This is a genomic window from Bradyrhizobium elkanii WSM2783, from assembly GCF_000472865.1.
GTDB classification, from domain to species: Bacteria; Pseudomonadota; Alphaproteobacteria; order Rhizobiales; family Xanthobacteraceae; genus Bradyrhizobium; species Bradyrhizobium elkanii_A.
Genome location: NZ_AXAP01000046.1, coordinates 1 through 56,529 on the forward strand (window position 1 = coordinate 1; position 56,529 = coordinate 56,529).

Here is a 56,529-nt window from a genome sequence, read left to right on the forward strand (position 1 = left end):
GCGTAATAGCTGTTGGTGTTGACGGAGACCACATAGCTCGTGCCGGCGGTGATGGTCAGCGGAGTGGCGAGCGCCTGCTGCTGCCAGCCCGATGCGCTTTCGTTCGTGAACGTCACCGTCGCCAGCTGCACGCCCGTGGACGACCAGATGTAGCCGACATGCGTGCCTGTCTCGCTGGGGGATTTGTANTACCGGATCGCCTGGATCTGTCCGGGATTGTTGCTGGTGAAGCGCATCCCGAGCTCCCAATCCACCCCTGGCCCGTCGGTGAAGTTCGGTTGCGCGGGCGTCTGGGTGGTGAAGAGACTCGTGGGACTGGAACTCAGAGCCGCAACCGGCGCCGTTGCCGCGCTCGTCACGTTCTCGCTCGTGCCGAGCAGGTCGGTGTAGGCGGCATTGACCCGGATCCGCTTGCCGACGAGGCTGCTGTCGAGGGTGAGGCTCGATCCAGTGGCGGCGAGATTCGTCCAGGTGCTGCCGTCAGGACTGCTCTGCCAGATATAGCCGATCGTCGCCGGCGTGCCGTCGAGATCGGTGACGGTGGCCGTCAAAACCTGGTTCTGGGTCGCCGTGCCGTTGATCGCGACGGCACCGATGTCGTTGACGTTGGACACCGCCGTGGCGGTCGCGGGGCTCACTGGAGTCTCGCTGCTGCCCTGCAGGTCCGTATACGTCGCGGTGGCCCGCACGAAGCTGCCGACCTGGGCCTGTCCAAGGATCAGCGCGCTCGCCGTCGCGCCGCTGATGTTGGTCCAGGTGCTGCCGTTCGCACTCTGCTGCCACTGATAGGCGACGGTGGCCGGTACTCCGTCCGTATCGCTCACCGTCGCCGTCAACGTCTGGTTCTGCGTCGGAGTCCCGCTGACGCTCACCACGCCCGGGTGATTGTTGGCGGCTACCACCAGCGGGGTGGCTGCGCTCGTCCGGTTGGTTTCCACGCCCCCGAGTTGGTCGGTATAGCTGACGAGCACGCGGACCTGCCGGCCGACCTGTGCGGGTTGCAGCGCCAGCGTAGCTCCCGTGGCGTTCGCGATGTTGCTCCAGGTGGCATTGATCAGTTGCTGCCAGCGGTACGTTATGGAAACGTTCGCCAGACCGTCAGGATCGGTGACGTCGGCCTTCAGGATTTGGCCTTGAACAGGCGTGCCTGTTATGGCCACGACGCCTGCATCGTTGACGTTTGCGATGGCCGTTGTCGCTGCGCTGGCGACCGATTCAGCGCTGCCTGCGCCGTCAATGTAGCTAACGACGGCACGGATGCTTTTCGCAACCTGCGCTTGTATGAGTGTCAGCGCCTTTGCCGTTGCACCGGCGATGTCGCTCCACGTGACACCGCCATCCGAACTCTGCTGCCATTGGTAGCCGATGGGAGTCGTCGACGGGAGGCCGTCGACATCTGTCACGTTTGCAACGAGGACCTGGTTCTGCGTCGGAGTGCCGCTCAAGGAAACGACGCCGCTGTCGTTACCGCCAGGGTTGGTCGCGACGATCACGGGAGTGGCGGAACTCGTCCGGTTGGACTCTGACCCACCCAGTTGATCGGTATAGGTCACGCGAACCCGCACCTGCCGGCCGACCTGTGCGGCTTGAAGCGTGTAGGTCGCTGCCGTCGCGTTTGCGATGTTGCTCCAGCTTCCGTTGGTCATCTGCTGCCAGCGATAACTGATCGCCACATTCGTCAATCCGTCCAGATCGGTGACGCTCGCTGTCAGCGTCTGCCCTTGAACCGCTGTACCGACGATGCTGGCTACGCCCAAATCATTGATGTTGCCAACGGAGGCGGTCGCAGGGCTGAAGTCTTGCTCTGCGTTTCCCGCGGCATCGGTGTAGCTCACGCCGGCGCGGACGAGCCTGCCGACATATGCCTGCTGCAAAGTCAGAGAACTCGTGGTTGCCCCCGCGATGTCGGTCCAGGTCACGCCATTGTCGGCGCTCTGCTGCCACTGGTAAGCGATTGGTGCACCCACCGGGATGCCATCGACATCCGTGACGTTCGCTGCCAGAGTTTGATTTTGAGTTGAGGTACCACTGAGAGAAACGACGCCTGCCGCCATGACGCTCTCCCGCAATTAATTAATTAAAAAATAAACAATTAGGTTAGCGCCGTTCCGTGCGATGTGTAAAGCGAGCGGGGCGTGTCCCAAATTGCCGTGGGACAGCAGCGCTGACAGAGATGCCGCTTGCTGAAAACATAACAACAGAGTGACTCAAGCGGCGATCATGGTTTGCGTGATTCATGATTGTTGTGAATGCTTTCGTTCCTTTTTCCAACGTTGGGACTCCGACCCGTCCTTGGCCATGTGCTGGCTACGTTCATCGGGCGCATTACGATGAGACCCACAGGTGAAGGATTGCGCGACATGAAGTCGCACGTTAAATTTCATCCGTAGGTTCACTATCGACGATGCCGACAGGCGATGCCCGGATTGCAAAATTCATGGCGCGCCGACCACCCGGGCCGTTCGGCACTGTGTGGCACTTTCTCCAATTTCCCGCGCCTATTCTGACGCCGGTTTTGTCATCCCGGATTGATTCTGCTTGCGACTTTTCGGCCTGTCACGCCGGCGCTGTCGGAAAGCGGGTGGGTTTGGCCGTCCTCGGGTCGGACAATGTCGACAAACGACATTCCGAGGAATTTCTGCCATGTCCGCCCTCAAGGCCCCTCACCTGCCTCCGACCTTCGGCCGTCTGGCCTGGTCGAACCTCGCCGCACAATCGGCCGAGCAGATCGCGCTGGCAGCCGCTCCCATCGTGGCGGTGCTCCTGCTCGACGTCGGCGAGGGCCAGACTGGCCTGCTGCAGACCGCGCTGACACTGCCCTTCATCCTGTTTGCGATCCCCGCGGGCCTGCTCGCCGACCGCTTCTCGCGGCGGGTCCTGATGGCGGGCTCCGAAGCGTTGCGTGCGGCGGCGCTGGCCGCAACGCTGCTCCTGATCTGGCTCGGCCTGTTGACGCTGCCCTTGCTCTCCGTGCTCGGCTTCATCGCCGTGTGCGGGACGGTTGCCTACAGCGTCGCCGCGCCCGCGCTGGTGCCGTCGCTGGTGACGCCAGATCAGTTGCCGACGGCGAATGCGCGGATCGAACTGGCCCGCACCGTCGCTTTCGCCAGCGGGCCTGCGCTCGGCGGCGTGCTGGTCGGATGGGTCGGTGCCGCGCCGGCCTTCGGATTTGCCGCCGCGCTCTCGATGATCGCCGTGGTGCTGCTGGCCGGCATCCATGAGCCGGCCCGCGCGCCGGCACCGCGCCGACATCCGCTGCTGGAGATCAAGGAAGGCGCCGTGTTCGTGTTCCGTCATGAGTTGCTGCGACCGGTGTTCATCACCCAGTTCATCTTCAACACCGCTTCCTTCCTGCTGCTCGCGGTCTTCGTGCCCTATGCCGTCCGGCATCTCGGCCTCTCCGCAACCGGCGTCGGCACCACGCTCGCGATGTATGGTGTCGGCATGGTGGTCGGTGCGCTTGCGGCAACGCGGGTGATGCGACGTCTTGCGTTCGGCATTGTGATCGGGCTCGGCCCGGTGACCGGCTTCATCGCCTCCACCATCATGGCGCTGACGACAATTGTCCCTACGCCTCTGCTGGCGGGCCTGAGCTTTTTCCTGCTCGGCGTCGGTCCGATCCTGTGGGTGATCTCGACGANCACGCTCCGGCAATCGGTGACGCCGCCTTCGCTGCTCGGCCGTGTCTCCGCCATCAACATCATGAGCTACGGCGCGCGCCCGCTCGGCTCCGCACTGGGCGCGATCGTCGGCGGGCTTTTCGGCGCCGAGACCTGCCTCTGCCTTGCCGCGGCAATCTTCGCCGCGCAGGCGCTGGTGATCCTGCTGTCGCCGGCGGTCTCCCTCGTCAGACAACCCGACATGGTCAGCGAACCCGCGGGATGTTGATGAGAGAAAGATTCAACTGATCTGATCTGCGATCGGAGAATGTTTTGCGTCATAGCCGAGGGCCGGCCACGACGGCCAAATTAGTGGCTGGTCTTTCCCGCTTTGTATGATACACGTCATCCAATAGCCGAGCGGGAGCACCATGACCGATCAGACTGCAACCATTGACGCCGCCGCATCTCGCCCCGAATCCTCCTCCTCCGGCGCCCTGCAGATCGCGGTTCTGGCGGCTCTTGCGGCCACCGGCACGCTGGCCACCAACATCCTGCTGCCGTCGCTGCCGCAGATGGCGGCCTCGCTGAAGGTGACGACCGCGGCGGTCACGTCGGCCATCACGATCTTTCTCGCCGTGTTCGCGCTCGGCCAGCTCATAGTTGGTCCGATCTCGGATCGCGTCGGCCGCCGCTGGCCGGTTCTGATCGGTTTCGCGGTGTTCTTTGCCGGCAGCGTCTGGTGCAGTCTGGCAGAAGATCTCCCGAACCTCTTGATCGGCCGCGTCGTCCAGGCCGCCGGCGCCTGCGCAACCTCGGTATTGTCGCGCGCCATAGCCCGCGACCTGTTCACCGGTGCCGCATTGGCACGCGCGATGGCGCTGATCATGATCGCGATGGCGGCCGCGCCGGGTTTCTCGCCGCTGCTCGGCGGCGCGCTCGATCACTATTTCGGCTGGCGCTCGGAATTCGTGCTCGTCGCGGCCTTTGCGGCTCTCGGCGCGTTCGCCTATGGCGCCACGCTCGGAGAAACCCACCATTCGACGCGGATCCCGCTCAACCCTCTCGCCATCATCAGCACCTATCTCGGTCTGATCGCAGATCGCCGCTTCGTTGTGCCGACGGCGACCGTCAGCCTGATCATGGGAGGCCTGTTTGCGATGTTCTCGGCCGCGCCCCGGATCTTGATCGAGGCGCTGCATTTCTCACCGATCGAGCTCGGCCTGTTCTTCGCCGGCACGGTGCTGATCGTGTTCGCCTCCGGCTGGCTCGCGACAAGGCTTGCGCCGCGCTTTGGCCTCGACCGCTCGATCAAGGGTGCATTATTGGCGGCAGCCATCGGCGGCGCCGCCATGTTGTTGGTCTCGCTCTTCACCCCGAGCTTCCTGCCGTTCCTGACTGCGATGAGCGTGTTCCTGCTCGGCATGGGCATCGTCAACCCACTCGGCGTCGCGCAGGCGCTGTCACCGTTCGGCGAAAAGGCCGGTGCGGCTTCCGCACTGCTCGGCTTCTGGCAAATGATGAACGCGGCGATCGGAGTATGGCTCGCAGCAATCGTGTCGCATGAGGCAATGTTCGGGCTCGGCGTGGTGCTGACCGCGTTCTCGCTGATAGCGGTCGGCCTATACGCGCTACGGGCCAAGCAGGGCTAGCTCGCGAGGTAGCGCTCGTATTTTCCGGCCACGACTTCGTCCGCCGCAACGTCGGGATCGAGCGTATAGAGATCTTGCGCCCGGCTGATGCCGCGCAGCGCGAAGCGCCCGGTCGAAACCAGATAGTTCCGCCCTGCTCCATCCAGGCCATCCCGGAACGCCTGCGAGGTCAGCAGTTCCCGATCGACCGAGCTGCACATTGAAGCGATCCGGCTGACTTCGTTGACTGCGGGCCCTACCACGGTGAAATCGAGCCGGTCCTCGCTGCCGATATTGCCATAGAACACCTCGCCGACATGCAGCCCGACATAGGCTGAGGTGGTCGGCCGACCCTCGCCGGCACGGCGGACGTTGAGCGCATTCAGATTGCGGCGCAAGCGATGCTCGGCGCGAAGCGCAGCCCGTTTTGCGCCTCCCATGTTCTCCTGCGTGAACATCGCCAGCACGCCGTCGCCGATCAGCTTCAGCACCTCGCCGCCGGCATCGTGGATCGCGTCGATCGAGGCCTGAGCATAATCGTTGAGGAACGGGATGATCTCGTCCGGCCCGATGCGCTCGCCGATCGCGGTCGAGCCGCGCACGTCCGAATACCACAACACCGCCTTGATGCGCTCGGTGACGCCGCGCGAGATGCGGCCGCGCATCACCTGCTCGGCGGTCTCGCGCCCGAGATAGACGCGCGCCAAGGTGCGCGCGATGTCGACTTGCGCAGCCGATTTCACCGCCAGCCCCAAGACCGGCACCAGGTCGCGCAGCGCCGCCATGTGGTGTTCACCAAATCCTTCGGACTGGCGGGTGGTCCAGGAGGAGTAGAAGCAGTCCATCTCGCCGATCGTGCCGGCCTCGCCGAACCGGTGCACAAAGGAGACGAAATGCTTGTGGCCCTTTTCCGCGAGGTCGTTGATCATGGAGAAATCGAGCGTGGCGCAATCGGCCAGGTCGATAACCATCTCTTCGTGCCCATTTTGCAGCATGTGGTAGAAGGTCGAACGCCGCCAATTCTGGTTGGCATCACCGCTGGAGGTCGAGCCGTATTCGAAAGCGTCGCTTTCATTGGTCTCGCTGTCGCTCCAGCGGAACCCGTGGCCTTCGAAGATCGGGTGCAGCGTATCGATGAAGACGATTGCACGTGACAGCGGCATTCCGGCCGCGCGGCAGCGTTCGCAGAAACCGCGCAGCAGATCGTTTTCGGGCAGGCCGGTCAGACCCTGTCTGACCAGCCAGTTCATCAGGCGCAGGCGGGGCGTCAGTTCCATGCGCGGATTATGCCGGGCAATCGTGTCGCGCGAAAGATCGGTTGGCGGCCCAGGGCGCGACTTGACGACAGTTCCGTGACAGCGGCAAATGCTGGGAATAACGAGGCAAGACAGAAACGCGATGGTCCGATGAGCGCCCGGCAGCTTCCGATCATTCTGGCGCTCGGCACCACCCAGACCTTGGCCTGGGCCTCGAGCTACTACCTGCCCGCGGTGCTCGCCGATCCCATCGCCAGAGATCTCGGCATCGGCCCCAACTGGATCTTCGCCGCCTTCTCCGCCTCGCTCGTGCTCTCGGCCCTGCTCGGCCCCTGGATCGGCCGCCAGATCGACCTGGTCGGCGGCAGGTCCGTGCTGTCGATCTCCAATCTGACGCTGGCCGCAGGACTGGTGCTGCTCGGCCTCACGCAATCGATTCCTCTGCTGCTGCTCGCATGGCTTTTCCTTGGGATCGGCATGGGATACGGCCTCTATGATGCCGCTTTCGGTGCGCTCGGCCGTATCTATGGCGAGGCGGCGCGGCGCCCGATCACAGGCATCACGCTGATGGCGGGCTTTGCCTCCACCGTCGGCTGGCCGCTGAGCGCGTGGGGGCTGGAGACGATCGGCTGGCGCAACACCTGCTTTGCCTGGGCAGCGACGCAGCTCTTGATCGGCCTGCCGCTCAACTGGCTGATGCTGCCGCCGATCCCCGGCGCCAAGGCCGCGGCCGTCAATGCGGTGAAGCCGCATATCCCGATCGACCGGCCGATGATCCTGCTAGCGTTTGCGTTCGCGACCGCCTGGACCGTCACCGGCGCGATGGCGGCGCACTTCCCACGCATCCTGGAAGCGGCCGGCGCGACCCCGGTGCAGGCAATTGCCGCCGGCGCCCTGATCGGGCCGGCGCAGGTCGGCGCGCGCGTGGTCGAGGCGTGGCTGCTCAGCCGCTACCATCCGCTGCTCTCGACCGAATTGGCCTGTCTCGGCCACCCGATCGGCGCCGCGATCGTGGCGATCGCCGGCGGCGGCGCGGCAAGCGTCTTCGCGCTTTGCCACGGCGCCGGCAACGGCATCCTGACCATTTCGCGCGGCACATTGCCGCTCGCGATCTTCGGCTCGCAGAACTACGCCTACCGCCTCGGCATCATCGGCGCCCCGGCCCGGATGGCGCAGGCGGCGGCCCCGCTGCTGTTCGGGCTGTTGCTCGAACGCATGGGCAGCGGCATCCTGATCGTCTCCTCCGCACTCAGTCTCGCGGCATTGGGGGCGCTGCTCCTGGTGCGCGACAACAAGCCAGCACCGCAATAGGCAGCCATTCCATCTGCCCCATCACTCATAAAACGCCGGTGCCATCTTCAGGCTATCGCGCTGGGCCTTGTCGTGATTGATCCAGAGTTGCGCCTTCTCTTTCGTGAGCGTCTCCGCGATCTTCTGCATCGAGGCCGTCGTCTGCTCCTTGCTGGCATTCATCGACGGCACCCGGCGGTTATCCCAGTTGTCCCTGAAGTGGACGGCGTCGCCGGAAAGTACGACCGCCCCGGTCTTCGGCAGTTTCACCAACAGCGACTGGTGGCCCGGCGTGTGCCCGGGCGTCGACAGGATCACCACATTGCCATCACCAAACACATCCCGGTCGCCGTCCAGCTTGGTCACCGGATGCTCCGCCTTGAAGCGCGGCTGGTTGTTGGCGCCGGGCCAGTCATATTCGGCTTTCTGCACATAGAGCATCGCGGTCGGGAACATCTCCACATTGCCGATGTGGTCCGGATGTGTATGCGAGACCGCCATCGCCTTGATGTCGGACGGCTTCACGCCGAGCTGGTCGAACTGCGCGGCCAGCGTCTTGGGACGCCGCCAGATCACCGCTTTCGGATCCGACGGCACGAGCCCGTCCGGCATGCTCGCCACCGCGTCGGGAATGCCGGTGTCCCACAGGAACCACCCTTGCACGTGCTTGATCAGATAGCAGTTGTCGACGAAATCCATCGACTTGCCTTCGTTGACGCCGGGCGACCAGCGCGAGATGTCGCCCGCAACGCCCTCGCCGCAATTGAGGATATAGAGCTTCTCGACGCCCGGCTTTTCCGATTGGGCGCGCGCAGGACCCGCAGCCGCCGCAACCAACAGCAGCGCCACCGCAACACCGATTGTTGTCTTCACGTTCCGCTCCCTCGACTAATCGCCCCCAGCGTTCGAGGAAGGAATATTACGTCATCGCCGGCGGCATCGTCGCCATTGACGGTCTTTTGATCTCTCAAGCCGCCGCGTGCGCCGGCTCGTGATGCGGACAGGTCTCGACCTCGATCGTGACATGGCTGAGACCGTGCAGACCGTTGAGACGGCGCTTGTAGGTCGCCGGCGGCAGCGGATGGTCGGAGACAACCGAGATCACCGCCGCGCGATGGCCGGGACCGACCTGCCACAGATGCAGATCGGTGATGCGGTCGCCCTTGGTCTCGAGCCGGTCGCGAATGACCGCCTCGAGCTTCTTGTCGGCGCTGACGTCGAGCAGGATCGCGCCTGACGCCTTGATCAGGCCAAAGGCCCAGCTCGCGATCACAGCGCTACCGATGATCCCGACTACCGGATCGGCCCAGACCCATCCCGCGGACATCGCAACCAGCAGCGCCGCAATGGCGAGGATGGAGGTTGCGGCATCCGCCATCACGTGGACGTAAGCCGCGCGAAGATTGTTGTCGTGGTGGTGGTGATGATGATCGTCGTCGTCATGGTCATGAGAATGGCCATGACCGTGATGATGGTCGTGGTCGTCGCGCAGCAGCCAGGCGCTGATGAGGTTGACGGCAAGTCCGAGCACGGCAACCGAGATCGCTTCCCCGTAGGCAATGGACACCGGATGGAACAGCCGGTCCACGCTTTCCCAGGCGATCTGCAGAGCGATCATCGCCAGAATGATCGCGCTGGCAAAGGCGGCGAGATCGCCGAACTTGCCGGTGCCGAAACTGAAGTGCGCGTTGCCCACCTGCCGCCGTGCGAACAGATAGGCCAGCCCGGCAATGCCCAGCGCCGCCGCATGCGTTCCCATGTGCCAGCCGTCGGCGAGCAGCGCCATCGAGCCGGACCACCAGCCCGCCGCGATCTCCCCGACCATCATGACCGTGGTCAAGGCCACCACGAGCCAGGTACGCCGTTCGTTATGGGCGTGCGTCGCGCCCAGGAAGACGTGATCGTGGGTCCACTGTTCGATCGAATGCGAGTGCATGGTTCATCTCCGGATAGTCCGCTCGTCGAATATAGCGATTGCGACGGACGGCCGTTAGAGCGTTTTCAAGCGAAGTGGACACCGGTTCGCGTGAAGAAAACGCGTCAAAATAAGAATCTAAGCTTCGGTTCCGATTCAGTCAGAACCAAAGCTCTAGACTAATTCCTCCGGCGCCAGCTTGCAGGCGGCGCCGTCGGCCTCGACCTGCAGCGTCGCATGATGGATCTTGAAGCGGTGCGAGAGCTGCGCGCAGACGTGATGCAGGAAGGCATCGTCATGTCCGCCGGGCCGGACCAGGTGCGCGGTCAGCGCCGTCTCGTTGGTGCTCATGGCCCAGATGTGCAGATCGTGGACCTCGGAGACGCCGTCGAGCGTGCGCAGAAACTCCCTCACCTCAACGAGCTCAATACCCCTCGGCACCGCGTCGAGCGCGAGGTTGACGCTGTCGCGCATCAGACCCCAGCCGCTGACCAGCACCACGAGCGCAATGACGAGGCTGATCGCCGGGTCGATCCACAGCCATCCCGTCGACATGATCAGCAAGGCGGCGATGACGACGCCGAGCGAGACGCCCGCATCCGCCGCCATATGCAGGTAGGCGCCGCGAATGTTGAGGTCGCCGTGCCGCCCGCGCATGAACAATAATGCCGTGAAGCCGTTGACGAGAATCCCGAGCGCCGCGACCCAGACCACTGTCCAGCTCGCCACCTCGGCCGGCTCGCGCAGCCGGTTGACCGCCTCCACCGCGATACCGCCGACCGCGACCAGCAGGAGCCCGGCATTGAACAATGCGGCGAGGATCGAGGCGCGGCGATAGCCGTAAGTATGCCTGTCCGTCGGCCGCCTCCCCGCAAGCCACGCCGCCCCCCATGCCAGCAGCAGCGAGAACACGTCGGAGAGATTGTGGACGGCATCGGAGATCAGCGCCAGCGAATTGGCGGCATAGCCGAACACCAGCTCGGCGATCACGAAGGCGGTGTTGAGCGACGCGCCAATGGCAAAGGCCCGGCCGAAATCATCCGGGGCATGGCCGTGCCCGGCATGATCATGCGCATGGGAGTGATCGTGATGATGATGCGCCATGGGAGTGGTTATAGCGCGTCGATTTGCGAATACTATTACGGCGCGGAAAGCGTAGGGCGGATTAGCCGAAGGCGTAATCCGCCGCTTCGCGGCAAGAGGGCGGATTACGGCTTGCGCCTAATCCGCCCTACGTAACTACTCCACGCCGCGGTTGAACTTGTTCGACTTCGGCAGGCCGTGCGCGAGGCGGCCAGCGTCGGCGCGGTTGCCGCGCCAGTCGGCAAGCTCCTTGATGCTCATGCCGTGCTCGCGGCCGGCGGAATCCTTCCAGGTCAGGCCCGCCTTGGAATCGAACACCGCGACATCGGACAGCGAGGCGCTGGTGTATTTCTGCAACCGCACGCCGCGGCCGCGGGCCATTTCCGGCACCTGATCGAGCGGGAACAGCACCATCTTGTGATTGGTGCCGATCACCGCCACGGTGTCGCCTGCCACGGTTGCGAGCGCGCGCGCCTCGTTCGGCATGTCGACGTTCAGCACCTGCTTACCCTTGCGGGTGGTGCCGACGCAGTCGTCCTCGTTGACGACGAAGCCCTGTCCTTCACTGCTGACGACCAGGAATTTGCGGCCGCCCTTGTTGACGAACAGCGACACGATCGCCGCATCCTGCTCCATGTCGATGAACATGCGGATCGGCTCGCCATGGCCGCGACCGCCCGGCAGCTTCGCCACATCGAGCGAGTAGAATTTCCCGTTGGTGGCGAACAGCAGGAGCTTCGAGGTGGTCTCGGCGAAGAAGGCGTGATCGAGCTTGTCGTCGGTCTTGAAGGCAAGGCCCGAGAGATCGGCGACATGGCCCTTGAGCGTGCGCACCCAGCCCTTCTCGGAGATCACGACGGTGACCGGCTCGCGCTCGACGAAGGCCTCCTCGATCGCGGCGAGATCATGCTCGGGCGCATCCGCAAAGGTGGTGCGGCGCTTGCCGAGCGGCGTCTTCGGCCCGAACATGTCGCGGACCTTCCGCACCTGCTCGCCGACCTTGGCCCATTGCTCGGTCTCGGAGCGGAGCAGCTGTTCGATGCCCTTCAATTCCTTGCGGAGGTCCTTGTCCTCGGTCCGGATCTCCATCTCCTCGAGCCGGCGCAAGGAGCGCAGGCGCATGTTGAGGATGGCGTCGGCCTGGACCTCGGTGAGCTTGAACGTCTTCATCAGCACCGGCTTCGGCTCGTCCTCGGTACGGATGATCTTGATCACCTTGTCGATGTTCAGATAGGCGATCAGGTATCCGCCGAGGATCTCCAGCCGGTTCTCGATCTGGCCCTTGCGATAATTCGAGCGGCGCACCAGCACGTCGCGCAGGTGGTCGAGCCATTCGCGAAGGCACTCGGCGAGGCCGACCACCTTGGGGATTTTCCCCTTCACCAGCACGTTGAGGTTCAGCGAAATCTTGCTTTCCAGCTCGGTCAGCCGGAACAGCGATTCCATCATCAGTTCGGGATCGACATTGCGCGACTTCGGCTCGATCACCAGCCGAACGTCATCCGCCGATTCGTCCCTGACCTCGCCGACCAGTGGCAATTTCTTCTGGTCAATGAGCTCGGATATCTTCTCGACCAGACGCGATTTCTGCACCAGCCACGGGATCTCAGTGACCACGATCACCCAGGTACCGCGCGCACCCTCTTCCTGCTTCCAGCGCGCGCGCGTGCGGAACGAGCCGCGGCCGGTGGTGTAGGCCTCGGTGATCGCTTCCTTGGAATCGATGATGATGCCGCCGGTCGGGAAATCCGGGCCCTTCACCCATCGCAAGAGCGCCTTCGACTTGGCGTCGGGCTTCTCGATCAGGTGCAGTGCCGCGTCGCAGAGCTCGGCGGCGTTGTGCGGCGGGATCGAGGTCGCCATGCCGACCGCGATGCCCTGCGAACCGTTGGCGAGCAGGTTCGGGAAGCCGCCGGGCAGAACCACCGGCTCCTTCGACTGGCCGTCATAGTTGGCGCGGAACTCGACGCCGTCCTCGTCGATGCCCTCGAGCAGCAGCCGCGCGACATCGGTCATGCGCGCTTCGGTGTAGCGGTAGGCGGCGGGGTTATCGCCGTCGATATTGCCGAAATTGCCCTGGCCGTCGACCAGCGGGTAGCGCGAGGAGAAATCCTGCGCGAGGCGCACCATGGCGTCGTAGATCGCCTGGTCGCCATGCGGATGGAACGAGCCCATCACGTCGCCGACAATCTTTGCCGATTTCTTGAACGGCGAGCCCGGATCGAGGCGCAGCAGCCGCATCCCGTAAAGGATGCGCCGGTGCACCGGCTTCAGCCCGTCGCGGGCGTCCGGCAGCGCACGATGCATGATGGTCGATAGCGCGTAAGCGAGATAGCGCTCTTCCAGCGCATCGCGCAGCGGTACCTCATGGATCTCCGGCGGTTCCGGCGGAATCAGTGCTTTTCCCATGCCGACGGGTTAACCGCTCCGGGCGAATCGGGCAAGAATCGATTCGGCACCATACCCCGCAGAAAAAGCCCGATTTTTCAGCCTGCACCCGCCAGGGTCGCCGGGTTCGGCGTGGCATGGCCATTGGTGATGTTGAATTGCGGGATATGGCCGAGCCCGGTCACGAGATCGGCATCGGCGCCCAGCACCTTCTTCCACTCGTGCCCCTCGGTCAGGATCACGCCGACGCCGGCGACCTCGGCGCCGGCCTGCCGCACCAGCTTCAAGGTCGCAGCCAGGCTCGAGCCGGTCGCCACGACGTCATCGACCACGACGACCCGCCTGCCCTTCAGCAGCGGGATCGCCCGGCGGTCGAGCAGAAGCCGCTGCGAGCCGGATGAGGTCACCGATTGCACATACTCGACCAACGCGTCGCCCAAATGAATCTTCGGTGACTTCTGCACGATGACATATTGGTCGAGCCCGAGATGGCGCGAGACCTCGATGGCGACGGGAATGCCGAGCGTCGCCGCGCCGACCACGATGTCCGGCTCCTTCCCCTTCATGCGCGCGGCCAGCGCCTTTCCGATCCGCTCACCGAAGCCGACGCCCATGTCGATCACCATCAGAAGCGAAATCGCCAGGCGCTCGTTGATGGCGACGAGCGGCAGCTCCGTCGGCTCGCCGGCGATGTCGACAGTATAGGTGGCGGGGGTGAGTGCGCTCATGTGGTCCTGCCCGGATTTGTGAAAGGAAAGTCGGTCTGGATGGTGAGCCAGCCGATGTCGCGCCAGCTCGTGCGCGCCATCTTCGGATCGAAGCCGTAGATCGACAGCGCCAGCGCGATCGTCTCGGCCATGCGGAACGTCTGCACCATCAGCGGCACGCCGCGCGCCAGCGCATAGAGGACGCGCCGCGGCAAGGGCCCGCGGTCGAGTTCGAGGCCGCGCGCCCGCTGGGTCTCGCCGATGCTCTGGAATTCCTCGCGCATCAGCGGGATCATGCCGATCACGAGCACCAGCACCAGCGTCAACGAGCCCGGCAAGCGCAGCCGGCTGCAGGCGGCAAGCAGCGTGCCGGCCGACGTAGTCTCGATCGCGACGAAGAAACTGCCGGTGGTGGCGATCAGGCGGAAGGCCATGCGCAGCGCATCATCGATCGCCGCGGCGAGCGGCGTCCCGTTCCAGACGAAACTCAAGGTCCAGCTCAGCGTCACCAGGCCGCCGACCAGCGCCATCAGTTTGAGATAGCCTCTGGTTTGCGGCAGCCGGCAGGCGATCACGGTCGCCAGCACGATCGCGGCGATCACGCCAGCCGTCACCGCGCTGCCGGCGACCCAGCCGAGCGATGACAGCACCAGCGCCGCCAGCAATTTGACGAACGGGTTGATACGATCAAGCCGATGCACGCTGGCCTCCTCCTGATGTTGTGACGTTCTGGTCCGGGCGCGGCCAGCCGCGACGCGCAAATACGTCCGAGGACCAGGCCGCCTCGGTCGTCCCGTCGAAGGCCAGCCGGCCATCCTCCAGGATCAGTACGCGGTCGGTGGCGCGGTCGACAAGCTGCAGGTCGTGCGAGACCAGCAGCGCCGCACAACCCCGTGCGCGGCAGCGGTCGAGGAAGGCCAGCACGCCGGCACGCGAGACGCTGTCGCAGGCGATCAGCGGCTCATCCAGGATCACGACCGACGGCGCCGTCGCCTCGATGCAGACCAGCGCCAGCATCAACTGCTCGCGCGCCGACAGCGCGAATGGCGAAAGCTCGGCGCGGTCGGCGAGACCGACGCCCTGCAAAAGTTCGATCGCCCGTTCGCGATGCGCAGCAACGGCCTTGGCGCCAGCATCGCCGCCGGACAGCGAGAACACGACCTCCTCCACGACCGAGAGCAGGAAGAACATCCGCCGCAAATTCTGCGCGACATAACCGATCTCGCGCGCCCGCTGCGCGATGGTCCAGCCGGCGCTATCGCGGCCGCCGATCTCGATCGCGCCGCTGGCCGCCTTCTGCAGGCCGAGCAGCGTACGCATCAGCGTGGTCTTGCCGGCGCCGTTGCTGCCGATCAGCCCCGCTACCTCGCCTTTTCCGAGCGAGAGCTCAATCGACCGCAGCACCGGCTCGCCGTTCGGACGGCGCAGCGTGCTCGAAAGCTGCCGGACCAAGAGCGCCGGGCCCGACTGTGCCGGCCGCACCACGGCCCGCGGCGCCGGCGCCGCAAAGGGCGGCTCGATGCCGGCGACCGCATAGGGCGTCGTGGCGCGAACGGCCGTCTGCCAGGACAGATCGTCGATGATGCCGCCCTCCTTCAAGAACACCACACGATCGGCCACGCCATCGAACCAGGCGAGATCCTGCTCGGCGATCAACAGCGTCAGCTTCGTTTTCCTAAGCTCGCGCAGGATGCCGATCATGCGCAGCCGCGCATCGGGATCGAGCCCGCTGGTCGGCTCATCCAGGATCAGCACATCCGGTTGCCAGACCAGCGCCGAGGCAAGCGCCGCGATCCGGCGTTCGCCACCCGAGAGCGTGCGCACGGTGCGACCGATCAGCCGCCCAATGTTCATCTGCGCGATCACGGCGCCGACGCGAGCACGGATTTCCGCCTGCGGCACGCCGCGGTTCTCCAGCGGAAAAGCGATCAGGTCTTCGACCGAAAGATCCCAGACCTGGTCCTCGACCGATTGCAGCACGAGGCCAACGCGGCGAAACAACTCGCTGCCCACAATCGCGCCGAGATCGGTGCCGTCGAGCGACACCGCGCCCTCCATGCGCTGCGGCCGGATCAGCTTCGGAATGAGACCGGCCGCGACCGCAAGCAGCGTCGATTTTCCCGAACCGCCCGCCCCCGTCATGATCGTGGTGCTGCCGGCTTCGAGACAGAGATTGATATCGGACAGCACGTGAGCGTCGGCCCGAAAGCCGACGCTCACTCCACGCAGATCAAGCATCAAGTCGCGCTCCCCAAGGCGGTCAGAACCGGTGCAGCGTGCCCCGGCTGATGCCGGCAAGCAGCCTGGCGCCGGGACGTACCAGCAGCGGCGTTCCGATCACCATCGGCACGATGTCCGACAGGCCGATATAGAGCATCGCATACCAGAACGGGAAAATGCCGAGCACCGCCAGACTCGCCGACACCGCCGCCACCATGATGATGCCGACCACCGCGCAGATCACCGCGATCTTGAGCAGCACCGGCATCGACAGGTCGAAATTGGTCTTGCGCAGATTGACCAGCATCGGCGGCACGGCGCCGGTGAGCCCGACCATGATGCCGTCCACGATGAGCGAATGCGCGGGAATGAAGGTGCCGGCGAGCAGCGACCAGACGATGGTGCCGATATAGCCGCAGATGAACCCGCTCTTCGGCCCGAGCAGCAGCCCGATCAACGGCGGCAGGAACGCGAAGATGCGCCACTGGATCACGCCGGGCACAAGCTGGATCGGATTGGCGTAGGCCCACAACACGCCCGTCGCCACGCCGCAGACGACCGCAAGGACGATAGGAAAGAAACCGACCGAATCGGATTCGCTGTAGGTGATTTGCGTACTCATTGCATGCTCCCCGTCATGAGTTTGCCCTGAGACTTTTCAGGCAAGTTTCGGGCCATGCGGCATGGAACGGGCCGAGGGTTGCACGCAATAGAACCACCATGTGTGGGTTGGCAATTTCGGCGCGCATTGCCGTCAGGGCGGGGCAGCGATCCGGGCCCGACGGCGCACCACCGCATTGATGAAGCCTTCCCTCGCGTCGGAGTGCCCCTGCCCGCGCGGCTCCAGCACATTGCGCAGGAGGAAGCGGCCGGTGAGCGCAAAGCCATCGAGCAGGTCCTGGTCCGAGCAGGTGCCGGCGCCGTCATCGTCATCGCGCAGGAACGGCGGCAGCCGCATCAGACGATCGCGCCAGGGTTCACCGGCGGTACGCGAGACTGCGCCGCCCGATTTCGGCGAGACGTAGACCAGTTCGGAGGTCGCGCCGGTCGCCGCGCAATTCGAGAGGTCGAGTCCGAAGCCGAGTTCGGCCAGCATCGCCAGCTCGAAGCGGATGAGATGGATGGCGGCACCGCCGGCATCCTCGAAATCATCCAGCGTCTGCTCCAGCATCTCGTAGATGTCCTGGTGCGGATCGCGTTCCGGCAACAGCCGCGCCAGCGAAGCCAGATGGGTGACGCCATAAACGGCATGCGACGACGCCAGCAGGTTCGCGGCGCGCAGCCGCGTGCCGTCGAGCTGGTAATAGCCGAGATGCTCGTCGAGCCGCGCCCTCCACATCGCAGTGACGCTGTTGCCGGGCTGCAGCAGCGGCCGCATCCGCGCGCTGGCCCCGCCGCGCACCAGGCCGAGATGGCGGCCGTGCTCGCGCGTCAGGAGCTCGACAATGGCGGAAGATTCGCCATGCCGCCGCACCCCGAGCACGATGCCCTCGTCGGTCCATTCCATGACGCGGAGAGTAGCATGTAGGGTGGGCAAAGCGTAGCGTGCCCACCATTCACGATCGGTGCAAGAGGTGGTGGGCACGCTTCGCTTTGCCCACCCTACGCGACCACTCGGCCTTACGCGTTGAACCAGCCGTGGGCGTCGCCGGTGAAGGAGAAATAGAGCCCGGCGGCCGTCAGCGCGCAGGAGATCACCTCGACGCCGCTGTCGAGCTGGATGCCGGTGGTGCCGATCACCTGTAACAGCGAGATCACCGACAGCAATAGCACCGCCGCCAGCACCCAGCGCGGCCAGTTCTTGCGGTGCTGTGCCGCCAGGTAAACGAAGTAGACCAGGAGCAGGATCAGGCCGGCCTGCAGCCAGGTGACGACCGTGATCATCTGCTCGGTCATCTCGCCACCCGGGGTGCGGTCCTGAAACGCCACCGACAGCGCGTCCAGCGTCAGCGACAGATACAGCAGCACCTCGAACAGAAGCACGTTTCTGGGTACTTTCATCGGAAGAGCCCGATCATTCCTTGGGAAACTCCAGTCCCATTTCCCGGTAGCGGTCGGGATCGTCGCCCCAATTCTCGCGCACCTTCACGAACAGGAACAGGTGCACGGGAACGCCCATGATCTCGGCGATCTCCTTCCGCGCCTCCGCGCCGATCGACTTGATCGTGGCGCCGCCCTTGCCGAGCACGATCTTGCGCTGGCTCTCGCGCTCGACAAAGATTGTCTGCTCGATGCGGATCGAGTTGTCGTTGCGCTCGGTCCAGCTATCGGTCTCGACCGTCGATTGGTACGGCAGCTCCTGGTGGAGCTTTTGGTAGATCTTCTCCCGCGTGATCTCGGCTGCCAGGTGCCGCATCGGCGCGTCGGACATCTGGTCCTCGGGATAGAGGAACGGCCCGGCGGCCACCATGCTTGCCAGCGCCCTGCGCAGATCGTCGACACCGTCGCCTGACAACGCCGAGATCATGAAAGTGTTCTCGAACCGCAGGCGGTCATTGGCGGTCTTCGCCAGCGCCAGCAGCTTTTCGCGCGGCACCAGGTCGATCTTGTTCAGCACCAGGATCTTCGGATGGGCCACGCTATCGAGCTTGGCGAAGATCGCCTCGGCTTCCGCGTCCATGCCGGACTTGGCGTCGAGCAGCACGCAGACGAGGTCGGCGTCATGCGCCCCGCTCCAGGCGGTCGACACCATGGCGCGGTCCAGCCGCCGCCGTGGCGCGAAGATGCCGGGCGTGTCGACCAGGATAATTTGCGCATTGCCCTCGATCACGATGCCGCGGATCAGCGCACGCGTCGTCTGCACCTTGCGCGAGACGATGGTGACCTTCGAGCCGACCAGCGCGTTGACAAGCGTCGACTTGCCGACGTTCGGCGCCCCGATCAGGGCGACGAAGCCGCAACGTGTCCCGGCCGGATCGGCCTCCGCCCTCGACTCAGCCGTCATGGCTGCCGGCACCTTCGCGGGCGATCATTGCGGACGCCGCCGCCTTCTCCGCCGCGCGCTTGTTCGGGCCGACGCCTTCCGCCGGCGCCAGGCCCGGCAGGTCGACGGCAACGCGGAATTGCGGATCGTGATGCGGCCCGGTGCGTTCGACCTCGCGGTAGACGGGCGTCGGCAGGCCCCTGCTCTGCGCCCATTCCTGCAGCATGGTCTTGGGATCGCGCAGCGGCCGGCGGAGCTTGCGCATCCGGTCGATCCAGTTCCGCTCGACGAATTTCGCGGCGGCCTCGTAGCCGCCGTCGAGGAAGATCGCGCCGATCACGGCCTCGCAGACGTCGCCCAGCACGGATTTGCGCAACCGCGCCCCCTCGACCGCCTTGACCATGCCGAGCTTGATGTCGTCGAGCAGACCGAGTTGCTCGGCGACGTCGGCGCAGCTTTCCTTGCGCACGAGATCGGCGAGACGCTTCGACAATTCGCCCTCGTCCGCGCGCGGATGGGCGCGATAGAGCATGTCGGAGATGATCAATCCGAGCACATGGTCGCCGAGGAACTCAAGCCGCTGATAGCTGTCGGCGCGGTGGCGGGTGGCCGGCTTCAGCGCGGAGACATGCGTGAACGCCGTCATCAATAGCGCCGGATCCGAGAACTTGTAGCCAATGCGCGCCTCGGTTGCAGCAACCGCCTCCTTCTCGGCGGCCGCCTTGCTGGCCTTGCTGCGCTTCTTCTTCGGCGCAGCGGTGCCGACCGCGTCGGGCTGCTCGCTCGGCTCGCCGGCAGTCGGAAGACTCTGAATGACAGGCGTATCGTCTTTCATCGCACAATGGTGAATAGGCGATTCCAGCGCACCGCGGTCGGCCAACGCCAGAACATCCAGGCGTGCTCGCCCTCGCCGATCGAGAAGAAGATCATCTGCGCGCGGCCTACGAGGTTCTCGAACGGCACGTAACCCACCGCCGACAGCACGCGGCTGTCGGTCGAATTGTCGCGATTGTCTCCCATCATGAAGAAGTGGCCGGCCGGCACGGTGTAGACATTGGTGTTGTCGTAGAAGCCATTGTCAACGCAATCCAGCGTCTCATAGCTGACGCCGTTGGGCAGCGTCTCCTTCCAGCGCTTGACGCGTGCGGTCGCGTCGGATCCGCAGGGGTCCTCGCCGATGAAATCGCTCAGCCGCTCGCGCTTGACCGGGGCGTCGTTGATGTAGAGCAGCCCCTCCTTCATCTGGATGCGGTCGCCGGGCAGCCCGATCACGCGCTTGATGTAATCGGTCGAATCATCCTTCGGCAGGCGGAAGACGACGATGTCGCCGCGGTTCGGCTCCGAGCCGAAGATGCGGCCGGAAAACAAGGGCGGCGAAAGCGGGATCGAGTAGTGGCTGTAGCCGTAGGAATATTTCGACACGAACAGGTAGTCGCCGACCAGCAGCGTGGCCTTCATCGAGCCGGACGGGATGTTGAAGGGCTGGAACAGGAAGGTACGGATCACGAGCGCGATGATCAGCGCATGGATGACGACCCGGACTGTCTCGCCTAGGCCGCTTTCGGATTTCGTCCCTGTGGTCACGCTCATCGCTTTCCCAATTCCCGCAACTGCCTTAACTGCGCGGTGGCAGAACGCGCTCCTCACGCGAATCGCGTTTTCCGCGCTCGCGTCACGAAGATGGTTCCTACGTCTGGTGTAGAGAGCAAGTCCCGGCGCGAACCCGAATTTGCCCTGGCTCGGTTTACCCTGCGGCGTTTTAGACGGTTGTTACGGGGCGCGCAATCAAGCGCCGCGTTAAAACTTCATAATCAATTGAAAAATCAATGATTTTTTAGTTTTACCCGATTCCGGAGCGCCGCACCGTCCACCGACCTCAAGGTTTGGCCGGTGCGACCGCCGAAATTATGACGAAGGCCTGCGCGAGCGGCCAGTCGTCGGTGATCGAAAGGTCGATCTGCGCCTCGAGGCCATCAGGGGTGATTTGCCTGAGCCGCTCCAGTGCCCCGCCGGTCAACCGCATGGTCGGACGCCCGCCGGGCAGGTTCACCACGCCCATATCGCGCCACCAGACACCGCGCATGATCCCGGTGCCGAGCGCCTTGGCACAGGCCTCCTTGGCGGCGAAACGCTTGGCATAGGTCGCGACCACCATCTTCTCGCTGTTGGCGCGGCGTAGCGCCTTGGCGCGCTCGACGTCGGTGAAGATGCGATCGAGGAAACGATCGCCATGGCGCTCGATCACCTTGGCGATCCGGGTGATGTCGATCAGGTCGGAGCCGATGCCAAGGATCATGCCGCGCCCGCACCCTCGATCGCCTTCCGGCCACGGTCCATCGCCGCGCGCATGGCGCGGACGGTCTCCTTCAAGCCAACCAGGATCGCCTCGCCGATCATGAAGTAGCCGATATTGAGTTCCCTGATCTCGGGCAGCGCCGAAATCGTCTCGGCGGTGTCATAGTCGAGCCCGTGGCCGGCATGGACCTCAAGCCCGGCCGCCTGCGCCAGCTTGGCGCCTTCGACAATGCGCCGCCATTCGGCTTCCGCTTTTTCCCCATGACCGTCCACGACAGCATCGCACCAGCCGCCGGTGTGGATCTCGATCACCGGCGCCTTCAACTTCGCCGCCATCTCGATCTGCCTGGGGTCGGCGGCGATGAACAGCGACACCCGGATGCCGGCGTCGCTGAGCCGCGCGATGAACGGGGCCAGGGCATTGTGCTGGCCGACGACGTCCAGCCCGCCCTCGGTGGTAAGCTCCTGCCGCCGTTCCGGCACCAGGCACACGGCATGCGGCTTGGTGGCGAGCGAAATCCGCAGCATGTCGTCGGTCGCCGCCATCTCGAAATTCAGGGGCTTTGATATCTGCGCCTTCAGCCGTGCCATGTCCTCATCGCGGATATGGCGCCGGTCCTCCCGCAGATGCGCGGTGATCCCGTCGGCGCCGGCCTCGATGGCCAAGAGCGCCGCGCGTACCGGATCGGGCCGCGCCCCGCCGCGCGCATTGCGCAGCGTCGCGACGTGATCGACATTGACCCCAAGGCGGAGCGGCGGAACGGGCATCATGTAACTCGCTGCCAGAAACCTAGACTGTCATGCGCGGGCTCGACCCGCGCATCCATCTTCTTGAAAAGATGGATTGCCGGGTCAAGCCCGGCAATGACGATGACCTACCCATTGACGCGCTCGACCCGTGCGACCACGGCCTTCGCGCGCAACTGGGCGAGAATAGCGCTCAAATGCTTGAGGTCATAGACCTCGAGGTCGATGGTCAGCTCGGTGAAGTCGGGCGAGCGCCGCGACATGTGGATGTTGTCGATGTTGCCGTCATGCTCGGCGATCACGGTCGCGATCTGCGCGAGGCTGCCGGGCTCGTTGACGTTGTGGACCAGGATCCGCGCCGGGAAACGCTGCGGCATGGTCTCGTCGATGTCCCAGCGCACATCGAGCCAGCGCTCGGGCTCGTCCTCGAAATCCTTCAGGGCCGGTGACTGGATCGGATAGATCGTGATCCCCTCGCCCGGCGTCACGATGCCGACGATGCGGTCGCCCGGCACCGCGCCGCCGTTCGGCGCAAACTTGACCGGCAATTCGGAATTGATGCCGCGCACCGGGATCACCGAAGCTGCGCGGGCCGGATGCGGCGGCGTCTGCGCCTTGGCGGCAAGCGCCTTCTTGGTGCCGTAGCGCACCAGCCGCTCTTCCTTGTAGTCCGGATACATCGCGCGCGCGACGTCGGAGGCTTTCAGTTCGCCACGGCCGACGGAAACCAGGACGTCCTCGATCGAGGTGCGCGCCAGCCGCGGCAATGCGCCTTTCAGCTTGTCGTCGGCGTATTCGATCTTGGCGCGGGCGAACAGGCGGTCGATGATGCGGCGGCCCAGCCCGGCATATTGGTCGCGCACCGCGGCGCGGGTGGCGCGCCGGATCGCGGCGCGCGCCTTGCCAGTGACCGCGAGCGCTTCCCAGGCCGACGGCGGCGCCGACTGCGCCTTCGAGGTCAGGACCTCCACTTCGTCGCCGTTCTGCAGCTCGGAGGACAGCGGCGCAAACTTCCCATTGATCTTGCAGCCGACCGCGCTGTTGCCAACATCGGTGTGAACGGCATAGGCGAAGTCGATCACATTGGCGTTGCGCGGCAACGCGATCAGCTTGCCCTTCGGCGTGAAGCAGAACACCTGATCGTGAAACAGCTCCAGCTTGGTGTGCTCCAGGAACTCTTCCGGATTGGCGCTCTCGGAGAGAATGCCGATGGTGTGACGCAGCCAGGCAAAGGCGTTGGACTCGTGCTTCAGCCGCTCGGTCGGCGAACCCGTGCCATCCTTGTAGAACGCATGCGCCGCGATGCCGAACTCGGCGATCTGGTTCATCTCCTCGGTGCGGATCTGCAACTCGACGCGCTGCTTGCCGGGACCGATCACGGTGGTGTGAATCGAACGGTAGTCGTTCTGCTTGGGCGTCGAGATGTAGTCCTTGAAACGCCCGGGCACGACCGGCCAGGTCGTATGCACGACGCCGAGCGCGCGGTAGCAGGCCTCGACGTCGGCAAGCACGATCCGAAAGCCGTAGATATCGGACAATTGCTCGAAGCCGACCGACTTGCGCTCCATCTTGGTCCAGATCGAAAACGGCTGCTTGCGCCGGCCGTAGACGCGTGCGCTGAGGCCGTTCTTCTGCAGGTTCTTCGAAAGCTGGCTTTCGATCTCGCCGATCAGATTGCGGTTACGCTCGGCGAGCGCATCCAGCCGATGCTTGACCACCGCATAAGCTTCCGGATCGAGCACGTGGAACGAGAGGTCCTCGAGTTCCTCTCGCATCTCCTGCATACCCATGCGGCCGGCGAGCGGCGCGTAGATATCCAGCGTCTCCTCGGCGATGCGGCGGCGTGAGGCCGGCGGCACGAACTCCAACGTGCGCATGTTGTGCAGGCGGTCGGCGAGCTTGATCAAGAGCACGCGGACGTCGTCGGCGATCGCGAGCAGGAGCTTGCGCAGGTTCTCCGCCTGCTTGGCCTCGCGCGAGACGAGCTCGAGCCGTTTCAACTTGGTCAGCCCCTCCACCAGCGCGCCGATCTCGTGGCCGAACACCTGGTCGATCTCGGCCCGCGTCGCCTCGGTATCCTCGATGGTGTCGTGCAGCAGCGCCGCGACGATGGTGGCGTCGTCGAGCTTGAGGCCGGTCAGGATCGCCGCCACTTCGAGCGGGTGCGAGAAATAGGGATCGCCCGACGCCCGGGTCTGGGTGCCATGCGCCTTCATGGCGTAGACATAGGCGCGGTTCAAAAGGTCTTCGTTGGTATCGGGATTGTAGGAGCGGACCCGCTCGACCAGGTCGTACTGCCGCATCATGCGGGCGCGCGGCTTGAGCGGCTTCTGCACCACCGTGGACTCAGGCGCCACCGCGACCGCGTCGGTCGCAGCCTGCATCTGGCGGGGTGTGCGGCGCCAATACGCCATGGAATGACTGCCTCAACTCGCGAGCCGACCGCGGCTCGCGCCTCTAATCTAGTGCGATTTCGAACCAAGCTTTAGCCTGTTCGAACCGAAAATCGTTCAATTTCCGTCAAGGCTTCAGGGACGCATCTCGCGACCAGAATGTCAACAAACGCAAAGGCCCGGGCAGTGCCCGGGCCTTCAGCCAGTTCAACCGTGTTGGGCCGCCGCGAGGACCTATTCGTCCTCTTCGGGCTGCTCCTCCGGCGGCGCGAGGCCCTCGAGGCCCTTCAGCAGCTCTTCCTCGGTCATCCGCTCCATCGCCACTTCGGTGTCGTCGGCATCGACGCTGGCACCGGCCGAACCGATCAGCGGCACGGTGTCGGGCTCCGGCTCGTCGACCTCGACGAACTTCTGCAGCGAGTGCACCAGTTCCTCGCGCAGGTCCTCCGGGGAAATGGTCTGGTCGGCGATCTCGCGGAGCGATACCACCGGGTTCTTGTCGTTGTCTCGATCAACCGTGAGTTGTGATCCCGAGGAAATCATCCGAGCGCGATGGGCAGCCAACAGGACCAGATCGAACCGGTTGTCGACCTTATCAATGCAATCTTCGACGGTGACGCGCGCCATATGCTGTCGCTCCGTTAAGTGGGACAGAATTTGCTGATTATTGTGCGTTAGTTATAGGGCGAGGCGGGGTTTCGCAACATTAAATTTGTGATTTGCCTTCGCCCAAACCTCTGCTAACCCGTGACGGGGCCAGAAGGCCGGAGCGTCCGTAACGCGGCGGGACGCCGTTGTGGACAAGTAACTCACTTCATTGCATCGTCAAAAGTGTAGGTATTTCGCCCTCGCCTCACCATAATTGCGATGGTGACTGTCGTTGGGGGAAGATTCACCGGACTTTAGGCTGCAACGCAGAATTAAGGTGCGCGGCTCGTCGCCGCTGCGCCGAGAAGCTAACAAAAGGCGAGAAACTTTGATGTCGTCACCCGTTTCCAACAAGATCGCGCTCTTTATCGATGGAGCCAATCTGTATGCAACCGCCAAGACGCTCGGGTTCGACATCGACTACAAGCGCCTGCTGAAGGAATTCCAGAGCCGCGGCACCCTGCTCCGCGCGTTCTACTACACGGCGATCATCGAGGATCAGGAGTATTCGTCCATCCGGCCGCTGATCGACTGGCTCGACTACAACGGCTACACCGTCGTCACCAAGGCCACGAAGGAGTTCATCGACGCCAGCGGCCGCCGCAAGGTGAAGGGCAACATGGACATCGAGCTCGCGGTCGATGCAATGGAACTCGCCGAACATATCGACCAGATGGTGCTGTTCTCCGGCGACGGCGACTTCCGCTCGCTCGTCGAGGCGGTGCAGCGGCGCGGCGTCCGGGTAACCGTAGTCTCGACCATCGCAAGCCAGCCGCCGATGATTGCCGATGAGCTCCGCCGCCAGGCCGACGTCTTCACCGACCTGGTGGAACTGCAATCCAAGCTCGGCCGCGACCCGTCCGAGCGCCCGGCTCCGCGCGAGCGCGGCGAGTCTCGCCACCACGCGCCGCAATTCCTGCAGCGCGCCACGACCACGGCGCCCCGGGCCGATGACGACGATTTCGACGACTAGCCTCCTTCCCGCCTCCACCGAGCCCGACCGCAACTGCCCGCTCTGTCCGCGGCTCGCCGAGTTTCGCGCCGAGGCGCGCGCGAAGCAGCCGGGCTGGTTCAATTCGCCGGTGGACTCCTTCGGCGATGCCGAGGCGCGGCTGCTGATCGTAGGGCTGGCGCCGGGCCTGCAGGGCGCCAACCGCACGGGGCGTCCTTTCACCGGCGACTATGCCGGTGACCTGCTCTACGCCACGCTGCTGGAGTTCGGCTTTGCCGAGGGCGTCTACGAGGCACGGCCCGACGACGGCTTGCGGCTGGTCGATTGCCGGATCAGCAACGCCGTGCGCTGCGTGCCGCCGCAGAACAAGCCGCTGCCGATCGAGATCAACACTTGCCGAAAGTTCCTGGCAGCGACCATCGCGACCATGCCCAGGCTGCGCGCCATCGTCCTGCTCGGCCGCATCGCGCATGAATCGACGGTGAAGGCGCTCGGCCTGCGCAATGCCGCCGCGCCCTTTGCGCACGCCGCGGTGCACGAGGCCGGCAACTTCCGCCTCTACGACAGCTATCATTGCTCGCGCTACAACACGAATACCGGCGTGCTCACGCCGAAGATGTTCCGCGATGTCTTTGCGCAGGTGCGGAAGGATCTGGGCTAGCCCGCTACCGGATTTTCCCGCAGCCATTCCAGGACGTCGCCGGCGTTCCGGTCGGGCGGGAACACCGGATAGAAGACGTGGGTGATACGCCCGTCGTCGATGATCAGCGCCAGCCGCTTGATCAGCGTCAGCCCCGCCACCTCCATGGTCGGCAGTTTGAGCGCGTGCGTCAACTCGAGCGTCTCGTCCGAGAGCACCGGAAACGGCAGATGCAGGCGCGACGCCATCTCGGTCTGGTATACGTTGCTCTGCGTCGACAGGCCGAACACGTGGGCAGCGCCGGCGGCCTTGAGCTCGGCAAACAGGTCGCGGAAGGCGCAGGTCTGCGGCGTGCAGCCGCGCGCGCCCGGGATCATGTCCCAATCGTCGACCAGCGCGATCTTGCCGGGCTCGCCGGTGCGCGGATAGGCGAACACCACGGTGCGCCCCTTCAGCGAAGACAGCGACACTGACGTATCGTCAGTCGCCATCAGGCTGACCGGCGGGATCGCCATGCCCTTCAGATGCGCGGCGCCACCATCATCGGTCGGCGCGGGAATCTTGCTCCAGTCGACTTCGAGCAGGTTCTTCTGGTTCATCGCCAAAGTCTCCTTGGCTCGTCATTGCGAGCGAAGCGAAGCAATCCATCGTGCCGCTTGCGGAGAGATGGATTGCTTCGTCGCTTCGCTCCTCGCAATGACGGATGATTGATCGTTACCCCCGCGCGCGCAGCAGGCGGCCCTTCTCGCGGCCCCAGTCACGCTTCTTTTCGCTCTCGCGCTTGTCGTGCAGCTTCTTGCCCTTGGCGACCGCGAGCAACAGCTTGGCGCGACCGCGCTCGTTGAAATAGAGCTTGAGCGGGATCAGCGTCATGCCCTCGCGGTCGACCGCGCCCATCAACTTGCTGATCTGCTTCTTGTGAAGCAGCAATTTGCGCGGGCGCTTCGGCTCGTGATTGAAGCGGTTGGCCTGCAGGTATTCCGGGATATTGGCGTTGATCAGCCATATCTCGCCGTTCTTGGAATCCGCATAGGACTCCGCGATCGTGCTCTTGCCGCCGCGGATCGACTTCACCTCGGTGCCGGTCAGTGCAATGCCCGCCTCGATGGTGTCCTCGATCGCATAGTTGAAGCGCGCCTTGCGGTTCTCGGCGACGACTTTGATCGGACGTTCGTTTTTCTCGGCCACGTCAGGATTTCTTGAGGAGATCGCGAATTTCGGTGAGCAGTTCTTCCTGACGGGTCAATTTCGGCGGCGCTGGCGCCGTTTCCTGCTTGCGCTTCAACTGGTTCATGAGCCGGATCACGATGAACAGCACGAAGGCGACGATCAGGAAATTCAGGGTCAGCGTCAGGAAACTGCCCCAAGCCAATACGGCACCTTGCTTCTTGGCGTCAGCGAGATTGTTGGCAGTGACCGACTTCGCCAACGGCGTGAAGTAGTTTGAGAAGTCGAGCCCGCCGGTGATGGCGCCGATGATCGGCATGATGACGTCGCCGACCAGGGAGTTCACGATGGCGCCGAAGGCCGCGCCGATGATGACGCCGACCGCAAGGTCAACGACATTGCCCTTCATTGCGAACTCTTGGAACTCCTTCAGCATGCGAAGCCCCTTCTCCTCGCCTGGCCAACCGGACCAGTCATTGGCGCAACCCGTCCGGCTTTAGTTGATGAGGCCGGCGTGCACCATGGCGCTGCGCACCGCCACGCGCGTGGATTCCGACACCGGCACCATCGGCAGCCGCAGCCGCTCCTCCAGCTTGCCGAGCAACGACATCGCGTATTTCACCGGCCCGGGATTGCTCTCGATGAACAGGTTGGTGTGCAGCGGCATCAACTTGTCGTGCACCTTCAGCGCGGTCGCGACGTCGCCCTTCTGCCAGGCGGCGTGGAACTCGGCGCACAGCCGCGGCGCCACATTTGAGGTCACGGAGATGCAACCATGGCCGCCATGGGCCATGTAGCCGAGCACGGTCGCGTCTTCGCCCGAGAGCTGGTTGAAATCCTCGCCCATCGCCGCCCGCTGCTGCGACACCCGCACCATGCTCGCGGTGGCGTCTTTGACGCCGGCAATGTTCTTCAATTCCCACAGGCGCGTCATCGTATCGACCGACATGTCGATCACCGAGCGTGGCGGGATATTGTAGATAATGATCGGTATTCCAATCGCATCGTTGATCGCCTTGAAGTGCTGGTAGAGCCCTTCCTGGGTCGGCTTGTTGTAATAGGGGGTGACGACCAATACGGCGTCGGCGCCGGCCTGCTCGGCGTGCTCCGACAGCTCGATTGCCTCCTTGGTCGAATTGGAACCGGCGCCCGCGATCACCGGCACCCTGCCCTTGGCCTCCTGCACACACCATTCGACCACGCGCTTGTGCTCGTCATGGCTGAGCGTCGGGCTCTCGCCCGTGGTTCCGACCGGAACCAGGCCGTTGGTGCCCTCGCCGATCTGCCAGTTCACGAGGCCACGAAAGGCCGCCTCGTCCACGGAACCGTTCTTGAATGGCGTCACCAAAGCGGTGAACGAGCCGCGAAATTTTGTCTTGGCTGCCATGGACTTCCTCCAAACACTTAAGGGTTGCGGCGCGCGGGTCAGAAAGGCCGATTCATATCGAGTCCGGCGGCGAGGCGAAAGGGCCGCAGTCCCCCTCCCATTGCGAGCCGCGATTTTGCCGCTGTCATGGCGCAAATATTCGCTTCCCGCGACACTTTTAGCAATTTGTCTACATATTCAATCAAATACAGCTAAGGCCTCAGCGATCAGATGATTCGCCGCCGCAGAGGAAAGCCGTGACCCCTTCCCCCCGCGCAGCCGCATTGCGATCGACCGCCTTGGCAACATCGCTGGTGCTGGCGTTCGCCTTGGCCGCGATGGCAGAAGCCGCGGCCGGCCCAAATGTTCCCTTGCCGAAACCACGGCCGATCGCGCGCAGCGTGGTTCCGAAAACCACGCCTGCCACCACCGCGCCCGCGACCGCCGCCGCCAAGAATACCGCCCCTCCCAAAGCGACATCGTCCAACACGCCTGCTCCGCCCCCGCCCCATCTGGCGCCAGCCACGCGCCAGCATGCGGCGCCGGCCCGGATCAAGCCGACGGTGCCGGCCGCCGTGGCCGCGACCTCATCGACCTCCCAGAGCGACAAGGACGCGCTCGAGAATGTCATCGAGCTCGTCCGCAAGCAGAAGTCCGGCGATGCGACCGAGGTCGCGGCGACGATCTCCGATCCCGTCGCCCGAAAGCTCGCCGAGTGGCTGATCCTGCGCAGCGAAAACAACGGCGCCTCGGTCGAGCGCTACCGCGCCTTCATCTCGGCCAATCCGAGCTGGCCCTCGCAGACCTTCCTGCGCCGCCGCCTCGAGGCCGCGCTGTGGGACGACCGCCGCGAAGATGCAGCAGTCTGGGCGTGGTTCGAAAACGAGTCGCCCTTGTCCGCCAAGGGCCGGCTCGCGCTGGCCAAGGCGATGCTCGCGCGCGGCGACCGCGCCAATGCCGAGCGGCTGGTGCGCGAAGCCTGGCGCAGCGATCCCATGAGCGAGGACACCGAGACCACCGCGCTGGACATGTTCGGCCCGCTGCTCACCGCCGGTGATCACAAGGCGCGCATGGACACCATGCTCTACGGCACCGAGCAGGAGGCTGCTGGCCTGCGGGCGGCCAAGCGGCTGGGCTCGGGCTATCTCGCGCTCGCCAAGGCACGGATCGCCGCCAACAAGAAAGCATCCAACCTGCGGGCGCTGCTGGAGGCGGTGCCGCGCGAACTGCACGGCGACACCGGCTATCTCTTCGCCCGGATCCAGTTGCTCCGTCGCGAGGAGAAATTCGCGGAAGCGGCGCAGGTGATGTTGAGCGCGCCGAAGGATCCGGCGAGGCTGTTCAATGTCGACGAATGGTGGATCGAGCGGCGCCTCTTGGCGCGCAAGATGATCGACGTCGGCGAGCACCGGAGCGCCTATCTGATTGCGCGCGATGCGGCGCTACCCGCCCGCGACATCTACAAGACCGAGCAGGAGTTCACCGCCGGCTGGATCGCGCTGCGCTTCCTCAGAGATCCCGGGCTCGCCGCGCAGCACTTTGCCCGCATCGGCGTTGGCAGCGTCAATCCGACCGCGCTGGCGCGTGCCGGCTATTGGCAAGGCCGCGCCGCCGAGGCCGCCGGTCGCAACCAGGAGGCGCGCGCGGCCTATCTGCGCGCGGCCGAGCAATCGACCAGCTATTACGGCCAGCTCGCGCGGGCCAAGCTCGGCTTACCGCAGATCGAGCTGAACGGCGTCCCGGGCGCACGCGGCCGCGGCGTCGAGCGATTGGAAATCGTGCGCGCGGCACAATTGCTCTATGAAGTCGACGCGCGCGAGTTCGCGGTTCCCCTGCTCGCCGACATGGGTGAAAACGGCGATCCCGACGCACTGGTCGGGCTCGGCGAGCTGACGGCGCGCTATAGCGACGCCCGCGGGATGCTGTTGATGGGCAAGGCCGCGCTCAACCGTGGTCTGCCGTTCGATTTCTACGCCTATCCCATCAACGGGATTCCGTCGTTCAGGTCGATCGGACCCGAAGTCGAGCGAAGCGTCGTCTATGCGATCGCGCGACAGGAGAGCGCATTCAATCCGGCCGTGGTTTCGCCGGCGCAGGCCTATGGCCTGATGCAAGTCACGCCGGATGCGGGGCGCTATGTCTGCAAGCGCGCCGGCGTCGCGTTTGATCTGAACCGGATGAAGACCGACTCGGTCTACAACGCCGCGCTTGGCGCCGCCGAGCTCGGCGGGTTGCTCGAGGACTATCGCGGCTCCTATATCCTCACCTTCGCGGCCTACAATGCCGGCCGCGGCAGCGTGAAGAAATGGATCGATCGCTACGGTGACCCGCGCGATCCCAAGGTCGACGCGGTCGACTGGGTCGAGCTGATTCCATTCTCCGAGACGCGCAACTATGTGCAACGGATCATGGAGAACCTGCAGGTCTATCGCGCCCGGTTCGGCGGCGGCACGCGGCTGCAGATCGAGGCCGACCTCCACCGCGGCGCCAGCGTCGAATAGGCGAGTGGCGAATGGCGGGACAGGTTGCCGGTCGGGTCACGCGCAGCGCGCTTAACGACAGACGCGGCGTCCCTGCTGTTGCGAACACGCGGAAGTCCCCGGCGGTGGCGGTTGCGGAGGTTGGATCGGCACGATCGTTGGCCCCGTCATCGGGCATGCCGTCATTGGACAATTTGGCGGAAGAAGTTCGCCGGGATTTGTGCAGATCGGCTGCATCCGCCCGTTGACGCACTGACACTCGCACTTCGCCCACACCTCCGTCGGCATGGCCACGCCAAAAACCAGAATCGCGAGAAAGCGGCCCATCTGGCATTCCCTTCTTCGCTGGGCGCCGCCTTTCAGTTCGGCTTGTCGATCCCTATCGAGCATTGCCCCCTGTTTTCGTCCTGATTTGAACTCCCCGGCGTGTTGCCGGTTCGGAGCGCCATTTGTGAGGACGAAGAAGGGCGAGATCGTCTGAGCAGGGCTGCAAGCCATAGGCGCCGAGGCAAAATTGCCGGAACAGGGAACCCTGGGGCTTTCAACCGCCTGACAGTCCGCGTTATCCCCCGACACCGGTAATGTTAGGATTCAGCGCCGCGAAGGCCGGCCGTGACGGCCTGCCCCATCCCTTGGCAAGCCGCCCTTACTATAACTCTTTGAAATAACTATAGTTATTGCGAAACCCCACATTCAACATCGATACTGTCCGCTCGAGTCGCGTGTTAAACGTCAGATGTTATCCACAGCGTAATCAGGCCTCGGGGCGCCAACGCCGACGCACAGTCCGGTGTCCCCTCAATCTGCCGCTTGCGGCTCGCCCGCGCGTCGTGCATATCGGCGCTGCCGGAGACGTGGCCGAGTGGCTGAAGGCGGCGGTTTGCTAAACCGTTATAGGCTTGTAAAGGCCTATCGAGGGTTCGAATCCCTCCGTCTCCGCCAGCCGCCTCCGGCGGCCATTTCGGTTGCGTTACCGTTGGCCTCATCGTCCCCTGTCCCGCGTAACGACGATCCCGCGCCATCGTTTCCAGGGAACGCCACATGCGCAAGGAAGAACTCGAAGCAATTCTGAGCGACGGCTCCCGCGAGGTCGACATCGGTCCGATTGAGGATCAGCTTTTCCTGCTCGCGACCGAGCGACGCCTGCCAGACTTGGCGGTTGCCCAGTGCGCGGTCAGGATAGAGGAATCCGCGCCCGCCTTGCTCGGCGTGCTCGAGCGTGCGGCGCGCGCAGAACCGCTGACGGAAAAAGACGAGACGTTACTGGTCCGCGGAATCTATCTTCTCGGCGGCGGGCAGCAGACTCAAGCCTTCCAGCCGCTCCTGCGCCTGTTGCGCCGGCCAGAGAGTGAAGTGGACGACCTGCTTGGCGATGTCGTCACCGAGGACTTGTCGCGGATTGCTGCCGGCGCTTTCGACGGCGATGCCGACGCGCTCTTTGGCGTCATCGCCGACGCTTCCGTAGAGCAGTACGTCCGTGATGCCTTGTTCGGCGCAGCGACATTCCTCACCTGGAATGGCCAGATCAAGCGCGATCAGACGCGAGGCTTCCTGGTGCGGTTCTTCGAGGGCCGGCTCGCCGAACCGGACAACGAGGCCTGGACCGGCTGGTTGGAGTCAATCGCACTGCTCGGCTTGCGCGAGCTCAAACCACTAGCCGACGGTGCCTGGAAGGCAGGCCTTGTTCCGGATTTCTCGTACAGCAGAGAGAATTTCGATGAGGATTTGCGTCAAGCCGAGCAGCGGCCTGACGATATCGAACGCTTCACGGAACGTCGGCTTGGTCTGATCGAGGACACCCTCGCGGCGCTGGAGTTGACCGACTGCGGGGATCACGACGAATCCTGGGATGACGAGGATCCCTTCACCGGCGAGCCGCTCGACGTCCACGACTGGATGCCGATGGAGCCGGTCAAAAATCCTATGCGGAATGTCGGGCGCAACGACCCCTGCCCCTGCGGCAGCGGCAAGAAGGCCAAGAAATGCTGCCTGGCCCGCAAGGACTAGACGTTGAACGAACGGGTAAGTCGTGAGGTATCGCGGGATCGTCTACGATGCAGGGCTGAACTTCGCGGACCAGGGATTTTCAGTCGAGCCCTTCGATCCCGTTCTGGTGGCGTACGACATCCGCGTGATTGCCAACGACCTCCACGCCAATGCCGTGCGGATCGAGGGCCGGACCTGACGTGTCGGCGCAGTCCGTCGGGTGACTAAGCAGGAACGTATGTCAGCCTGGCCGTGCCCTCGCCAACGAGATCGGTGGAAACAAGGCGGAGCGGCGGTCGGGGACCGGCGAAGAATGGCTTGCCGCGACCAAGCACGACGGGGTGGAAGTAGAGTCGATACTCATCGATAAGACCAAGGTCGGTTAGGCTTTGTGCCAGGTCTGGGCCGGAAACTGTAATCTCTCCAACAAGCCGAGCCTTCAGGCCACGTATCACCGCCTCGATGTTATCCTCGACAAGTGTGGCGTTGGGGCCGACTGACTTCAACGAGCGCGACACGACCCACTTCGGTTGGCGCCGCCACTCCGCCGCGAACTCGTGATGCTCCGCACTCCACTCAGGACGGTCTTCGTCCCAGTAACGCATAACCTCGTACATGCGGCGACCGTACACACTGCCGGTCAGGTCGCGCACGTGCTCTATCCAGTGACGAAAGAGTGCGGGACTTGGCGCAAATTCCTGGTGATCGACATAACCGTCCAAGGACAGGTTCATTCCGAAGACGATCTTTGCCATGCTGCCAAATCTCCATCCCAAGATCTTCACGGTAGTATGAATAGAGTGATGCAGAAAGTGAAGTTGGCCGTAGACTGCGTGCTGTTGTCGGTTGACGAATAACCAGATGCCCAAGTCTGGCGGCTGCACAGTGCACGGTCAGGATAGAGCAATCCGCGCCCGCAGCTCTATGGCAGATGCCAGATTTCCAGCACTGAAAGCACCGCGCAGCTCGCGCTTTTCAAGAAGACGCTGGACGTCTCCGCCCGCTAGGCGCTTGCTGATCTGCTGAGCGCTTCGCAATCATGAACATGTCTCGTGCCGTCGGCTCGGCAGCACGAGTATCCTTTACTTCCGATACTGCGCCGGAGGCTGCGGGTAGTTCGCGGGATTGCTATCGAGCTTGGAAAGGCGCGTGATCAGCTTGCCGCTGACCAGGGGCTGCAAGTCCGATTCCAGCGCGTCAGCGAGCGGCTTGGCATAGACTTCATTGCCGTCAACGTAGAGCGCGAACAACTTGACGTATTTTGCCTGCTTTTCGGGATCCTCGATCGTCGCTTTCGTCCATGCGTAAAGCGGATAGTTTTCGGTACCCCGCTTCTCAGCTTCGGCCACATAGTCGGCGAAGATGTCGAACTGACACTTCATCGTCGCATGATGTTTGGCGAGGATATCCGCCAGCGGCTTGATTGCCGGATTGTCGGGATCGCGCCGCGCCACCCCGGCAAGCTCGTCCCCGAGATTGATCCGGACCTGATATTCCCATTGCTTGGTCATCGTTGGCTTCCCCCGAGGCCCTCACAAGCCCGCCTCGTCGGCTACGAAATGAAATAGCTAGCTTGGGTAAAGCACTACATCACGTCATCCGGTTCAAGCTCGCCGCGACCAGCGCCTCGGTCCACACAAAAGTGGTTGAATACCTTTGCATGGATCGCGAAGCGCGGCTGCGGTAACACAGCAAGATCGCTCCTATGCTGGCCGGCCGGAGATCGTCCCGAGATCCCCGATCCACGCCATTGTCCCAAACACCGTTCAGCCGATCCGCATCGAAAGCTCGACGTCCCCACCGAATGGCGTCGACATGTAGCCGTTCGCGGGCGAGCGCACATGCGCCAAATAGTCGGGGCTGTAGTCGGCGTTGTCGGCGACAATGAAGGCACCGGGCCTGAGGCGACCTTCCACCAGGCTCAGTATCGCGGGATAGAGGCCCTTGGCGCCGTCGAGCAGCAGCAGGTCGATCGTATCAGGGAGATCGACGCTCAGCGTCTGCAGGGCATCTCCTTCACGGATATCCACGAGGTCGATGAGACCGCCGGCGGTCAGATTGTCGCGGGCCCGCGCCACCTTGGACGGCTCGAACTCGCTGGTGATCAGGCGGCCACCGCCATTGTCGCGCAGGGCTGCGGCAAGGTGCAGGGTCGAGATGCCGAACGAGGTCCCGAACTCGACGATCGTTCGCGCGCCGCAGCCTCGCGCCAGCATGTAGAGCCACGCGCCGGTTTCTCGCGAGACGGCGAGCGGAAGATCCTTCAGACGGCCGTAGAAGTCGCGGTATTCGGTCTTGCTTCGCATCAGACGCGAATGTTCCTCGCCTGAGAGATCGCCCACTGCAGAATTGGCCGCGGGCGAAGCCGCATCAGCCTCTTCGAACAAGCGATCCAGCAACGGCGCAAGCGGGGTGGTGGACAGTGTGGTCATGCAGGTCTCCGGTCTGAAATGAGCGCGTCCTTGCGCTGACCCAGAAATACGACTAATTCGTCGCATTTCCTATTCGCATTGCCAGGCCACTCCATGACCGATCGGCGAAGTACTCGAATTTCCTCACGAAAACAGCCCAAGCAGGTGCGCTCGGCGGAGCTCGTCGCCGCGATTTTGGATGCTGCTGTTCAGGTTTTGGCTAAGGAAGGCGCGCAGCGCTTCACCACGGCGCGCGTCGCCGAGAAGGCCGGAGTCAGTATCGGGTCGCTCTATCAGTACTTCCCGAACAAGGCGGCGATCCTCTTCCGACTTCAGAGCGACGAGTGGCGGCAGACGAGCGACCTGCTGCGCGGAATCCTTGAAGACGACCAGAGACCGCCGCGCGAACGGCTGCGCACCCTGGTCCACGCCTTCCTCCGCTCGGAGTGTGATGAAGCCGCGATGCGTGTGGCGCTCAATGACGCCGCCCCACTCTATCGCGATGCGCCCGAAGCACACGAAGCGATGGCGTCGGGAGAGCGCATTGTTCAGGCCTTCATGCGGAAGGCATTGCCCGAGGCATCAGAGGCAACTCGCGCACTGGCCGGCGAGTTGATCATAACGACGCTAACCGAGGTGGGCAGGCAGTTCTCGGAGACCCCTCGCTCGTCCGCAGAGATCGATGCCTATGGCGACCCATGGCCGATATGTTCTGCGCCTACCTTAAGGATCTCGCGCACGCCTGAGATCGGCGGCAGAGCCGGTCACGACGGATCGATCAGCGCCGCGGCCAAGGATGATCGCGGCGGCGCTTCCACCGCCTTAGTGCGCGGTCATCCAGGCGCGGGCTTCGCGCTGGGCGGCAGCGATCTCTGCTTCCGTCATCTGCTCGGCGATCTCGCGCCGCATCGCCATGGCATCCGTGCGGCCCTTCAGGGCGGCAAGGTTGAACCATTTGTGCGCCGCGACCAGGTTGACCACGCCGGAACGGCCGCTCGCCCAGTAGAGGCCGCGCTCGAACAGCACGTCCGAGATCGCGGTCGCGTCCACCGGAATGGCCGTCTCCAGATTGATATGTCCCTGAAACATTCTCGTAGCTCCCCTTTTTATTGTTGGCCGCCCTCCCCCGAGCGCGGCCCCCGTCCACATCTAACGCCTTACTTCCCCAACGCGCGATCAGCAAAAGTGGCATCCGGTTTTGCGTCCGATCGCGCGCCGCTTATGAAAAGAGCGCCTGATCTGATCGCCAAACCGCCTACACTTTGGCGGATCAGGCGCTCGCCGTTTGCCGGCTTGTTGAGGGAGATCATGCCGGCCAAATTTGAAAAGCAGTTTAAGTATCGCGATGAACGGCGTGTAAACGCCCGGGGTGCGGTGAGTTCCCGAAATCCGAGAAGTGCCTGCAGCACAATGACTTATGCGCGATGGTGAAGTTCGGTTTACCCTGGCGGTTGGCGGAACGATAACCATCGCGCGCAAACGCCAACCGGACACGGCTGCATCGCCGCCCGCCATACGGCAGCGGAAGCAAACCGGTCGTCATGTGGGGAGATCAGGCAACAAAAAAGCCGGCACCAAACGGCCGGCTATTGGAACGAGGGCGTCGGCGAACACGTCAGGATCAGATCTCACGATGGGCCTTGGGCCCTGTGAAATTGCGGAGCCGGATAAGTGGTCCGCACCGAACGAAGAAACCTGTTTCTTCTGCCGGACCGACTTCGAAGGGCGAACCCTTCTTGGAAAGGCGATCCAGCCGTTTGACCTGATGTCTCGCCGACACCCTCTTTCGTCAACCGGAGCCGCCTGGGTGGATCGCTTCAAGGAAGCAGATCGTCCGAAGGTCCGGGTGACGGGCCGGCGTCAACCCGCCGGCATCCTCTCTCGGGCGAGAGTTACTTCTTCTTCTTCGCGACCTTCTTGGTCTTCTTCGCAGTCTTCTTCACTGCGCTCTTCGCCTTCTTCGCCTTCTTCGCTTTCTTCGCCATGTTGCCCTCCAATGAGATGGCTATACTTCGCTGCGTGCACTCGGGAATCGAGATGCACTGCATCCCGAATACACCAACACATCGAAAAAAACAGCGTCCAGCTTAAGGAAGTGTTGATGTTACGAGGCGCGAGAAGTATGCGCGCGCCAAGCGCACGCGCGACGTTGCGCTGACGCACTGATGCAGGAAATGCAGAATCGATCGACATCGACACTCATCGCGAATGCAAAAAGTGCCTGTGCCACAGGCATTTCTTGAATCGTCGCTTCTTCGCGCGCGATCTGACCGACACGTCGACAAGACTCACCGAGCGGGCTGAGAACACCTCGCGCAGGCGTCGAGTCGCCAATTCCGGCGCCAAAAAAAATTTCGTGGGTAAGCCCTGCCAGCGGCATCTCCGCCCGCCGAAACGGCCTTTCCGGACGAATCGCGGTCGGCCGATTCGGTGAAGCGATGATCCCGACGCGGTGATCGAAGGCGCGAGAAGCGAGGCGCGGACGCCTCCGCACATCGTACAGAGTGCGTGCTGCGATGCCGTTCGCGTCCGCGCGCGAGGTGTCAGAGGCCGAGCTTCGCCTTCAGGAGATCGTTCACGGCCTGCGGGTTGGCCTTGCCGCCGGACGACTTCATCACCTGTCCGACGAACCAGCCGATCATCTGCGGCTTCGCTTTCGCCTGCGCCACCTTGTCCGGATTGGCGGCGACGATGTCGTCGACCACCTTCTCGATCGCACCCAAGTCGGTGACCTGCTTCATGCCGCGCGCTTCGACCAGCGCACGGGGATCGCCGCCTTCCTGCCAGACGATCTCGAACAGGTCCTTGGCGATCTTGCCGGAAATCGTCCCCTCGCCGATCAGCTCAACAATCGCGGCAAGCTGCTCGGAGGAGACCGGCGAGCCCGTAATATCCCGGCCTTCCTTGTTGAGGCGGCCGAACAGTTCGTTGATCACCCAGTTGGCCGCGAGCTTGCCGTCGCGCGCACGGTCGGCGAGGCGGGCAAGCACCGCCTCATAGAACTCCGCGCTCTCGCGCTCGGCCACCAGCACGCCGGCGTCATAGGGTGACAGCGCGAAGTCGGCAATGAAGCGCGCCTTCTTCTGGTCCGGCAGCTCGGGCAGCGTCGTCTTCAGCTCGTCGACGAACGCCTGGCTGAATTCGAGCGGTAGCAGGTCCGGGTCGGGAAAATAACGATAGTCGTGCGCCTCCTCCTTGGAGCGCATCGAGCGCGTTTCGCCCTTGCCCGGATCGAACAGCCGCGTCTCCTGGTCGATGGTGCCGCCGTCCTCGAGGATCTCGATCTGCCGCCGCGCCTCATACTCGATCGCCTGGCCGATGAAGTTGACCGAGTTCATGTTCTTGATTTCGCAGCGGGTGCCGAGCGGACCGCCGGGCCGGCGCACCGAGACGTTGACGTCGGCGCGCAGACTGCCCTTCTCCATGTCGCCGTCGCAGGTGCCGAGATAGCGCAGGATCGAGCGCAGCTTGGCGACGTAGGCCTTGGCCTGCTCGGCATCGCGGATGTCAGGCTTGGAGACGATCTCCATCAGCGCGACGCCGCAGCGGTTGAGGTCGACATAGGACATCGTCGGCGACTGATCGTGCAGCAACTTGCCGGCGTCCTGCTCCAGGTGCAGCCGCTCGATGCCGATGGTGACGCTGCGGCCGCCCTCGAGCTCGAGCTCGACCTCGCCCTCGCCGACGATCGGCGATTTGTACTGGCTGATCTGGTAGCCCTGCGGCGAGTCCGGATAGAAATAGTTCTTGCGGTCGAACACCGAGCGCAGGTTGATCCTGGCGTTCAGCCCAAGCCCGGTGCGCACCGCCTGCCGCACGCATTCCTCGTTGATCACGGGGAGCATGCCCGGCATCGCAGCGTCCACCAGCGAGACATGGCTGTTCGGCTCGCCGCCGAACGCGGTCGAGGCGCCCGAGAACAGCTTTGAATTGGAGACGACCTGGGCATGGATCTCCATGCCGATCACCATCTCCCAGTCGCCGGTCGCGCCCTTGATGAGCTTGTGTGATGTGACGGGTGCGTTCATTGGTCTCGGTTTCCGGACAATTGATATCTGGGACTGCCTTCGGCTTCGCGCAACCGACCGCGCCAGTCAAGCCGGAGAGCATGATCCGGAAAAGATCATGCTCAAACAAAGGGTTTTGAGCGATCAAAGCCCGCGTCGAAACGCCTGGTAGGACTTGCTCAGGCGGAGCGCGTCGGCCCCGCCTGCGATCAGGAGGTCGACCTGTTCCGGCGGCAGCGCGAACCGCGTCGGGATCGCGTTCAGGATGCCCGCGCGCTCTTCGCCCAACTGGTCGAAGCCGAGCCGCTCGACATAGATGTGGATGTCACCGCATTGCCAGTTGCCGCCGACGCCAAGGCGGGCGCGATCCGCCGCCGACAGTCCACACCGCCACCGCTTCAGCTTGCCCGACCATTCGGTGGCAAGCCCGGAGAATGCCGCGTAGCTCGAGCGCACGCTGGCATCGATGGCGGTGTCGGCCGCTGCCGCAACCAGCTCGGCCCCGCTCGGGCCTTCGAGGCGCTGTGCGAAATCGCCGGATATGCCGCGCCCGGCATCGACCACCATGAACAGGATCCGCTGGAGCTTCACCGCCTGCCGCTCCGTCAACGGCTGGTACGGCCGCTCCGCGGCCAACAGCCCGATGGTAAGACCGGACAGGCCAAAATTGTCGACAAGACCGCCGTCCAGCAGCTTCACGTAGCGCATGGAGCCGTCGCGGTAGCGCGCATTGGCCTCGGCGAACGAGCGCAGCAATGGCTGCGCATTCGGATCGCGCCGCACCCGTTCGAGCCAGGCCGGCAGCGGCTTCGAACACCCGCCGGGATAGGTCTCCAGCACGATCGGCGCGAACGCCAGCGGCACCGCGGCCGATGCGGCAACCGCTTCGGACACACGGTAGGAGCGGATGTCGCTGCACAGCGCGTCGAAGGAGGTCTTTCCGAACACGAAGGGCGTGCGGTTATAGATGTCGGAGGCGTTGATCCAGACCTTCGGCCGCCGGTCCTCACGCAGCGCATCGAAGCGCGCGCCGTCGAACAGGTTCTGGTCCAGCCACTCGGTGAGCTGGCTGTTGTTGACGCCGCCGGCGAGCGCACGGCCGATATTGCCGAGCGAGACATTGGTCCTCAGCCCCTCCTCCGCATTGCGCAACAGGAAGCGTTCGCGGAAATCGTCGAGCGCGGCGCGCTTCTTCAAACCGAAATAGGCGGCGGTGATCGAACCGCCTGATACACCGGAGACGAAGTCGACGCGATCGAGCAGCGTTTTCGCCTGACCGGAGCCGCCGTGAGAGCGATCGAGCTCCTTGAGTACGCCGAACGAGAAAGCCGCCGCCCGCGTGCCGCCGCCCGAAAAGGACAGCGCGACCAGCACGTCGTCATCATAGCGTGGAATGTCAGCCCCGAGATTGCTATCGGCGAGCGCGTTGGCAAGCGGCACGTTGCTCGGCAGATTGTAGACCGTTGCGCATCCGGCAAGCGCCACTGCAAAACTGACCGCCAGTACCGTCGACAGCCACGCCCCTATACCCGATCTACCCACAAACGCCCTCTTGCCCGCAGGCCCCCGCCACGCTTCCCCTCAGCCTATCGCGGGCAATCTGGGCGCCCGCGTGGCGCGGAAACAGGGCAATGTCTATACGAGCCAATTGAAGCGCGGTCCGGTAAAGAAACCGCGTCAAAATGAACCACGGAAAGCCTTCACAACTTGGAGAGGTTAGCCGAGCAACGCGGTGACGATCCGCTCCCATTCGGCATCGAGCCCATCCTTGGCGACCGCCTGGCCCGCCCGGCGGTACCAATAGCCGGCGTTGCCGAGGTCGCCTTCGACGCGGTGCAGATAGGCGTGCACCCAGGCGGCCTCGGCAGTGCTTTCGTCCTGCACGATACGGTGCGCCTGGTCCCAATCGCCTTTCGCCGCCCACCACAGCGCCGCCAGCGGCGGCGACAGCGAAGGCTCCGGCGCGGCGTCGTTCAGGCTGGCGCGGAAATCCGCCATCTCACCACCATCTCGGTGGCGTGAAGTGTCCGGCCGCCTGCTCGATCACTTCGCCGAGCGAGAACAGCGTCTCTTCATCGAAGGCGCGCCCGATCAGTTGCAGGCCGAGCGGCAAGCCTTGCGCATCCTTGCCGGCGGGGACCGCGATGCCGGGCAGGCCCGCCATGTTCACGGTCACCGTGAAGATGTCGTTGAGATACATCTCGACCGGATCAGCGCCGCCCTTCTCGCCGACGCCGAACGCCGCCGACGGCGTTGCCGGCGTGAGGATCGCGTTCACGCCCTTGGCGAAGCAGTCCTCGAAATCCTTCTTGATCAGTGTGCGCACCTTCTGCGCCCGCAGGTAATAGGCGTCGTAATAGCCGGCCGAGAGCACATAGGTACCGATCATGACGCGGCGACGCACCTCATCGCCAAACCCATCGGCGCGGGTGTTCTCATACATCTCGCCGATGCTGCGGCCGGGCACGCGCAGGCCGTAGCGAACACCGTCATAGCGCGCCAGGTTCGACGAGGCTTCCGCCGGCGCCACGATGTAATACGCCGGCAGTGCGTATTTGGTGTGCGGCAGCGACACTTCGACCAGCTCGGCACCTGCCGCCTTCAACCATGCCGCGCCATCGCTCCAGAGCTTCTCGATCTCGGCCGGCATGCCGTCGAGGCGGTACTCCTTGGGGATGCCGATCTTCATCCCCTTCACCGACTTGCCGATCGCAGCCTCGTAATCGGGCACGCCGATATTGACCGAAGTCGTGTCCTTCGGATCATGCCCCGCCATCGAGCGCATCAGGATCGCGGAATCGCGCACCGTGCGCGCGATCGGGCCAGCCTGGTCGAGCGAGGATGCGAATGCAACGATGCCCCAGCGCGAGCAGCGGCCATAGGTCGGCTTCACCCCGACCGTCGCCGTGAACGCCGCCGGCTGGCGGATCGAGCCGCCGGTATCGGTCGCGGTCGCTCCCATGCAGAGCAACGCGGCAACCGCGGACGCTGAGCCGCCCGACGAGCCGCCCGGCACCAGATGCGTGTTGGAGCCCTCGCGCCGCCATGGATTGACCACCGGGCCGAAGCAGGAGGTCTCGTTCGACGAGCCCATCGCGAACTCGTCATTGTTGAGCTTGCCGAGCAGGATCGCGCCGTCGCGCCAGAGCTGCGAGGTCACGGTCGATTCGTAAGGCGGCACGAAATTGCCGAGGATCTTCGAGCAGGCGGTGGTGCGGATATCGCGCGTCGCGAACAGGTCCTTGATGCCGAGCGGGATGCCGGCGAGCGGGCCGCCCTCGCCCTTGCCGATCTGCTTGTCCGCGGCGTCAGCCATCTCGCGCGCGCGATCCGGCGTCTCCAGCACATAGGCGTTGAGCACGCGCGCCGCCTCGATCGCAGCAAGGTGCGCATCGGTGAGCTCGCGCGCGGTGAAGGACTTGTTCGTCAGGCCCTCGCGGGCCTCGGCGATCGTCAGCGATGTCAAATCGGTCATTTATTGATCGGGCTGCAGAAGAACGGAGACAGGGTCTTGTCGTCGGCGGGATCGTCTTTCTTGGCGCGCGCCTTGTCGGCGGCCTCGAGCTGATCGAGCACGGTTTGCATCACCGCATTCGGATCGGCGGCCTTGCCCTGCCGCTCCATCACGTCGAGATAGTTCATGTAGGCCTGATAGGCCTTTTCATCGTCGCAGAGCAGACACATCGGACTTCCCGCAAAACAAGTAGAGAGAGGAGCTTACTCGACGACCTTCGGCACCAGGAAGAAGTGATTCTCGGTGGCCGGCGCATTGCGGACGATATCATCCGCAATCTCGCCGTCATTGACCACGTCGGCGCGCTTCTTCATCTCCATGGGCGTCACCGAGGTCATCGGCTCGACGCCCTCGACATTCACCTCCGAAAGCTGCTCGACGAAGGCAAGCATCGCGTTCAGCTCGCCCTGCAGATGGGGAACTTCAGCCTCGGAGACCGCGATCCGCGCAAGTTGCGCGATGCGGCGGACGGTCGTGGCGTCGACTGACATTATATATGGCCTTTGGGCAGCAAGATCAGCCCGCCGTATAGCAGACGCCGGTTTTGCGCCGCAACCCGCAGCCGTTCACCTCTCCCGAAGGAAGAGGTCGCGCAAAGCGCGGGTGAGGGGCTACGGTCCCTCATTAGAGCCGCGGCCCCTCACCCGATTTGCTGCGCAAATCGACCTCTCCCCGCCGGGGAGAGGTAAAGAAGCTAGCGGCCCAAGGCCCCCATCCGCGCCAGCGCCTCGCCGGCCAATGTCCGGGTCAGCTCGTCCGCCGGCAGTTCGCGGCCCAATGGCAGCGCCTGTCCGGCCCACATATTGGTGAAATCGACCCTGCCGAGTTTTTCGGCAGCCGCCTTCAGCGGCGCCAGCGCGGTTGCGGCATGCGGAAAGGCAGGCGCGTCCGGCGAGATCGGCCCGATCTCGGACATCGCGCGGTTGGCGACCCCGCGCGCCGGCCGCCCGGTCATCACATTGGTGATCACGGTTGAATCGTCCTTCGCCTGCGCCAGCGCGGCACGCGCCGCCGGCCCCACCCTGGATTCCGGGCAGCGCAGATAGGCGCTCCCGATCTGCACGCCGGAGGCGCCCAGTGCGAACGCCGCCGCGATCCCGCGCCCGTCCGCGATCCCGCCGGCCGCGATCACCGGCACTTTCACCGCATCGACCACCTGCGGCAGCAGCGCGAAGAGCCCGGGCTGCTCGGCGATATTGTCGGTCAGGAACATGCCGCGATGGCCGCCCGCCTCGGCGCCTTGCGCGATGATGACATCGGCGCCGTGCTGCTCGAGCCAGACCGCTTCCTTCACGATGGTCGCCGACGCCATCACGATCGCGCCCGCATCCTTCACCCGCTTCAGCAGCCGCTCCTCCGGCAGGCCGAAATGGAAGCTGACGACTTCCAGCTTCAGTTCCTCGACCACTTCGCACATCGCGTCATCGAACGGCGCACGGTTGGCGGCGTTGACGGGCGCCGCGGGATCCAGCCCAAGCTCTTTGTAATACGCCGCAAGCCGCGCCTTCCAGCGCGCCTCGTGCTGCGGATCCGGATCGTCCGGCTGGTGGCAGAAGAAGTTCATGTTGATCGGCGCGGAGACGCGCTGGCGGATGATGTTGACCTGCTCGCGCGCCTTCTCCGCGGTGAGCATCGCACAGGGCAATGAGCCGAGCGCACCGCCTTGCGCGGCGGCGATCACGAGATCTGCATCCATCACGCCGGCCATCGGCGCCAGCACGATCGGAAACTCGGTCTTGAACAGATCGACAATTCGGCGGTCCGGCCACATGATTCAGCTATTTCCCCTTTTTCATCTGCACTTGCATTACGCCCGCACTGAAACCGCAGAATTGCGCTGCCCGCGCAAGATCTGTTCGGCCTCACTGACGATCCTGTCCACGATTTCACCCGCGGGCGGAATGTCGTGGATCAGCCCGACCGCCTCGCCCGCGATGACGGCGGCCACGTCGAAATTGCCGGTGGCTCTGGCCTCGGCATATTCGGCGGCAACCGTCTTCACGTGCTGCAACAGCTCGATCTCCCGCCCCATCCACCGCCGCGCATGATCGTTGATGAGACAGCGCCCGGTAAACGGCGCCGGCCAGACATTGTTGCGCGAGAGATCGAAGATGATGCCGCGCACGGTGTTGCCGCTCCTGGCCCCACAGATGCGCCGCTTCGCCTCCTCCGCGCCGTCGGCCTCCTCGCTCGCATAGAAGCGCGTGCCGAGCAGCACGCCGGAGGCGCCCAGCGCCAACATCGCCGCCAGGCCGCGGCCATCGGCGATGCCGCCCGCAGCGACGACCGGCACGCGACCGCCGGCAAGATCGACGATCGCCGGCACCACGTCGAGCGTCGTGCGCGAAGCGCCATGGCCGCCCGCCTCTGTCCCCTGCGCAATCAGGATATCGGCGCCCGCTTCCAGCGCCTGCCGCGCCATCTCCTCATCCTGCACCTGGCAGATCAGAAGCCGGCCGGCAGCCTTTATCTTTGGCGCAAACGGTTTCGGATCGCCGAACGACAGCATGATCGCGCGTGGGTTTGCGGCAAGCGCGATATCAAGGAGCTCCGGCTGTTTGGCCATACTCCAGGTGATGAAGCCGATTCCGAACGGCGCGGCGCAAGATCCGAGCTTTGCCGCCTCGCGCTCCAGCCACGCACGGTCGCCATAACCGCCGCCAAGGATGCCGAAGCCGCCGGCCTCACTGACGGCTTTCGCCAGTCGCGCGCCTGCGACCACATCCATCGGCGCCAACACAATCGGGTGACGGATGCCCAAAAGCGCTGTTAATGGCGTGTCGATCGGCATCGTGTCCCCCAAGCGATCTGGACAGTGAGAATAGGCAGGACTACCATTCTGTCGAAATGAATACTTGAGAACGCTGCCATCTCAATAGTGAAACGCAGGCCGCGATCATGGAACTCACCGACCTCCAGACCTTTGCAACGGTCGCCCGTCTTGGCGGCATCACGCGCGCCGCCGACGAACTGCACACTGTGCAGTCCAACGTGACCCAGCGGATCAAAGCGCTCGAGGCCGAGATCGGCACGGCGCTGTTTGAGCGGCACAGCCGCGGCATGACGTTGACCGGCGCCGGACGGCGGCTGCTCCCTTATGCGCAACGCATGGCCGCACTCTCGCGCGAGGCGTTGCTCGCCGCCCGCGATGATGGCGAGCCGAAGGGACCGCTCGCGATCGGCTCCATGGAAACGACGGCCGCCGTCCGCCTGCCGGTGCTGCTTGCCGATTTCCATCGCCGCTTTCCGGCGGTACGCCTCACCCTGAAGACCGCGACCACGACCGATCTCGTAACCGCCGTGCTTGATGGCACGCTGGACGGCGCCTTCGTGGCCGGCCCGATCGATCACGCCGAGCTCACGTCCACCCTCGCCTTCCGCGAAGAGCTGGTGCTGGTCACCGCGCGCCGCTGGGCCAGCCTCGCCGCCTTGCGCGCGGGCACGTCGGAATCCGGACCGACCGCGCTGGTGTTCCGCACCGGCTGCACCTATCGCCAGCGGCTCGAGCAGATCTTCACCGACTTCGGCTGGCCGTCGGCCGCACGCTTTGAGCTCGGCACGCTCGACGGCATGGTCGGCTGCGTCGCCGCCGACATGGGCGTGACGCTGTTGCCGCGGGTCGTCGTCGAGCGCAACGCGTTGCATGCCAGCGTCAGCATCCACACGCTCGATCCATCCTATGCCCGCGCCGAAACCATCTTCATCCAGCGCCGCAGCGCCCATCAATACAGCGCGCTGCAGAGTTTTGCCGCCTGTCTCGACAAGGACGATCAGGTCATCGCGGCCTGACTGCCCGTTCCGCTCCGCGAAATTTGCAATGCCATTTTTCTGTGACGGAGCCACACGCTTCGCGCGTGCGAGCACACGTCATCAAAGATTTTTGGATCGTTGTGCGCGTCTACGTTAGTATGTGGCGCTTTCTACCAACAACCATAACGTCAACATCTGGGAGGGACTGCGATGCGCACCGCATTCGTGTTGTGCTGTTCTGTTGCCTTGTTGGCTACGGTCGGAACGGCAAGCGCACAAGACTGGACCAAGTCGAAATGGGGGCCGAACGACGAGATCGGCGCCGCCAATTACATGACGCCCGACCTCGTCGTCAAAGCCGCATCATTGGTGAAGACCGGCAAGACCTACGCGCTCGGCATTCCCGTCGACAGCAAGACGCCGGCCTATCCGCCGCGCACCTTCAAGATCACCATCGTCCAGCCCGGACAGGCGGGCAGCTCCGGCATCGGTCCGAACAAGGCGACCTACAACGATGATATCCTCGACACCTGGGTCGGCATCGGCAGCCAGATCGACGGCCTCGGCCATCTCGGCATCGAGCATGTCTACTACAACGGCAACAAGCTCGCAGATTTTGCCGATCCCACCGGCCTGAAGAAGCTCGGCATCGAGAAGGTGCCGCCGATGGTCGCCCGCGGCGTGCTGCTCGACATGGCCGCCTACTACAACACCGACGTGGTCAAGGAAGGCACCGCCTTCAACGTCAAGGAGATCGAGGAAGTCGCGAAGAAACAGGGTGTCGAGATCCGCCAGGGCGACGTCGTGATCTTCCACACCGGCTGGCTCAGCCTGATCGGCAAGGACGACAAGCGCTATTCCGCCGGCGAACCCGGCCTCGGGGTCGAGGGCGCCAATTATCTCACCGGCAAGGGCGTGGTGGCCGTCGGTGCCGATACCTGGGCAGTCGAGGTCCTACCGTTCGAATCCAACAATGTGTTCGAGGTGCATCAGATCCTGCTGGCGAAGAACGGCACCTACATCCTGGAGAACATGGACACCGCCGAGCTCGCCAAGGACAAGGGGTATGAGTTCCTGTTCGTGCTCGGACAGCCGCGCTGGCGCGGCGGCGTGCAGAGCATGATCAACCCCATCGCGATCCGATAGCCCCGAGGCACGCTGCCGGTTTCACCTCTCCCATCGGGAGAGGTCGGCGCACAGCGCCGGGTGAGGGGTCACGGTCTCTCATGGGCACCTGCGCCCCCTCACCCGGATCGCATCTAGCGATGCGATCCGACCTCTCCCCGCTGGGGAGAGGTGAAGAGAGCGCTTTGCCTCCGCAGGGCACCACGTGTTAATCGCATCCTCATGCCCGCCCCTGTCCTCCCCCTGATCGAAGCTGTCGCGCACTGGCCCGAGCGCGGCGCGTTGATCGGGCTCGATCTCGGAACGAAAACGATCGGCATTGCCGTCTCTGATCCCGATCGGCGGCTGGCGACCGGCGTCGAAACTGTCCAGCGCAAGGCGTTCAAGGCTGACGCGGCGCGGTTGCTGGTGATCGCCGGCGAACGCAACGTGGTCGGCTTCGTGCTTGGGCTTCCCATCAACATGGACGGCAGCGAGGGGCCGCGAGCGCAATCGACCCGCGCCTTCGCGCGCAACCTCTCCAACCTGACCACGCTCGCGATCGGGCTCTGGGACGAGCGGCTCTCGACGGCGGCCGTCGAGCGCGAATTGATCGGCCTGGATGTCAGCCGCGCCAAGCGCGCCGAGGTGATCGACGAGCACGCCGCGATCTTCATCCTGCAGGGCGCGCTGGATCGGCTGGCAAAATTGCGGGGCGAGCGCTGAAGCATGGCCGTCGTCATCGCGGCGCTGTTGCCGACATTCCTCTTGATCGCGCTCGGCTTCATCCTGAAGCGGACGCTGCTCAAGCCCGAGATGCAATGGCAGGGCCTGGAACGGCTGACCTATTACGTGCTGTTCCCCGTGCTCTTGATCCAGACGCTGGTGAAGGCCGACCTGACAAAGGTGCCGATCGGCGGTGTCGGCGGCGCGCTGTTCCTCTCGGCGCTGGCGATGTCGCTCCTGTGCCTCGCACTGCGCCCGCTGCTCGGGCGCAGCGGCGTCGACGGTCCTGCCTTCACCTCGGTGTTCCAGGGCGCCACCCGCTGGCAGACCTATGTCGCGCTCGCGGTGTCCGGTGCCCTCTACGGCGATGTCGGACTCGCGCTCGCTTCGGTGGCGATGGTCGCGATCATTCCACTGGTCAATGTATTCAGCGTCTCCGTGCTCGCGCACTACGCCGCGCCGCAAAAGCAGTCGGCGGGCGCCATCGTCAAGACGGTGGTGAAGAACCCGCTGATCTGGGCCTGCGTCGTCGGGCTCCTACTGAACGTGACCCATTTCCCGCTGCCAAAGCTCTGGCATGACGTCGCCGACGCGCTCGGCCGCTCCTCGCTTGCGATCGGCCTGCTCGTCACCGGCGCCGGCCTGCATCTCGAAGGCATGTTCCGCCCGAGCCTCGCCGCCAGCGTCACGGTGTTCCTGAAGCTGATCGCCATGCCCGTACTTGCCGTAGCGCTCGGCCTCGCGTTCGGCCTGTCCGGCCCGAGCCTCGTCATCGTCGCCGTCGGCTCGGCGGTACCCACTTCCTCTTCAGCCTATGTGCTCGCCCGCCAGATGGGCGGCGACGCACCGCTGCTCGCGCAGATCATCACGCTGCAGACGATACTGGCGGCGATCACGATGCCCGTTATCATCGCGCTCGCGGCAAGCGGGCGCTAGGCTCACAATAGTATCCAAATGAAGAGGGCGAACATATTCATGGCTGAATGAGCCATTACTGCCAACAAAGTCGAGTTGCTGCGCCAGCGAAAGTAACCGAGAAAAATACCGGAGACGAAGAGACAGAAACGCCCAAGCCAATCATATTGAGTGTGGAGTATCGCCCATACTATTGATGTCAGAACAATCGCGCCGGTCGGGCCGAGGAAGGATTGCGACCAGCCACGAAACATAAAACCACGAAAGAGAAATTCTTCCATTAGCGGCGCTGCAATGCAAGCGGAGAGCAAATAGATGAACAAACCGTCGGCTCCCGCGGCCCGGAAATCAGAATCGACAGGAGCGTTACTGGTGGCACCAACGACCAAACTCTCCGCCATCACGAATATGGTCGTGATTGCCAGAGCACGTCGGAGTTCAATTGGATTTGGCCACTTCAACGCAAGATATTCGGCGAACTCTCGGCGGCCCATCCGGATGGCGATCCAAAGCACCGCGATCGCAGGTGGACTTGCCAGAATGCTGGCGGCGCTTTCCAAACTATTCTGGATCACGCCTGTTCGAAGTTGCGCAGGTGACAATATCTTGCCGGCTAGGTCCGATATGATATTGAAGAAAAAGTCCGATGCGAAAATGAAAGCGCCGTAAGCGATCAGGCTGACGAACGTCGTCTCCATGAAGTCCCAGGTTCGCGGCGGCCGTGGCGAGACCGAGGCCGGCGACTTGGCATTTTCGAAGTCCGACATATCGATTTTTCCGCGACAACGTCGCAGCGAAGGTGGGTTCAGATTCTACCTACCATATCCGACGATCATCCCGCCAGTAGGATGCAAGCAGCTACGACTGCCCCGCAAGCCACAGCGTCTGCAGCGTCGCGGCGAGATTGTTCAGCCCGTGCAGCACGATGGTGAGCCAGGTCGAGTTAAAGCGGTAGCGCAGGTAGCCGAACACGAGCCCGATCGAAAACACCTCGCTCAGGAAGAACCAGTCGTATTGCAAATGGAGCAAGGTCCAGACGAGCGACGACAGCAGGATCGCGCCTACCGGCCGCAGGGCCGTCTCCGACCAGCCGCGATAGAGGAAGCCGCGAGCGAGAAGCTCTTCCGATACCGGGGCGGCGATGCAGAACGCGATGACGAGCAGCCAAAGCGCGCCTTCGGCCTGCGCCGATTTCATCACCTCGCCCATGAAGCCCGGCGAGGCTTCGCGGCCAACCGCGCGCAAGATGAGATCCCATACGCCAACCAATAGCGCCAGCGCGACCACGCCGATGGCGAAACTCTTCCAGGAGGTCCAGCGCAGCGCAAGATAATCGACAAAGGAAGTCCGGGTCGGACGGATCGCAATCCAGAGCGCCAGCAGCACCCCCGGCAATCCCGTGATGACCGAGAGCGCAATCGTCAGTCCTCCGCCGATCGTCTGGATGACCGACGCGATATTGGGGGCGTCCTGCTTCTGCATGAAGTAGATGACGACGGCGAGCTGCCCAAGGAACATGCCGCCGAACACGAACAATCCCCACAGCGTCGTGCCCCAGAATTTCCACGCCCGCGGCGGCGGTGGAGCGGTGGTCAGCGGAGGATTATCGGGACTGAGGACATCCATCAGCTAACTCTCGATCGATTGCGCGCCTGTCGCCTCCACAACGTCATGGCCGGGCTCGTCCCGGCCATCCACGTCCCTTTTTCTCTGCCTCGCACGAGAGACGTGGATGCCCGGGTCAAGCCCGGGCATGACGGAGTGTGTGTCATTCAATGCGGCAGCGCCCGCTCCAGCAGCGCGCGCATGTCGCTCTCGGCAAGCTCCACCGCGCCATACATGCCGGCGTGCGTGGTCGCGAGCCGTGTCGCCGCGAACAGTTCGGCGTCACGCGGCATCACGCCATTGAGCGCGGCGCTCGCGGCAAGCAGCGCCAGTTTTTCGACCGCGAGCCGCGCAACGCGCTCGCTGTCCGGTCTGCGGAACGCCTTGCCGATGAAGGCGACCGCCTCGTTCGCGCCGGGCAGGCCCTGCGTCCGCCCGGCCAATTCCTGCAGGATGGCCGCTGCGGCATCGGCCTCGCGCGAGAGCGCGCGCAGCACGTCGAGGCACATCACATTGCCCGAGCCTTCCCAGATCGCATTGACCGGCGCCTCCCGGTAATGCCGCGCCAGAATGCCCTCCTCGACATAGCCGTTGCCGCCGAGGCACTCCATCGCCTCGTAGAGGAAGCCGGGCGCGCTCTTGCAGGTCCAGTATTTGATCGCGGGCGTGAGCAGCCGCATATAGGCGGCTTCCTTAGGCTCATCCGGTGTGCGGTCGAACGCGCGGCAGAGCCGCATCACCAACGCAACCGTCGCCTCGACATGCAGCGCCATGTCCGAGAGCACCGCCTGCATCAGCGGCTGGTCGGCGAGATGCTTCTGGAACACGCTGCGATGGCGCGCATGATGCAGCGCGTGCGCAAGCCCCGAGCGCATCAGGCCGGCAGAGGCGATCGCGCAATCCTGCCGGGTCAGTTGCACCATCTGGATGATGGTGCGGATGCCCTTGCCCTCCTCGCCGATCCGCTCGGCATAGGCGCCGTGGAATTCCACCTCCGACGACGCATTGGAGCGGTTGCCGAGCTTGTCCTTCAGGCGCTGGAAGTGGATGGAATTCACAGACCCATCCGGCGCAAAGCGCGGCATGAAGAAGCAGCTCAGCCCCTCCTCGGCCTGCGCCAGCACCAGGAACGCGTCGCACATCGGCGCCGACATGAACCATTTGTGCCCGGTGATGCGATACGCATCGCCATCGCGCGCCGCGCGCGTCATGTTGGCGCGCACGTCGGTGCCGCCCTGCTTCTCGGTCATGCCCATGCCGAGCATCATGCCGCGCTTCTCCCACCAGGGCACGAAACTCGGATCATAGGAGCGCGTGGAAATCACCGGCATCGTCCTGGCGAGGAGATCCGGCTGCGAGGCAAGTGCGGCGACGGCGGCGCGGGTCATCGTGATCGGGCAGAGATGTCCGGTCTCGACCTGTGCGGCGATATAGAATTTCGCCGCGCGCACCACTTCCTCCGCGCCGCCCGCGGGCTTGCCCTGCGCGGTCCAGGTCGAGTTGTGCACACCGGCGTGGGCGCTATGCGCCATCAGTTCGTGGTAGGCCGGATGAAACTCGACCACATCACGGCGGTTCCCGCGGGAATCGAAGGTGCGCAGTTTCGGCGTGTTCTCGTTGGCGATGCGCCCCCGCTCCGCCATCGCTGCCGAGCCCCACTGCTTGCCGAATTGTGCGAGCTCGCCCTGTGCCGAGCCGCCGCCATTGGCGGCCACCGCCTCGACCAGCGGCTTGTCGAGCGTGAACAGATCGACATCCTCGAACGGCGGCGACTGGTTGAAGACCTCGTGGGTCGAGAAGATGGCTTGGGTCATGACGCTTCCTGAAAGCCGGAACTAGAGCATGATCCGGAAAAGTGGACACCGGTTTTCCGAAAAGATCATGCTCAAACAAAGGGCTAGGGCGGGATGACGATTCGAGGAGACGTCATCACGCTCTAGCGGCGCGGCGGAATCGGGAAATCATAGGCCTGACCGCCCCCGCCGGGCAGCGAAAAATGCCACCACTCCTTGGAATAGTTGACAAAACCCTGTCGCGCCATCGCTGCGACGAGCATCCTGCGCCACCGCCGCTGCGACCGATTGATCGAGGCTGCGGCGGTATGCGCCTTGACGTCGGAGCAATCATAGCCGGTGCCCATGTCGACGCTGCCTTCCGGTGCCCGCCTTTCCACTGTTGCCGTGCAGTCGGCATAGTCTCTCGCGGGATCGAACTCGCCGGAATTGTCGGCGGCAAGATCCACCAGCGTCAGGTCGAGCGCGGCCCCGCTCGAATGGCCGGAACGCGCAGCGATATAGCCGAGCCGGAACAGATCGGCCTTCCTGAACGCCGGATTGTAGCGCTTGCCGGCGGCCGTCTCCTTGCCATCCCTCGACCACGCGACCATGTCGGCGACCGCACGCGCCGGGCGGTAGCAATCGAACATCTTCAATGAGAGCCTTTGTGCCGCGAGTTCCTGCTGCACGGCCTTCAGCCTGAGCCCGACCTCGCGCTTCACGACGCACTCGCCCGCGCCGTACCCCCTGAGCGGCCGGCCGACGAAATTGTTCGGGTTAGCATAACGGATGTCCTGGATGATCGTGGGATCGACGTCGCGCAGGAACACGAAGCCGCCGGGCAGGGCCTGCGCGCGAGCTACCGAAATCGACATGGCTGCCACTAGCGGGATCACAACAATTTTCACGATTGTCGCCCCATCGTCATGGCCGGGCTCGTCCCGGCCATCCACGTCTTGTTCCGGAAATGCGAGCAAAAGCAAGACGTGGATGCCCGGGACAAGCCCGGGCATGATGGCGGAGAATGCGGGGGCAACGATGGCGACTTTGTCATCGCCTCACTAGCCGGGGGAAAACTCACCAGCCCCCTATTCCCGCTTGCCCCGCCGACCATCCACGCCTATAGCTCTGGCTTTAATGACCCCATCATTGAAATCGACCTTTGTCCTCGGTCACCGGCATTTGCTGGGCATCGAGGGGCTTTCCGCTGCCGACATCACCGGGCTGCTTGACCTGTCCGAGGAGTATGTCGAGCTCAACCGCCAGGTGGACAAGAAACGCGCATCCTTGCGCGGCCGCACCCAGGTCAACCTGTTCTTCGAGGCCTCGACCCGCACGCAATCCTCCTTCGAGATCGCGGGAAAAAGGCTGGGTGCCGACGTCATGAACATGTCGGTGTCCTCGTCCTCGATGCGCAAGGGTGAGACCTTGATGGACACCGCGGTGACGCTGAACGCGATGCACCCGGATATCCTGGTGGTGCGCCACCATGCCTCCGGCGCCGTGGAACTGCTGGCGCGCAAGGTTGACGGTTCCGTGATCAATGCCGGCGACGGTGCGCATGAGCATCCGACCCAGGCCCTGCTCGACGCGCTGACGATCCGCCGCAACAAGGGCCGGATCGAGGGGCTGGTGGTCGCGATCTGCGGCGACGTCATGCATTCCCGCGTCGCACGCTCCAACATCCTCCTGCTCAACACCATGGGCGCCCGCGTCCGCGTCGTTGCGCCCTCGACGCTTCTGCCGCGCGGCATCGAGCGGATGGGAGTGGAGGTCGCCCGCGACATGCGCGAGGGGCTAGACGGGGCCGACATCGTGATGATGCTGCGCCTGCAGCGCGAGCGCATGAACGGCTCCTTCGTGCCGTCCTCGGGCGAATATTTCCAGTATTTCGGCCTCGACCAGAAGAAGCTGTCCTACGCCAAATCAGATGCACTGGTGATGCATCCGGGGCCGATGAACCGCGGCGTCGAGATCGACTCGGCTGTCGCCGACGGCGCGCAGTCGGTGATCCGCGAACAAGTCGAAATGGGAGTGGCAGTGCGCATGGCGGTGCTGGAAGCGCTCGCCCGCAACCTGCCGAATGCGTGAGATCATGCTGACCGATCGTCGTCCAATCCTGCTTGCCAATGCCCGCGTCGTCGATCCCTCCCGCGATCTCGACGGGCCCGCCGACGTCCTGATCGCCGACGGCATGATCCGCGATAGCAAACGCGGCATCGGCACGACCGGCGTCCCAGAGGGTACCGACATCGTCAATTGCGCCGGCAAGATCGTCGCTCCCGGTCTGATCGACATGCGCGCCTTTGTCGGCGAGCCCGGCGCCAACCATCGCGAGACCTTTGCCTCGGCTAGCCTCGCCGCAGCCGCCGGCGGCATCACCACCATCATCTGCCAGCCGAACACCTCGCCGGTGATCGACAATTCGGCGACCGTCGATTTCGTGATGCGCCGCGCCCGCGACACTGCGATCGTCAACATCCATCCAATGGCGGCACTGACCAAGGGCTTGGGCGGCGAGGAGATGACCGAGATCGGCCTCCTCAAGGCCGCCGGCGCGGTCGCCTTCACCGATGGCGACAAGAGCGTCACCAACGCGCAGGTGATGCGCCGCGCGCTCACCTACGCCCGCGACTTCGACGCGCTGATCGTGCATCACACCGAGGATCCCGACCTCGTCGGCGAAGGCGTGATGAACGAGGGCGAGTTTGCGACGAGGCTGGGGCTTGCCGGCATCCCGAATGCCGCCGAGTCGATCATGCTCGAGCGCGACGTGCGGCTCGCAGCGCTCACCGGCGGGCGTTATCACGCGGCCTCCCTCTCCACGGCGGAGTCGCTTGAGATCCTCAAACGCGCCCGCGATGCCGGCGCCGACGTCTCGGCCTCGGTGTCGATCAACCACGTCACGCTGAACGAGAACGATATCGGGCCTTACAGGACGTTCCTGAAACTGTCGCCGCCGCTGCGCACCGAGGACGACCGCCAGGCATTGGTCGCAGCGCTGGCCTCGGGTCTTATCGACGTCATCATGTCCGA

At 64.2% G+C, this 56,529-nt stretch carries 53 protein-coding genes, 1 tRNA gene and 1 pseudogene (1 of these 55 only partly in view); 16 read left to right on the top strand and 39 right to left on the bottom strand.

Features of this window, described 5'->3' with window-relative positions; genetic code table 11:
* Window positions 1-2,054 (bottom strand): DUF4082 domain-containing protein (locus tag YY7_RS0131095; protein ID WP_028166637.1); only part of this gene is annotated, 2,054 nt, incomplete at its 3' end.
* A gap of 589 nt (window positions 2,055-2,643) precedes the next feature.
* Here YY7_RS0131095 and YY7_RS0131100 point away from each other — a divergent pair.
* Window positions 2,644-3,888, top strand: coding sequence for an MFS transporter (locus YY7_RS0131100; RefSeq protein WP_028166638.1), 1,245 nt, complete (start codon window positions 2,644-2,646; stop codon window positions 3,886-3,888).
* Window positions 3,889-4,030: 142 nt separating this feature from the next.
* Window positions 4,031-5,251, top strand: coding sequence for a Bcr/CflA family efflux MFS transporter (locus tag YY7_RS0131105; RefSeq protein WP_035691370.1), 1,221 nt, complete (start codon window positions 4,031-4,033; stop codon window positions 5,249-5,251).
* Here the strand turns inward: YY7_RS0131105 and YY7_RS0131110 are convergent.
* The gene (locus YY7_RS0131110; protein WP_028166640.1) at window positions 5,248-6,507 is read right to left on the bottom strand and encodes an adenylate/guanylate cyclase domain-containing protein; all 1,260 of its coding nucleotides are present in this window, start codon (window positions 6,505-6,507) and stop codon (window positions 5,248-5,250) included. The two genes, YY7_RS0131105 and YY7_RS0131110, sit on opposite strands and share 4 nt — an antisense overlap.
* Window positions 6,508-6,636: 129 nt before the next feature.
* On the opposite strand from YY7_RS0131110, the gene YY7_RS0131115 reads away from it, so the two are divergent.
* A complete protein-coding gene (locus YY7_RS0131115; RefSeq protein WP_028166641.1) occupies window positions 6,637-7,797 on the top strand; it encodes an MFS transporter in 1,161 nt (386 codons plus the stop codon).
* A gap of 21 nt (window positions 7,798-7,818) precedes the next feature.
* On the opposite strand, the gene YY7_RS0131120 is transcribed toward YY7_RS0131115, so the two are convergent.
* The 17 genes from YY7_RS0131120 to rpoZ all read right to left on the bottom strand — a co-directional run bounded on the left by YY7_RS0131120 (window position 7,819) and on the right by rpoZ (window position 25,074).
* A complete protein-coding gene (locus YY7_RS0131120) occupies window positions 7,819-8,649 on the bottom strand; it encodes an N-acyl homoserine lactonase family protein (protein WP_028166642.1) in 831 nt (276 codons plus the stop codon).
* Between the two features lie 94 nt (window positions 8,650-8,743).
* A complete protein-coding gene (gene dmeF / locus YY7_RS0131125) occupies window positions 8,744-9,712 on the bottom strand; it encodes a CDF family Co(II)/Ni(II) efflux transporter DmeF (protein WP_028166643.1) in 969 nt (322 codons plus the stop codon).
* A gap of 153 nt (window positions 9,713-9,865) precedes the next feature.
* The gene (locus tag YY7_RS0131130; RefSeq protein ID WP_051397021.1) at window positions 9,866-10,795 is read right to left on the bottom strand and encodes a cation diffusion facilitator family transporter; all 930 of its coding nucleotides are present in this window, start codon (window positions 10,793-10,795) and stop codon (window positions 9,866-9,868) included.
* A 135-nt stretch (window positions 10,796-10,930) separates the two neighbouring features.
* Window positions 10,931-13,183, bottom strand: coding sequence for a DNA topoisomerase IV subunit A (gene parC / locus YY7_RS0131135; protein WP_028166645.1), 2,253 nt, complete (start codon window positions 13,181-13,183; stop codon window positions 10,931-10,933).
* A 77-nt stretch (window positions 13,184-13,260) separates the two neighbouring features.
* Entirely contained in the window at window positions 13,261-13,890 is a 630-nt protein-coding gene (locus YY7_RS0131140; protein ID WP_028166646.1) for a phosphoribosyltransferase family protein, read from the bottom strand.
* Entirely contained in the window at window positions 13,887-14,570 is a 684-nt protein-coding gene (locus YY7_RS0131145) for an energy-coupling factor transporter transmembrane component T family protein (RefSeq protein ID WP_028166647.1), read from the bottom strand. Before YY7_RS0131145 ends, YY7_RS0131140 begins: the two co-directional genes overlap by 4 nt.
* Window positions 14,557-16,107, bottom strand: coding sequence for an ABC transporter ATP-binding protein (locus YY7_RS0131150; protein WP_028166648.1), 1,551 nt, complete (start codon window positions 16,105-16,107; stop codon window positions 14,557-14,559). The genes YY7_RS0131145 and YY7_RS0131150 overlap by 14 nt, the downstream gene beginning before the upstream one ends.
* Window positions 16,108-16,129: 22 nt before the next feature.
* Window positions 16,130-16,711 carry a hypothetical protein gene (locus tag YY7_RS0131155; RefSeq protein WP_035691373.1) on the bottom strand — a complete coding sequence of 194 codons (582 nt, stop codon included), beginning with the start codon at window positions 16,709-16,711 and terminating at the stop codon, window positions 16,130-16,132.
* A 132-nt stretch (window positions 16,712-16,843) separates the two neighbouring features.
* Window positions 16,844-17,596: a DNA repair protein RecO gene (gene recO / locus YY7_RS0131160; protein ID WP_028166650.1), complete on the bottom strand. Its 753-nt coding sequence runs from the start codon at window positions 17,594-17,596 to the stop codon at window positions 16,844-16,846.
* A 113-nt stretch (window positions 17,597-17,709) separates the two neighbouring features.
* On the bottom strand, window positions 17,710-18,090 hold the full coding sequence (locus tag YY7_RS0131165) for a hypothetical protein (protein ID WP_028166651.1): 381 nt from the start codon (window positions 18,088-18,090) through the stop codon (window positions 17,710-17,712).
* A gap of 13 nt (window positions 18,091-18,103) precedes the next feature.
* Complete coding sequence (gene era / locus YY7_RS0131170; RefSeq protein WP_028166652.1) at window positions 18,104-19,033, bottom strand: GTPase Era; 930 nt, start codon at window positions 19,031-19,033, stop codon at window positions 18,104-18,106.
* A complete protein-coding gene (gene rnc / locus YY7_RS0131175; protein WP_028166653.1) occupies window positions 19,023-19,847 on the bottom strand; it encodes a ribonuclease III in 825 nt (274 codons plus the stop codon). The genes era and rnc overlap by 11 nt, the downstream gene beginning before the upstream one ends.
* Window positions 19,844-20,602 (bottom strand): signal peptidase I, encoded by a 759-nt coding sequence (gene lepB / locus YY7_RS0131180; protein WP_028166654.1) that lies wholly within the window; start codon window positions 20,600-20,602, stop codon window positions 19,844-19,846. Before lepB ends, rnc begins: the two co-directional genes overlap by 4 nt.
* Window positions 20,603-20,888: 286 nt before the next feature.
* Window positions 20,889-21,308 (bottom strand): holo-ACP synthase, encoded by a 420-nt coding sequence (gene acpS, locus YY7_RS0131185; RefSeq protein ID WP_028166655.1) that lies wholly within the window; start codon window positions 21,306-21,308, stop codon window positions 20,889-20,891.
* Window positions 21,305-22,075 (bottom strand): pyridoxine 5'-phosphate synthase, encoded by a 771-nt coding sequence (locus YY7_RS0131190; protein ID WP_028166656.1) that lies wholly within the window; start codon window positions 22,073-22,075, stop codon window positions 21,305-21,307. The genes acpS and YY7_RS0131190 overlap by 4 nt, the downstream gene beginning before the upstream one ends.
* A 107-nt stretch (window positions 22,076-22,182) precedes the next feature.
* Window positions 22,183-24,468 (bottom strand): RelA/SpoT family protein, encoded by a 2,286-nt coding sequence (locus YY7_RS0131195; RefSeq protein WP_028166657.1) that lies wholly within the window; start codon window positions 24,466-24,468, stop codon window positions 22,183-22,185.
* Between the two features lie 213 nt (window positions 24,469-24,681).
* The gene (gene rpoZ, locus YY7_RS0131200; protein ID WP_027583153.1) at window positions 24,682-25,074 is read right to left on the bottom strand and encodes a DNA-directed RNA polymerase subunit omega; all 393 of its coding nucleotides are present in this window, start codon (window positions 25,072-25,074) and stop codon (window positions 24,682-24,684) included.
* Between the two features lie 352 nt (window positions 25,075-25,426).
* Here rpoZ and YY7_RS0131205 point away from each other — a divergent pair, with 352 nt between their 5' ends.
* Both YY7_RS0131205 and YY7_RS0131210 read left to right on the top strand, forming a co-directional pair.
* Entirely contained in the window at window positions 25,427-26,068 is a 642-nt protein-coding gene (locus tag YY7_RS0131205) for an NYN domain-containing protein (protein ID WP_028166658.1), read from the top strand.
* Complete coding sequence (locus YY7_RS0131210; protein WP_028166659.1) at window positions 26,046-26,708, top strand: uracil-DNA glycosylase; 663 nt, start codon at window positions 26,046-26,048, stop codon at window positions 26,706-26,708. Before YY7_RS0131205 ends, YY7_RS0131210 begins: the two co-directional genes overlap by 23 nt.
* Here YY7_RS0131210 and YY7_RS0131215 read toward each other — a convergent pair.
* The 4 genes from YY7_RS0131215 to dapA all read right to left on the bottom strand — a co-directional run bounded on the left by YY7_RS0131215 (window position 26,705) and on the right by dapA (window position 29,241).
* Window positions 26,705-27,286 carry a peroxiredoxin gene (locus YY7_RS0131215; protein ID WP_028166660.1) on the bottom strand — a complete coding sequence of 194 codons (582 nt, stop codon included), beginning with the start codon at window positions 27,284-27,286 and terminating at the stop codon, window positions 26,705-26,707. The two genes, YY7_RS0131210 and YY7_RS0131215, sit on opposite strands and share 4 nt — an antisense overlap.
* A 115-nt stretch (window positions 27,287-27,401) precedes the next feature.
* Window positions 27,402-27,875 (bottom strand): SsrA-binding protein SmpB, encoded by a 474-nt coding sequence (gene smpB, locus YY7_RS0131220; protein ID WP_028166661.1) that lies wholly within the window; start codon window positions 27,873-27,875, stop codon window positions 27,402-27,404.
* A gap of 1 nt (window position 27,876) precedes the next feature.
* A complete protein-coding gene (gene mscL, locus YY7_RS0131225; protein ID WP_028166662.1) occupies window positions 27,877-28,290 on the bottom strand; it encodes a large conductance mechanosensitive channel protein MscL in 414 nt (137 codons plus the stop codon).
* Between the two features lie 60 nt (window positions 28,291-28,350).
* Complete coding sequence (gene dapA, locus YY7_RS0131230; RefSeq protein WP_028166663.1) at window positions 28,351-29,241, bottom strand: 4-hydroxy-tetrahydrodipicolinate synthase; 891 nt, start codon at window positions 29,239-29,241, stop codon at window positions 28,351-28,353.
* A 236-nt stretch (window positions 29,242-29,477) separates the two neighbouring features.
* On the opposite strand from dapA, the gene YY7_RS0131235 reads away from it, so the two are divergent.
* The 4 genes from YY7_RS0131235 to YY7_RS60790 all read left to right on the top strand — a co-directional run bounded on the left by YY7_RS0131235 (window position 29,478) and on the right by YY7_RS60790 (window position 33,885).
* Window positions 29,478-31,721 (top strand): lytic transglycosylase domain-containing protein, encoded by a 2,244-nt coding sequence (locus YY7_RS0131235; RefSeq protein ID WP_063623408.1) that lies wholly within the window; start codon window positions 29,478-29,480, stop codon window positions 31,719-31,721.
* Window positions 31,722-32,548: 827 nt separating this feature from the next.
* A tRNA-Ser gene (locus YY7_RS0131240) sits at window positions 32,549-32,642 on the top strand.
* A gap of 99 nt (window positions 32,643-32,741) precedes the next feature.
* Window positions 32,742-33,707 (top strand): DUF1186 domain-containing protein, encoded by a 966-nt coding sequence (locus tag YY7_RS53335; RefSeq protein ID WP_035691377.1) that lies wholly within the window; start codon window positions 32,742-32,744, stop codon window positions 33,705-33,707.
* A gap of 22 nt (window positions 33,708-33,729) precedes the next feature.
* Window positions 33,730-33,885 (top strand): hypothetical protein, encoded by a 156-nt coding sequence (locus tag YY7_RS60790; protein WP_155255386.1) that lies wholly within the window; start codon window positions 33,730-33,732, stop codon window positions 33,883-33,885.
* Window positions 33,886-33,910: 25 nt separating this feature from the next.
* Here the strand turns inward: YY7_RS60790 and YY7_RS0131255 are convergent, their stop codons facing one another.
* The 3 genes from YY7_RS0131255 to YY7_RS0131265 all read right to left on the bottom strand — a co-directional run bounded on the left by YY7_RS0131255 (window position 33,911) and on the right by YY7_RS0131265 (window position 36,118).
* Entirely contained in the window at window positions 33,911-34,441 is a 531-nt protein-coding gene (locus YY7_RS0131255; protein ID WP_028166665.1) for a dihydrofolate reductase family protein, read from the bottom strand.
* A 327-nt stretch (window positions 34,442-34,768) separates the two neighbouring features.
* Window positions 34,769-35,197, bottom strand: coding sequence for a hypothetical protein (locus YY7_RS0131260; RefSeq protein ID WP_028166666.1), 429 nt, complete (start codon window positions 35,195-35,197; stop codon window positions 34,769-34,771).
* Between the two features lie 255 nt (window positions 35,198-35,452).
* Window positions 35,453-36,118 (bottom strand): O-methyltransferase, encoded by a 666-nt coding sequence (locus YY7_RS0131265; protein ID WP_028166667.1) that lies wholly within the window; start codon window positions 36,116-36,118, stop codon window positions 35,453-35,455.
* A gap of 93 nt (window positions 36,119-36,211) precedes the next feature.
* Between YY7_RS0131265 and YY7_RS58675 the strand changes: the two are divergent.
* A pseudogene (locus YY7_RS58675) lies at window positions 36,212-36,843 on the top strand (TetR family transcriptional regulator).
* Window positions 36,844-36,919: 76 nt separating this feature from the next.
* Here the strand turns inward: YY7_RS58675 and YY7_RS0131275 are convergent.
* From YY7_RS0131275 to YY7_RS0131320, 9 genes are all read right to left on the bottom strand, one after another.
* Window positions 36,920-37,186, bottom strand: a complete 267-nt coding sequence (locus tag YY7_RS0131275; RefSeq protein WP_028166669.1) for a hypothetical protein — start codon at window positions 37,184-37,186, stop codon at window positions 36,920-36,922.
* A 1,454-nt stretch (window positions 37,187-38,640) separates the two neighbouring features.
* Window positions 38,641-40,125 (bottom strand): Asp-tRNA(Asn)/Glu-tRNA(Gln) amidotransferase subunit GatB, encoded by a 1,485-nt coding sequence (gene gatB / locus YY7_RS0131285; protein ID WP_028166670.1) that lies wholly within the window; start codon window positions 40,123-40,125, stop codon window positions 38,641-38,643.
* A 123-nt stretch (window positions 40,126-40,248) separates the two neighbouring features.
* Entirely contained in the window at window positions 40,249-41,646 is a 1,398-nt protein-coding gene (locus tag YY7_RS0131290; RefSeq protein WP_433994537.1) for a patatin-like phospholipase family protein, read from the bottom strand.
* 174 nt (window positions 41,647-41,820) lie between these two features.
* Entirely contained in the window at window positions 41,821-42,102 is a 282-nt protein-coding gene (locus YY7_RS0131295) for a hypothetical protein (RefSeq protein ID WP_028166672.1), read from the bottom strand.
* A gap of 1 nt (window position 42,103) precedes the next feature.
* Window positions 42,104-43,579: an Asp-tRNA(Asn)/Glu-tRNA(Gln) amidotransferase subunit GatA gene (gene gatA, locus YY7_RS0131300; RefSeq protein ID WP_028166673.1), complete on the bottom strand. Its 1,476-nt coding sequence runs from the start codon at window positions 43,577-43,579 to the stop codon at window positions 42,104-42,106.
* On the bottom strand, window positions 43,576-43,788 hold the full coding sequence (locus YY7_RS0131305) for a hypothetical protein (RefSeq protein ID WP_028166674.1): 213 nt from the start codon (window positions 43,786-43,788) through the stop codon (window positions 43,576-43,578). The genes gatA and YY7_RS0131305 overlap by 4 nt, the downstream gene beginning before the upstream one ends.
* A gap of 33 nt (window positions 43,789-43,821) precedes the next feature.
* Window positions 43,822-44,109 (bottom strand): Asp-tRNA(Asn)/Glu-tRNA(Gln) amidotransferase subunit GatC, encoded by a 288-nt coding sequence (gene gatC / locus YY7_RS0131310; protein WP_028166675.1) that lies wholly within the window; start codon window positions 44,107-44,109, stop codon window positions 43,822-43,824.
* Between the two features lie 203 nt (window positions 44,110-44,312).
* Window positions 44,313-45,389: an NAD(P)H-dependent flavin oxidoreductase gene (locus tag YY7_RS0131315; protein ID WP_028166676.1), complete on the bottom strand. Its 1,077-nt coding sequence runs from the start codon at window positions 45,387-45,389 to the stop codon at window positions 44,313-44,315.
* 36 nt (window positions 45,390-45,425) lie between these two features.
* Entirely contained in the window at window positions 45,426-46,409 is a 984-nt protein-coding gene (locus tag YY7_RS0131320; protein ID WP_028166677.1) for an NAD(P)H-dependent flavin oxidoreductase, read from the bottom strand.
* A gap of 107 nt (window positions 46,410-46,516) precedes the next feature.
* Between YY7_RS0131320 and YY7_RS0131325 the strand changes: the two genes are divergently transcribed.
* The 4 genes from YY7_RS0131325 to YY7_RS0131340 all read left to right on the top strand — a co-directional run bounded on the left by YY7_RS0131325 (window position 46,517) and on the right by YY7_RS0131340 (window position 50,134).
* Window positions 46,517-47,407 (top strand): LysR family transcriptional regulator, encoded by an 891-nt coding sequence (locus tag YY7_RS0131325; RefSeq protein ID WP_028166678.1) that lies wholly within the window; start codon window positions 46,517-46,519, stop codon window positions 47,405-47,407.
* Window positions 47,408-47,578: 171 nt separating this feature from the next.
* The gene (locus YY7_RS0131330; RefSeq protein ID WP_028166679.1) at window positions 47,579-48,514 is read left to right on the top strand and encodes a cyclase family protein; all 936 of its coding nucleotides are present in this window, start codon (window positions 47,579-47,581) and stop codon (window positions 48,512-48,514) included.
* A 201-nt stretch (window positions 48,515-48,715) separates the two neighbouring features.
* Complete coding sequence (gene ruvX, locus YY7_RS0131335; RefSeq protein WP_028166680.1) at window positions 48,716-49,198, top strand: Holliday junction resolvase RuvX; 483 nt, start codon at window positions 48,716-48,718, stop codon at window positions 49,196-49,198.
* 3 nt (window positions 49,199-49,201) lie between these two features.
* Window positions 49,202-50,134: an AEC family transporter gene (locus tag YY7_RS0131340; protein ID WP_028166681.1), complete on the top strand. Its 933-nt coding sequence runs from the start codon at window positions 49,202-49,204 to the stop codon at window positions 50,132-50,134.
* Window positions 50,135-50,136: 2 nt separating this feature from the next.
* Here the strand turns inward: YY7_RS0131340 and YY7_RS63595 are convergent, their stop codons facing one another.
* The 4 genes from YY7_RS63595 to YY7_RS0131365 all read right to left on the bottom strand — a co-directional run bounded on the left by YY7_RS63595 (window position 50,137) and on the right by YY7_RS0131365 (window position 54,368).
* Window positions 50,137-50,880, bottom strand: coding sequence for a CPBP family intramembrane glutamic endopeptidase (locus YY7_RS63595; protein WP_051397022.1), 744 nt, complete (start codon window positions 50,878-50,880; stop codon window positions 50,137-50,139).
* 91 nt (window positions 50,881-50,971) lie between these two features.
* Window positions 50,972-51,739 (bottom strand): CPBP family intramembrane glutamic endopeptidase, encoded by a 768-nt coding sequence (locus YY7_RS0131350; RefSeq protein ID WP_051397023.1) that lies wholly within the window; start codon window positions 51,737-51,739, stop codon window positions 50,972-50,974.
* A gap of 146 nt (window positions 51,740-51,885) precedes the next feature.
* Complete coding sequence (locus YY7_RS0131360) at window positions 51,886-53,532, bottom strand: acyl-CoA dehydrogenase family protein (protein ID WP_028166683.1); 1,647 nt, start codon at window positions 53,530-53,532, stop codon at window positions 51,886-51,888.
* A 122-nt stretch (window positions 53,533-53,654) separates the two neighbouring features.
* Window positions 53,655-54,368, bottom strand: coding sequence for a M15 family metallopeptidase (locus YY7_RS0131365; protein ID WP_035691383.1), 714 nt, complete (start codon window positions 54,366-54,368; stop codon window positions 53,655-53,657).
* Between the two features lie 262 nt (window positions 54,369-54,630).
* On the opposite strand from YY7_RS0131365, the gene YY7_RS0131370 reads away from it, so the two are divergent.
* Both YY7_RS0131370 and YY7_RS0131375 read left to right on the top strand, forming a co-directional pair.
* Complete coding sequence (locus YY7_RS0131370) at window positions 54,631-55,584, top strand: aspartate carbamoyltransferase catalytic subunit (RefSeq protein ID WP_028166685.1); 954 nt, start codon at window positions 54,631-54,633, stop codon at window positions 55,582-55,584.
* Window positions 55,585-55,588: 4 nt separating this feature from the next.
* Window positions 55,589-56,529, top strand: the 5' portion of a protein-coding gene (locus YY7_RS0131375; protein WP_028166686.1) for a dihydroorotase. The gene runs 361 nt beyond the window's last position; the window shows 941 of its 1,302 coding nt (coding positions 1-941); it begins with the start codon at window positions 55,589-55,591; the stop codon falls past the right edge of the window.

Excerpts from the sequence above, each read along its gene's own strand:
- YY7_RS0131115 (WP_028166641.1), top strand. The coding sequence starts at position 6,637 with ATGAGCGCCCGGCAGCTTCCGATCATTCTGGCGCTCGGCACCACCCAG.
- YY7_RS0131360 (WP_028166683.1), bottom strand. The coding sequence starts at position 53,532 with ATGACCCAAGCCATCTTCTCGACCCACGAGGTCTTCAACCAGTCGCCG.
- YY7_RS0131210 (WP_028166659.1), top strand. The coding sequence starts at position 26,046 with ATGACGACGATTTCGACGACTAGCCTCCTTCCCGCCTCCACCGAGCCC.
- parC (WP_028166645.1), bottom strand. The coding sequence starts at position 13,183 with ATGGGAAAAGCACTGATTCCGCCGGAACCGCCGGAGATCCATGAGGTA.
- YY7_RS0131305 (WP_028166674.1), bottom strand. The coding sequence starts at position 43,788 with ATGTGTCTGCTCTGCGACGATGAAAAGGCCTATCAGGCCTACATGAAC.
- acpS (WP_028166655.1), bottom strand. The coding sequence starts at position 21,308 with ATGATCCTTGGCATCGGCTCCGACCTGATCGACATCACCCGGATCGCC.
- YY7_RS0131190 (WP_028166656.1), bottom strand. The coding sequence starts at position 22,075 with ATGCCCGTTCCGCCGCTCCGCCTTGGGGTCAATGTCGATCACGTCGCG.
- YY7_RS0131130 (WP_051397021.1), bottom strand. The coding sequence starts at position 10,795 with ATGGCGCATCATCATCACGATCACTCCCATGCGCATGATCATGCCGGG.
- YY7_RS0131295 (WP_028166672.1), bottom strand. The coding sequence starts at position 42,102 with ATGGCGGATTTCCGCGCCAGCCTGAACGACGCCGCGCCGGAGCCTTCG.
- ruvX (WP_028166680.1), top strand. The coding sequence starts at position 48,716 with ATGCCCGCCCCTGTCCTCCCCCTGATCGAAGCTGTCGCGCACTGGCCC.
- dapA (WP_028166663.1), bottom strand. The coding sequence starts at position 29,241 with ATGGCAGCCAAGACAAAATTTCGCGGCTCGTTCACCGCTTTGGTGACG.
- gatB (WP_028166670.1), bottom strand. The coding sequence starts at position 40,125 with ATGAACGCACCCGTCACATCACACAAGCTCATCAAGGGCGCGACCGGC.
- YY7_RS0131165 (WP_028166651.1), bottom strand. The coding sequence starts at position 18,090 with ATGAAAGTACCCAGAAACGTGCTTCTGTTCGAGGTGCTGCTGTATCTG.
- YY7_RS0131315 (WP_028166676.1), bottom strand. The coding sequence starts at position 45,389 with ATGTGGCCGGACCGCCGAATTGTCGATCTGTTCAAGACCGAGTTTCCG.
- mscL (WP_028166662.1), bottom strand. The coding sequence starts at position 28,290 with ATGCTGAAGGAGTTCCAAGAGTTCGCAATGAAGGGCAATGTCGTTGAC.
- YY7_RS0131330 (WP_028166679.1), top strand. The coding sequence starts at position 47,579 with ATGCGCACCGCATTCGTGTTGTGCTGTTCTGTTGCCTTGTTGGCTACG.
- YY7_RS0131370 (WP_028166685.1), top strand. The coding sequence starts at position 54,631 with ATGACCCCATCATTGAAATCGACCTTTGTCCTCGGTCACCGGCATTTG.
- lepB (WP_028166654.1), bottom strand. The coding sequence starts at position 20,602 with ATGAGCGTGACCACAGGGACGAAATCCGAAAGCGGCCTAGGCGAGACA.
- gatA (WP_028166673.1), bottom strand. The coding sequence starts at position 43,579 with ATGACCGATTTGACATCGCTGACGATCGCCGAGGCCCGCGAGGGCCTG.
- YY7_RS63595 (WP_051397022.1), bottom strand. The coding sequence starts at position 50,880 with ATGTCGGACTTCGAAAATGCCAAGTCGCCGGCCTCGGTCTCGCCACGG.
- YY7_RS0131110 (WP_028166640.1), bottom strand. The coding sequence starts at position 6,507 with ATGGAACTGACGCCCCGCCTGCGCCTGATGAACTGGCTGGTCAGACAG.
- YY7_RS0131155 (WP_035691373.1), bottom strand. The coding sequence starts at position 16,711 with ATGAGTACGCAAATCACCTACAGCGAATCCGATTCGGTCGGTTTCTTT.
- gatC (WP_028166675.1), bottom strand. The coding sequence starts at position 44,109 with ATGTCAGTCGACGCCACGACCGTCCGCCGCATCGCGCAACTTGCGCGG.
- rpoZ (WP_027583153.1), bottom strand. The coding sequence starts at position 25,074 with ATGGCGCGCGTCACCGTCGAAGATTGCATTGATAAGGTCGACAACCGG.
- era (WP_028166652.1), bottom strand. The coding sequence starts at position 19,033 with ATGACGGCTGAGTCGAGGGCGGAGGCCGATCCGGCCGGGACACGTTGC.
- YY7_RS0131105 (WP_035691370.1), top strand. The coding sequence starts at position 4,031 with ATGACCGATCAGACTGCAACCATTGACGCCGCCGCATCTCGCCCCGAA.
- YY7_RS0131265 (WP_028166667.1), bottom strand. The coding sequence starts at position 36,118 with ATGACCACACTGTCCACCACCCCGCTTGCGCCGTTGCTGGATCGCTTG.
- YY7_RS0131365 (WP_035691383.1), bottom strand. The coding sequence starts at position 54,368 with ATGTCGATTTCGGTAGCTCGCGCGCAGGCCCTGCCCGGCGGCTTCGTG.
- YY7_RS0131350 (WP_051397023.1), bottom strand. The coding sequence starts at position 51,739 with ATGGATGTCCTCAGTCCCGATAATCCTCCGCTGACCACCGCTCCACCG.
- dmeF (WP_028166643.1), bottom strand. The coding sequence starts at position 9,712 with ATGCACTCGCATTCGATCGAACAGTGGACCCACGATCACGTCTTCCTG.
- YY7_RS0131140 (WP_028166646.1), bottom strand. The coding sequence starts at position 13,890 with ATGAGCGCACTCACCCCCGCCACCTATACTGTCGACATCGCCGGCGAG.
- YY7_RS0131320 (WP_028166677.1), bottom strand. The coding sequence starts at position 46,409 with ATGCCGATCGACACGCCATTAACAGCGCTTTTGGGCATCCGTCACCCG.
- YY7_RS0131205 (WP_028166658.1), top strand. The coding sequence starts at position 25,427 with ATGTCGTCACCCGTTTCCAACAAGATCGCGCTCTTTATCGATGGAGCC.
- YY7_RS53335 (WP_035691377.1), top strand. The coding sequence starts at position 32,742 with ATGCGCAAGGAAGAACTCGAAGCAATTCTGAGCGACGGCTCCCGCGAG.
- YY7_RS0131215 (WP_028166660.1), bottom strand. The coding sequence starts at position 27,286 with ATGAACCAGAAGAACCTGCTCGAAGTCGACTGGAGCAAGATTCCCGCG.
- YY7_RS0131325 (WP_028166678.1), top strand. The coding sequence starts at position 46,517 with ATGGAACTCACCGACCTCCAGACCTTTGCAACGGTCGCCCGTCTTGGC.
- YY7_RS0131275 (WP_028166669.1), bottom strand. The coding sequence starts at position 37,186 with ATGTTTCAGGGACATATCAATCTGGAGACGGCCATTCCGGTGGACGCG.
- YY7_RS0131260 (WP_028166666.1), bottom strand. The coding sequence starts at position 35,197 with ATGACCAAGCAATGGGAATATCAGGTCCGGATCAATCTCGGGGACGAG.
- YY7_RS0131255 (WP_028166665.1), bottom strand. The coding sequence starts at position 34,441 with ATGGCAAAGATCGTCTTCGGAATGAACCTGTCCTTGGACGGTTATGTC.
- YY7_RS0131150 (WP_028166648.1), bottom strand. The coding sequence starts at position 16,107 with ATGCTTGATCTGCGTGGAGTGAGCGTCGGCTTTCGGGCCGACGCTCAC.
- YY7_RS0131340 (WP_028166681.1), top strand. The coding sequence starts at position 49,202 with ATGGCCGTCGTCATCGCGGCGCTGTTGCCGACATTCCTCTTGATCGCG.
- rnc (WP_028166653.1), bottom strand. The coding sequence starts at position 19,847 with ATGAAAGACGATACGCCTGTCATTCAGAGTCTTCCGACTGCCGGCGAG.
- YY7_RS0131195 (WP_028166657.1), bottom strand. The coding sequence starts at position 24,468 with ATGGCGTATTGGCGCCGCACACCCCGCCAGATGCAGGCTGCGACCGAC.
- recO (WP_028166650.1), bottom strand. The coding sequence starts at position 17,596 with ATGGAATGGACCGACGAGGGCATCGTGCTCGGGGTGCGGCGGCATGGC.